The organism is Bacteroides sp. 3_1_13 (genome assembly GCF_001185845.1).
GTDB classification, from domain to species: domain Bacteria; phylum Bacteroidota; class Bacteroidia; order Bacteroidales; family Bacteroidaceae; genus Bacteroides; species Bacteroides xylanisolvens.
Genome location: NZ_KQ236956.1, coordinates 1,168,493 through 1,226,163 on the forward strand (window position 1 = coordinate 1,168,493; position 57,671 = coordinate 1,226,163).

Annotated in this window: 39 protein-coding genes (2 of these 39 running past the window's edge); 14 read left to right on the forward strand and 25 right to left on the reverse strand. The window is 40.4% G+C overall.

Annotated elements, in window-relative coordinates; translation table 11 throughout:
- The 7 genes from HMPREF9009_RS17420 to HMPREF9009_RS17450 all read right to left on the reverse strand — a co-directional run.
- Window positions 1–305, reverse strand: the 5' portion of a protein-coding gene (locus tag HMPREF9009_RS17420) for an MBL fold metallo-hydrolase (RefSeq protein ID WP_004314337.1). Its footprint begins 166 nt before the window's first position; 305 of the gene's 471 nt are visible here — the first part of the coding sequence; it begins with the start codon at window positions 303–305; its stop codon lies beyond the left edge, outside the window.
- Between the two features lie 156 nt (window positions 306–461).
- On the reverse strand, window positions 462–3,086 hold the full coding sequence (locus HMPREF9009_RS17425) for a carboxypeptidase regulatory-like domain-containing protein (protein ID WP_049702843.1): 2,625 nt from the start codon (window positions 3,084–3,086) through the stop codon (window positions 462–464).
- A 125-nt stretch (window positions 3,087–3,211) separates the two neighbouring features.
- Window positions 3,212–4,186 (reverse strand): FecR family protein, encoded by a 975-nt coding sequence (locus tag HMPREF9009_RS17430; protein ID WP_049702844.1) that lies wholly within the window; start codon window positions 4,184–4,186, stop codon window positions 3,212–3,214.
- Window positions 4,187–4,284: 98 nt separating this feature from the next.
- Complete coding sequence (locus HMPREF9009_RS17435; RefSeq protein ID WP_008647509.1) at window positions 4,285–4,836, reverse strand: RNA polymerase sigma-70 factor; 552 nt, start codon at window positions 4,834–4,836, stop codon at window positions 4,285–4,287.
- A 100-nt stretch (window positions 4,837–4,936) separates the two neighbouring features.
- Entirely contained in the window at window positions 4,937–5,182 is a 246-nt protein-coding gene (locus HMPREF9009_RS17440; protein ID WP_015531097.1) for a DUF3098 domain-containing protein, read from the reverse strand.
- Window positions 5,183–5,193: 11 nt separating this feature from the next.
- Window positions 5,194–8,328 (reverse strand): glycosyltransferase family 117 protein, encoded by a 3,135-nt coding sequence (locus HMPREF9009_RS17445; protein ID WP_049702845.1) that lies wholly within the window; start codon window positions 8,326–8,328, stop codon window positions 5,194–5,196.
- A gap of 879 nt (window positions 8,329–9,207) precedes the next feature.
- On the reverse strand, window positions 9,208–10,311 hold the full coding sequence (locus HMPREF9009_RS17450; RefSeq protein WP_049702846.1) for a tetratricopeptide repeat protein: 1,104 nt from the start codon (window positions 10,309–10,311) through the stop codon (window positions 9,208–9,210).
- A 254-nt stretch (window positions 10,312–10,565) separates the two neighbouring features.
- On the opposite strand from HMPREF9009_RS17450, the gene HMPREF9009_RS17455 reads away from it, so the two are divergent.
- Together HMPREF9009_RS17455 and HMPREF9009_RS17460 are read left to right on the forward strand one after the other, a co-directional pair.
- A complete protein-coding gene (locus tag HMPREF9009_RS17455; protein WP_015531094.1) occupies window positions 10,566–11,186 on the forward strand; it encodes an HAD family hydrolase in 621 nt (206 codons plus the stop codon).
- A gap of 37 nt (window positions 11,187–11,223) precedes the next feature.
- Window positions 11,224–12,033 carry a 3-ketodihydrosphingosine reductase gene (locus tag HMPREF9009_RS17460; RefSeq protein ID WP_049702847.1) on the forward strand — a complete coding sequence of 270 codons (810 nt, stop codon included), beginning with the start codon at window positions 11,224–11,226 and terminating at the stop codon, window positions 12,031–12,033.
- Between the two features lie 150 nt (window positions 12,034–12,183).
- On the opposite strand, the gene HMPREF9009_RS17465 is transcribed toward HMPREF9009_RS17460, so the two are convergent.
- Genes HMPREF9009_RS17465 through HMPREF9009_RS17475 form a run of 3 tightly spaced genes read right to left on the reverse strand, consistent with a single transcriptional unit; the run spans window position 12,184 to window position 14,178 of the window.
- Window positions 12,184–12,912, reverse strand: a complete 729-nt coding sequence (locus tag HMPREF9009_RS17465; protein WP_049702848.1) for a DUF6064 family protein — start codon at window positions 12,910–12,912, stop codon at window positions 12,184–12,186.
- 11 nt (window positions 12,913–12,923) lie between these two features.
- A complete protein-coding gene (locus HMPREF9009_RS17470) occupies window positions 12,924–13,409 on the reverse strand; it encodes a threonine/serine exporter family protein (RefSeq protein WP_004318282.1) in 486 nt (161 codons plus the stop codon).
- 1 nt (window position 13,410) lies between these two features.
- Complete coding sequence (locus HMPREF9009_RS17475) at window positions 13,411–14,178, reverse strand: threonine/serine exporter family protein (RefSeq protein ID WP_008775697.1); 768 nt, start codon at window positions 14,176–14,178, stop codon at window positions 13,411–13,413.
- A 77-nt stretch (window positions 14,179–14,255) separates the two neighbouring features.
- On the opposite strand from HMPREF9009_RS17475, the gene HMPREF9009_RS17480 reads away from it, so the two are divergent.
- Window positions 14,256–15,509: an MFS transporter gene (locus HMPREF9009_RS17480; RefSeq protein ID WP_049702849.1), complete on the forward strand. Its 1,254-nt coding sequence runs from the start codon at window positions 14,256–14,258 to the stop codon at window positions 15,507–15,509.
- 118 nt (window positions 15,510–15,627) lie between these two features.
- Here HMPREF9009_RS17480 and HMPREF9009_RS17485 read toward each other — a convergent pair whose 3' ends face one another.
- The 9 genes from HMPREF9009_RS17485 to HMPREF9009_RS17525 all read right to left on the reverse strand — a co-directional run bounded on the left by HMPREF9009_RS17485 (window position 15,628) and on the right by HMPREF9009_RS17525 (window position 36,353).
- Window positions 15,628–15,879: a hypothetical protein gene (locus HMPREF9009_RS17485; protein WP_004309749.1), complete on the reverse strand. Its 252-nt coding sequence runs from the start codon at window positions 15,877–15,879 to the stop codon at window positions 15,628–15,630.
- Window positions 15,880–15,961: 82 nt separating this feature from the next.
- Entirely contained in the window at window positions 15,962–16,513 is a 552-nt protein-coding gene (locus HMPREF9009_RS17490) for an RNA polymerase sigma factor (protein WP_004296026.1), read from the reverse strand.
- Window positions 16,514–16,689: 176 nt separating this feature from the next.
- Window positions 16,690–19,815, reverse strand: coding sequence for a DUF6298 domain-containing protein (locus HMPREF9009_RS17495; RefSeq protein WP_049702850.1), 3,126 nt, complete (start codon window positions 19,813–19,815; stop codon window positions 16,690–16,692).
- Between the two features lie 30 nt (window positions 19,816–19,845).
- Window positions 19,846–21,528, reverse strand: a complete 1,683-nt coding sequence (locus tag HMPREF9009_RS17500) for a polysaccharide lyase (RefSeq protein ID WP_049702851.1) — start codon at window positions 21,526–21,528, stop codon at window positions 19,846–19,848.
- A 58-nt stretch (window positions 21,529–21,586) separates the two neighbouring features.
- Window positions 21,587–26,020: a hybrid sensor histidine kinase/response regulator transcription factor gene (locus HMPREF9009_RS17505; protein ID WP_080598056.1), complete on the reverse strand. Its 4,434-nt coding sequence runs from the start codon at window positions 26,018–26,020 to the stop codon at window positions 21,587–21,589.
- Between the two features lie 129 nt (window positions 26,021–26,149).
- A complete protein-coding gene (locus HMPREF9009_RS17510) occupies window positions 26,150–28,804 on the reverse strand; it encodes a glycoside hydrolase family 2 protein (protein WP_049702852.1) in 2,655 nt (884 codons plus the stop codon).
- A 314-nt stretch (window positions 28,805–29,118) separates the two neighbouring features.
- Window positions 29,119–31,470 (reverse strand): DUF5703 domain-containing protein, encoded by a 2,352-nt coding sequence (locus HMPREF9009_RS17515; RefSeq protein ID WP_049702853.1) that lies wholly within the window; start codon window positions 31,468–31,470, stop codon window positions 29,119–29,121.
- Between the two features lie 33 nt (window positions 31,471–31,503).
- Entirely contained in the window at window positions 31,504–32,937 is a 1,434-nt protein-coding gene (locus HMPREF9009_RS17520) for a sialate O-acetylesterase (RefSeq protein WP_049702854.1), read from the reverse strand.
- 116 nt (window positions 32,938–33,053) lie between these two features.
- Window positions 33,054–36,353, reverse strand: coding sequence for a glycosyl hydrolase (locus tag HMPREF9009_RS17525; protein WP_049702855.1), 3,300 nt, complete (start codon window positions 36,351–36,353; stop codon window positions 33,054–33,056).
- 463 nt (window positions 36,354–36,816) lie between these two features.
- On the opposite strand from HMPREF9009_RS17525, the gene HMPREF9009_RS17530 reads away from it, so the two are divergent.
- A complete protein-coding gene (locus HMPREF9009_RS17530; protein ID WP_049702856.1) occupies window positions 36,817–37,287 on the forward strand; it encodes an HU family DNA-binding protein in 471 nt (156 codons plus the stop codon).
- 661 nt (window positions 37,288–37,948) lie between these two features.
- Here the strand turns inward: HMPREF9009_RS17530 and HMPREF9009_RS17535 are convergent.
- A complete protein-coding gene (locus HMPREF9009_RS17535) occupies window positions 37,949–39,022 on the reverse strand; it encodes an IS110 family RNA-guided transposase (protein WP_008645115.1) in 1,074 nt (357 codons plus the stop codon).
- Window positions 39,023–39,405: 383 nt separating this feature from the next.
- Between HMPREF9009_RS17535 and HMPREF9009_RS17540 the strand changes: the two genes are divergently transcribed.
- From HMPREF9009_RS17540 to HMPREF9009_RS17575, 9 genes are all read left to right on the forward strand, one after another.
- On the forward strand, window positions 39,406–40,680 hold the full coding sequence (locus HMPREF9009_RS17540) for a hypothetical protein (protein WP_198154757.1): 1,275 nt from the start codon (window positions 39,406–39,408) through the stop codon (window positions 40,678–40,680).
- 100 nt (window positions 40,681–40,780) lie between these two features.
- Complete coding sequence (locus HMPREF9009_RS25840) at window positions 40,781–40,975, forward strand: hypothetical protein (protein WP_157446486.1); 195 nt, start codon at window positions 40,781–40,783, stop codon at window positions 40,973–40,975.
- Window positions 40,965–41,312 carry a hypothetical protein gene (locus tag HMPREF9009_RS17545; RefSeq protein ID WP_157446487.1) on the forward strand — a complete coding sequence of 116 codons (348 nt, stop codon included), beginning with the start codon at window positions 40,965–40,967 and terminating at the stop codon, window positions 41,310–41,312. Before HMPREF9009_RS25840 ends, HMPREF9009_RS17545 begins: the two co-directional genes overlap by 11 nt.
- 194 nt (window positions 41,313–41,506) lie before the next feature.
- Window positions 41,507–42,727 carry an AAA family ATPase gene (locus HMPREF9009_RS17550; protein WP_049702859.1) on the forward strand — a complete coding sequence of 407 codons (1,221 nt, stop codon included), beginning with the start codon at window positions 41,507–41,509 and terminating at the stop codon, window positions 42,725–42,727.
- A gap of 3 nt (window positions 42,728–42,730) precedes the next feature.
- A complete protein-coding gene (locus HMPREF9009_RS17555) occupies window positions 42,731–43,366 on the forward strand; it encodes an RloB family protein (RefSeq protein ID WP_049702860.1) in 636 nt (211 codons plus the stop codon).
- 230 nt (window positions 43,367–43,596) lie between these two features.
- Window positions 43,597–43,878: a DUF3791 domain-containing protein gene (locus tag HMPREF9009_RS17560; protein WP_049702861.1), complete on the forward strand. Its 282-nt coding sequence runs from the start codon at window positions 43,597–43,599 to the stop codon at window positions 43,876–43,878.
- Window positions 43,872–44,600: a DUF3990 domain-containing protein gene (locus HMPREF9009_RS17565; protein ID WP_049702862.1), complete on the forward strand. Its 729-nt coding sequence runs from the start codon at window positions 43,872–43,874 to the stop codon at window positions 44,598–44,600. Before HMPREF9009_RS17560 ends, HMPREF9009_RS17565 begins: the two co-directional genes overlap by 7 nt.
- A 285-nt stretch (window positions 44,601–44,885) precedes the next feature.
- Entirely contained in the window at window positions 44,886–46,097 is a 1,212-nt protein-coding gene (locus tag HMPREF9009_RS17570) for an AAA family ATPase (protein ID WP_004325967.1), read from the forward strand.
- Window positions 46,087–46,605 carry a hypothetical protein gene (locus HMPREF9009_RS17575; RefSeq protein WP_049702863.1) on the forward strand — a complete coding sequence of 173 codons (519 nt, stop codon included), beginning with the start codon at window positions 46,087–46,089 and terminating at the stop codon, window positions 46,603–46,605. Before HMPREF9009_RS17570 ends, HMPREF9009_RS17575 begins: the two co-directional genes overlap by 11 nt.
- Here HMPREF9009_RS17575 and HMPREF9009_RS17580 read toward each other — a convergent pair.
- The 4 genes from HMPREF9009_RS17580 to HMPREF9009_RS17595 all read right to left on the reverse strand — a co-directional run bounded on the left by HMPREF9009_RS17580 (window position 46,598) and on the right by HMPREF9009_RS17595 (window position 55,511).
- Window positions 46,598–48,112 (reverse strand): TlpA family protein disulfide reductase, encoded by a 1,515-nt coding sequence (locus HMPREF9009_RS17580; RefSeq protein WP_049702864.1) that lies wholly within the window; start codon window positions 48,110–48,112, stop codon window positions 46,598–46,600. The two genes, HMPREF9009_RS17575 and HMPREF9009_RS17580, sit on opposite strands and share 8 nt — an antisense overlap.
- 74 nt (window positions 48,113–48,186) lie before the next feature.
- Window positions 48,187–49,053 (reverse strand): transposase, encoded by an 867-nt coding sequence (locus tag HMPREF9009_RS17585; RefSeq protein WP_049703369.1) that lies wholly within the window; start codon window positions 49,051–49,053, stop codon window positions 48,187–48,189.
- Window positions 49,054–49,370: 317 nt separating this feature from the next.
- Window positions 49,371–52,220, reverse strand: a complete 2,850-nt coding sequence (locus HMPREF9009_RS17590) for a glycoside hydrolase family 2 TIM barrel-domain containing protein (protein ID WP_049702865.1) — start codon at window positions 52,218–52,220, stop codon at window positions 49,371–49,373.
- A 36-nt stretch (window positions 52,221–52,256) separates the two neighbouring features.
- Window positions 52,257–55,511 (reverse strand): glycoside hydrolase family 2 TIM barrel-domain containing protein, encoded by a 3,255-nt coding sequence (locus HMPREF9009_RS17595; RefSeq protein WP_049702866.1) that lies wholly within the window; start codon window positions 55,509–55,511, stop codon window positions 52,257–52,259.
- Window positions 55,512–55,767: 256 nt separating this feature from the next.
- On the opposite strand from HMPREF9009_RS17595, the gene HMPREF9009_RS17600 reads away from it, so the two are divergent.
- Window positions 55,768–57,267 (forward strand): sensor histidine kinase, encoded by a 1,500-nt coding sequence (locus tag HMPREF9009_RS17600; protein ID WP_004314671.1) that lies wholly within the window; start codon window positions 55,768–55,770, stop codon window positions 57,265–57,267.
- On the opposite strand, the gene HMPREF9009_RS17605 is transcribed toward HMPREF9009_RS17600, so the two are convergent.
- Window positions 57,264–57,671, reverse strand: partial view of an AraC family transcriptional regulator gene (locus HMPREF9009_RS17605; protein WP_004314666.1) — the final stretch only. 438 nt of this gene lie beyond the right edge of the window; 408 of the gene's 846 nt are visible here — the last part of the coding sequence; the start codon falls outside the window, past its right edge — the gene reads right to left on this strand; its stop codon occupies window positions 57,264–57,266. The two genes, HMPREF9009_RS17600 and HMPREF9009_RS17605, sit on opposite strands and share 4 nt — an antisense overlap.

A 57,671-nucleotide genomic window follows, 5' to 3' on the forward strand; every position in this document is an offset into this window, starting at 1 on the left:
GCTGTCTGCGCCATATATTGGGGCATGAGGTGAATTAAGCTCCACTCTTTGTCGTATTGCCCGTTTTCGAGGATTGCAAGGTCGATATTGGGGAAGCGGTTGCCTATTTCCGCATAATGCGTATCATACCCTCCGTTTCTATAATTAGGAGATTTCATGACTCTCTCCAGCCGTTCCCCGCGAGGAGTTCTGCCGAAGCTGGGTTGATTGATAAAAACAACGACTGACACAGCCAGCAACGCTATTACAGCTAATATACATCCTACAATCATACGTGTTCTGAATTTCTTGAATATGATACGCATATAATTAATGACTAAATTATTTCACGCAGCAAATATACAGGTATTCAGAGAGCCCGTTAGTATATAGATTACAGATTGTTATACCATAATTACTGAAAGCAATTGTCTGTTGGGTGTCAGTCTATTGTGTGAACAAACCTTTTCTTATTCAGTGCTTTAGAAATAAATTTTGTAGCTGATGTTCGGAATCAATCCCGATCCGTCTTTTTCTTCTACTACGCTTGTTCTTTCATTGTATTCATAGAAATGCATTCCGGTGCGCATACCTACATTTAGTATCTTTAGAGAGAACTCGTGAGACACTCTTTTCTTATTGATCCGGAAGCTGATAGAAACATCGCCGTTGATGGAAGGATTGAAACGTTTGGTATATGCCTTGCTTTCGTCAAAAACGATGTCGCGTTCTTCTTGGCTTTTTTCTTCATCCACAGGAGTGTAGCGTCCCCCTCCCTGAAAAAACAGGCGTCCGTTTATACTTAATACATTTTGTTTGAGTCTGCCGACCATCCATTCTTTTCCGGCGAGCAAGTTCACTAAATAACTTTTGTCCAGTCTTGTATTTCGCCAGATACGGTCTCCTCCCCTATACTTCGACTTAAATAATGAACCTGTAATCATATAGTAGAAGCCATTTTTCATATACTGCTCCAATGTTATATCTATTCCATAGTTTTTCGCTGTTCCGGTGCTTGTCAGTATCCGGTCTAAATAGAATTCTTCGTAATTAATAATCGAAAAGGAAGAATTCTGTTCCACCGGTATGTGGAACAGGTATTGATAATAGGGTTCTATTTTCAGATGCAGGTTTTGATTAATATTCCAGTCATAAGTAAATCCGAAATGATGTGCCTTAGAAAAATCCAGGTATCGGTTTGATTCCTTTTTACCATTGATTACCTGTTCGACAAAATAATAATCGAGCCTTTCCCTATGGCTGTGCAAACCGTAAGCTACCGCTAAAGAATGTGCAGGATTTATTTCCCATTTGAGTGCGACTCTCGGTTCTATCGACCAGTTCTTGTTTAAAGTAAAGTATTGTCCGGTAACTCCCAAACTGGTTGTCAGGTTATTGCTCAAGTTGATTACGGAACTGCTATACGCCGAAAGAACTGTACTTTCTCCACTACCTTTCGAAAGCTGCTCCATGGGTTGGTTTAATCCAAAATAAGGACTGACCTTATAATCAAGATCATATTTAAGTTCCGTAATGGTAATCCCCGTTCTATTGGTGTGCCTCGAACTGAATTTCTTGTTCAGATAAGAATTGAACACAAAATTCCATCTGCTGTTTTGAATATCTCCCACTTGGACAATGGTTCCATCGTCAGTCTGTAAATTGACTAGTGAATGATCTTTCGAATAGGTTGCAGATAGAGACGAACGGATATAGGCATTTTCATTAATTACATATTTATGAGTTAACCCGCCTGCCAGTTTATCCAGTTTGTTAGATCCCGACGACCGGTCTCCCATCGTTTCCCATTCGGAACGATCCAAAACCTCTGCCTTGTTTCTGTCGAGCAATCCTAATCCCCAGATCGAAAAGGTTCCGGCTTTACGTGTGGGGAAATTCAGTTTAAAAGCTAAATCCTGATATTTCAGGTTGATGTCATTGCCCGACGCCAGCGAGGTAGTGGAAAAACGGTAATTAATCAGGTAGGAACTTCCCCGCTTTTTATTGATAGGACCTTCCGAAGCCAAATCTATCCCCATGAGTCCGACCTGAAAAGCGTGTTCGTATTTCTGATTATTGCCATTTCGCAGATGCATATCGAAAACTCCTGATAGGGCATTGCTGTATTCCGCAGGGAAAGCTCCGTTGTAGAAGTCGGAGTTGCCGATGACTTGCGTACTTAAGCCAGACAGGAATCCTCCGCCCAAACCTGATAAATCGGCAAAATGGGTAGGATTAGGTATTTCAATTCCCTCCAGTCTCCATTGGGTAAATTGTGGAGCGTTTCCCCGGATGGCAACCGCATTGGTACCGACATCTCCCGCTACTCCTGCAAATGCAGAACTCAACCGTGCAGGATCGTCAAAGCCATTGGCAAATCGTGACGCTTCTTCGATACTAATCATACGTCCTCCTGTGATGGCCATCGGGTTGACAGTCCGGTCTTTTTTTATTTCCGGTTTGACAAGCACTTCGGCCAAATCCTGTACATTTTCATCCATTGGAATCTCTACAAATACTTCTTTGGAAGAAGTGACAGATACTTCGGTGATGATACTTGAGCGATACCCCATAAAAGTTGCCTGAATATTATAACGCCCTACCGGGACATTATTAATCCGGAAATTTCCCCGTTCGTCAGTCGAACCTCCCCGAGAGGGATCTTCTGTTATACAGACGGAGGCATATTCTATCGGCGTATTGGTTTTGGAATCAACAACAATTCCTCTTATGGTTTGAGTTAGTTTTTGTGTATCATTGTTGGCGGGCTTTTGCTTGTTATCCTGCAAAGAGATAATAATATGATATCCTTTTATCTTATATGCATATCCCGTTCCTTTCAATAGTTGGGTCATGGCTTTGTCGACAGTTGCATTTTTGAGAGATAAAGAGTGCTTCTTTTCGATATCCAGCTTCGATTGTTCATAAGCGATGCTATATCCGGTTTGTGTCTCTATTTGTGCAAAAGCCTCTTTTAATGAGATCTTTTTATTTTGTATGGTAATCTTTTTTTCTTTATTCTGTGCAACAGTTGTGAGAGAGAGAAAAGTAAAAAATAAAAAAATGGCGAGCTTACCTGCTCTTTTCTTCGTATTTATTCGATTCATTATTCTATATTTGTATGTTGATACTTCATTTTACGTCACTTGTTGAATGAGGGTAGACATTTCAGAACTGGGAAGAGGGTCTCAAGCTACTTCCCGGTTCTTTTTATTCATAGGCTGTTTCTTTTTTATGGTTGGGTTACTACTATTTTTTTTTCATACTGCTGATAATCAAAGCCGATTATATCTTTCAATATATTCAGTATTTCATCCAGGCTTTCATCTTTTAGAAACTTGACTGTATATCGTTTCGATGTGGGGATAGTTGCTGTATTATCAATCGTGGTGTTGTAGTGCCTTTCCAAGGTTCGGAATATTTCTCCGGCACTGGCATTGGTAAAGACTAGTTTTCCCACTATCCAGCAGTTGGTATCATTGGTATCTATCATTGATATATGGATGTCTGATGATTTTTTGTCGTATGTAAGCTGCTCATTGGGCTTTAGTATATGGGGAGGTTGGGACTGAACGCTCACTTCCACCTTACCGCTAGTCAATGTAGTAGTTATTTTCTCATCATTAGGATAGGCTTTCACGTTGAATCTGGTTCCGAGCACTTTCACCGAAAGTTGGGATGCTTCTACAATAAAAGGACTTGCGGTATCTTTTTTGACAGAGAAATAAGCTTCGCCGTCAAGCATGACCAAGCGTTTATCTTTGGCAAAAGTTTCCGGATATAAAATGGTACTTCCCGCGTTCAACCATACTTCCGAACTGTCTGGTAAGATCAGGTGTTTCTGTTCTCCGTAGGCAACGGATACTTCTATCATTTCGTTGTGGGGAGAAAGATAGTAGAATATTCCTCCTGCAAATAAAAACAAAGGAATAATAACGGCGGCAATACGGGCAAATTTCTGATAAGAAACTATGTTGGTCAGATGTTCCTTATTATATCCTGTTCTTAAATTTACCCGTTCCAATGAAGCATAAGTATTTGAATCGGCTTCTACGTCCAATTCATTCCAAAAATCCAGTGAAGCTTTAGCTTTCGCCTGCTGATTTTTATCTTTGATGATCCACTTCTGCACTTTTTCTTCCGTTTCGGATGGAAAACGGGCGGAGAGGAACATTTTGATGATTTTACTGATATTACTTTTCTTCATTTTTGCTGCACTTTACTATATATACAGTTTGGTGGCAAAAAGCTCAATAAGAAAATGAATATTTTTTTGAAAAAAGCAGGATGAAGACGAAAATGATCCTATAACAATGATACCAAAAAACATGAAATAACCTTCCGTATTTCTTTCAAAGCAAGGCTTAACTGGCTTTCAACATTTCTTTTGGTAGTATTCAGGCGTTCGGCAATTTCGGCATTGGATAATCCTTCGTTACGGCTCAATGTATAAATCATTCTCCGTTGTTCGGGCATTCCTCCGACAAGTTTGTCAATCAGCATTTCCAGTTCCTTGGCAATAAGGTCTTCTTCGGAAGTAGAGCTATATTCTGTATCTTGGTTGTTGTTCAGATAGGCATCGCACACATATTTATGTTTCAGGAAGTTGATGGCTGCATTTCTGGCAATGGTGTGCAAATAAGAATTGAATGATTTGGATGTATCAATGGAATGACGATTGATCCAAAGATTGACAAATAAATCCTCTGTCAGCTCTTCTGCATCGGGCTCCGATTTTATATATCCGTCAATGAATGTTTTGGTTTTGTTGTAGTATGCTATAAAAATAGTCTCAAAGGCCTTGTGATTCCCATCCTGAAAGGCCTCCAGCGTTTTTATATCAATGTTATTACTCATACTATTTCCCAACTTTCATTTCATTAGGACAAAAGAAACAATAATTTATCTTATATGAATGCTCTTTTTTGAAATATTAATGATATTAGGAGGATTTATTTTATTTTAATGGTCGGTAAAGAATACCAAATACATTCAGCAGATAGCCTAACAAACAGACTAAAGGGGCAATACGTATGCGTGTTTCGCTAAATATATCGGGATGATAGGCGGCAAGGGTACTCCCCTCGCCGCTCATCAATATATATCCTGCGATAATCAATATCGAACCGATTATTAAAATGATGTAATTCTTTTTGCTTAATACAGTTTCCTGTTCTTTCTCTTTTACTATTTTCGTTTTCATCTTTCTTGAGTTTAGTTTTGATAATTCATTAGTTGAGCGAGTCGCATGTATTTCTCTTCAAACTGCTGATTACTCTGTTTATACCTCTCTTTATCCATATCTTTCAGTAATTCATTGCACTGATTCCACTGCCAGAACTTATACAGGCAATCCCGTTGAACCATTTCTATCCGGCTATCTCCCAGCGAGAAAGCCCAGTCGATATAATCTCTCGATTCTGATATCAGATCATTCAATAAAGTGATCGCTTTCCCGGTTTCTCCTATGGAGGCATAAGCTGTGGCTATATCATACGAACCACTCTCGTATACTTGAGGTACATTATACGCCGGAATAGCTTGTTCGGCATACGCTAATACTTTTTGGGCACGGGCATTGTCTCCTTGTTTCACCAGTTCTTTAGCCAGTTGGGCAAAGAGTCTTCGGTGGGAGTAGCAGATGCGCATAGTCGTTTCGTCCAGATAAAGTCCGGGAGTATCTAATCCTCCATATTTATATCTGTTCATCACATTCTCGTAGAATTTCTCCGTATCTATTGCATATCCATTGTCCCTTTCCGCGTCTCCCCATTTTTTATAATTAAACGGGGTAAACCGGAATGCCAATCCTTCCTGGACAAAGTAATCATCAAACTTCAATTGAGTGGCATTTCCCACCGAGATAGCCATGTATAACGGACGTTCCCAGTTGCAGTTAGCCAATATTTCGAGTATGAGCAAATCTACTTTAGTCAGCAGACGTATATCTTTCAGAGAAATAGATAGTTTATCCGGCATCGCATTTTTCAATTCTTCTCCTTTTAAATGACGAATGGCTTTAGGTAGCATCATTCCCGAACGAAGCACTGCATCCTTATCGATATGAATGTTTATTGTATCGGTAGGTATCACATGAAACTCCTGCTTCTCTGCAAATACCCAATGTTTCAAGATATTCTTTATCTCATACGGATCATCTCCAAAACTGTCACGGGCTTCTTCGGGATGCTTTTGATACAATTCTTCTATTTGTTTTTTCAACTCCGGACGAACGGCTACATATTCGTTCTTTCCCTCTTGATATTGATTTTGTTCCCAGCTGATCGGTAGTCCGGGAGCATTGTATAGAGGACATTGTTGCTGATAAATATACCAGTCGGTTTGCGCATAACTTAAGTTGCAGATGCGTGCATCTCTGCGTACCTCTTCCGTGTCCTGATTATACCATAAAGGGAACGTATCATTGTCTCCGTTACAGAATATAATCGGATTTCCTGTATCGGGAAGCGTCATTAGATAATTAGCCCCAAAGTCACGGCAAGTATACCGGTTGCTCCGGTCGTGATCGTCCCAAGTCTGGCTTGCCATTTGTACGGGGATGAGTAGGCAAAGCAGCATGAGTAAGCTGACCGGGAGAACTTTAAAGTGCTTCCGACGAAGCATATCACAGCATCCGGCAGCTCCCATCCCGATCCAGATAGCGAAGGCATAGAACGAACCTGCATACGCATAATCCCGTTCGCGAGGTTGTCCGGGAGTCTGATTCAGATAGAGCACAATCGCCAATCCGGTCATAAAGAAAAGGAAAAACAAGACACTGAACTGTTGCTTGCCTTTCTTTCCACGTGCCCATTGCCAATAGATACCAAGTAGTCCTAATAATAACGGCAAACCATAGAAAACATTGTGCCCTTTATTCTGACGCAAAGATTCCGGTAAAAGCTTCTGATCCCCCAAGCGCAGGTTGTCAAGCCAGGAAATTCCTGTAATCCAGTTGCCGTGTTCCGGTTCACCGCTTCCTTGAATATCATTCTGCCGTCCGACAAAATTCCATAGGAAATAACGTACATACATGTAGTTGAGTTGGTATGTAATGAAATAAGTCAGGTTCTCTTTTTGTGTGGGTACATCATTCGTGCTTCCCGACCATCCTTTATAAGAAGCAGCCAAACGATCATTCCACATTCGCGGAAACAACATATTTTGAGTGTAGCACACATTTTCTTTATAGCCGATGATTTTATACTTGCCTTCTTTTCTATCCGGCCGATATATGGCACTGCCTTTTTCTGTTTTCACTTTGTAATAGTCTCCTTCGGGCACATACTCCGGTTCGGAAGCGTAGGTTCTTCCATAAAGTAAAGGGGCACTTTCATACTGTTCGCGATTCAGGTAGCTTTTGAGCGTGAAAATATTATCCGGTGCATTTTCATTAAGCGGTGTATTGGCATTGGCACGAATCAATATGACCGCATAAGTGGTATATCCTATGGTGAGCATGAGCAGGCACCATAAACCGGTATGTACTATGCGTTTTCTGAATCGGTAGATGGTTCCTATCAACAAAGACAGGACTAAAGTCAGAAAAATGATTAATCCTGTTTGGAAAGGAAATCCCAATACATTGACGAAGAATAGCTCGAACCATCCTCCCATATCAGCCATTCCGGGTATATAAACAAAGAGAATCAATACAATAAGAAGACCGGACAGCGCAATCGTTCCGATCACTCCCTTGAGTGATACAGCTTGGTATTTCCGGTAATAGAACACCAATACAATAGCAGGAATACAAAGCAGATTGAGCAGGTGTACTCCGATGGAAAGTCCTATAATATAGGCTATCAGGATAATCCAGCGGTCGCCGGATATTGAATCTGCTTCGTCCTGCCAGCGAAGAATCATCCAAAAAACCAAAGCTGTGAGGAAGGAAGAGAAGGCATATACTTCACCCTCTACTGCACTGAACCAGAATGTATCACTGAAGGTGTAAGCCAAAGCTCCTACAAATCCTGCTCCTAAAATGATAATTACGTCGGTTGTTGATAGCTTCCGTGCATCATCCGTAAGTATGCTTCGCACCAATCGAGTAATACTCCAAAAAAGAAACAAGATGCACCCTGCACTTAACAGTGCATTTAAAAAGTTGACCATGCGCGATACCTGCGAAGCATCGGACGCAAACTGGGTGAATAGATTCCCGACAAGCATATAGAAAGGTGCTCCCGGTGGATGACCAACTTGTAGCTTTTCGGCACATGAAATAAATTCGGGACAATCCCAAAAACTTGCGGTAGGTTCAATAGTCATTCCATACACAAAAGCTGCTATCAGAAAGACAATCCAACCTCCTAAATCGTTTCCTCTTTTAAATAATAAGTAACTCATTGTTCTGTCATTTTTTTGTTTGCAAAGTTACAGAACATGCATATATGATAAGTGTTTTTAGTCGGACAGATACGGACAGGATGATTTTGTAATTTATTGATATTCAGACTTAATAGGAGTCTAAATACAGACAAAAGCAGACAGCATATATATAGGGGAAAATTATTTATTCTGTAATTTCATTGTTTCTTCAATTTTAGCTTATTTCTGCACGGGTTTTCACCACAGAGGACACAGAGGGTACAGAGGTGAATTTTATTCATGACTTACGGTTTTGAGCATAATTGTGATGCGTAATCCTCTACTATAAAGTTGAAAAACGTAAAAACATCTGCCACCTGCAACGAAAAGCGTGTAATGTGCTAGTTGATAAATAGTTGGAACGTTGCAGATACCTGCGGCAGATAGGTTGCAGATACTTTATCTGCAACACAGTATAAACTTTACATAAGCTAATTCTCTAGGAGCGCAAAAGTTTATTTGAATACATAACTTCCTGTTTCCAGGCGGGGAATTGTCGTTTCCTGCATTAGAAACTACAGTTTCCACGGTAGGAAACGAGAGTTTCCAAGGCAGGAAACGACAGTTTCTACGTAAGGATACTGTCGTTTCTCCGTAGAGACACTACAAATTATCCATAGAGCCATCCCAATTATCCCATAGCTTTGCATAAAGGAATCAAGGCTTTTTCTTTGATTATATAACGTGTTGCAGATAAAGTATCTGCAACCTATCTGCCGCAGGTATCTGCAACGCTCCAACTATTTGTCAACTAGTATATTACACGCTTTTCGTTGCAGGTGGCAGATGTTTTATGTTTTTTCAACTTTATAGTAGACAAAACTTTCATTCATTTCTGCACTGAAATAAATTTCTCCGTTAAAGTGGTGAAGCCCCCAATGACTTAACAATATCTTCCAATGATTCTTTCGAGTTTACCAGCATCAGTTTCTCCGTTTTTATTCTGGAAATTCTTCGTGTCAGCGTTTCGGTAGTAAGTTTCATTAAATCAGCAAAATAAGCCGGTTGAACTCCTTCCCGTAGAAAAGCACATACCCTTAAATCTTCTTCTGTGAGTTTTGGACTTATCTCTTTCAATTTAGAGACAAGTCCATAGACATTCTCTTGAAGTCGCAGCAACTCTGTCCAGTCTTTCTCGGAGAAAGAAGGGATTTTAGAAGACAAAACATTCCGTTCCTTAAACTGCCGTACTTTTGAGACAACCGGAGAACTTTCATAGATATGTAACTGAAGAGACTGATACTTCTCTTCGAGATGATTACATTGCAACATCAGCTTATCCGACTCGACATCTTTCTTCAGTATTTCTTCTTTGAAAAGATCCAGTTGGGAAAGTGCGTGCCGGTTTTTCTGCCAGAGTAGTCCAAGCAACAAAGACATCACACCAAACATACCTAAAGCAGAAGACAGAATGACCGAAGAATCACTTTTGTTATCGTTTAACATCAACTGACTGGCGTATGCCTTTCTTTCCATTTCCAGTGCTTCATCAAAGTTACCGTATTTCTGATAATAAAGACTACATCGTTTGCATATTTTTGCCAGATGATCGTATTCCTCTGTTTCTTTGGCAAGTTTGATTGCCTCCTTAAAGTGGATTTCTGCATCCTCTTTCTGTTCCAAATCACTTTCTACACAGGCAAGATAATAATATACTTTAGATTTTTGATATTCATCACCGTGTTTCTCATAATAAGATGCCGCCTGCCTAATCTGCTTATCAGAGGAATGAGGAATGTTTTTATCCTCGTTGAGCTGGGTACACAATAAATTATACTCTGCCAGTTGAGCCTCATTCATTTGGCTTGACTGAATAGTCTCAAGAATAATGGATGCTGTATCAGGGTCCTGCTCCATCAGTTGCGCAGCCTTGTCCAGCCCTTGCTTCACGCTCGTCCCTTCCGGATGACAGGCAGCCAGTGAAAGGAGCATCATATACAATAAAATTCGAAGATTATTCATAACTCTATTTTTGTCTTTGCAAAGGATTGATTGGATTTGCAAATATAAAAAATAATCGGCATTTATGCTTCTATAAGTTACACAAAATATAGTGACGCTATCCTGTTCTTATAGTGACACTATCCTTGCTAAATGGCGTCACTATCCTGACAGGATAGCGTCACTATGTTTTTTTTGACAAATATCAAGCCGTTGCGGGCTATTAATTAAGAAGATAAGCCGTATCTTTGTAGCAAACAAGAAAATTATATATCATGATTAAAAACATTGTATTTGATTTTGGAGGAGTGATTGTAGATATTGATCGTGACAAAGCGGTTCAGGCATTTATCAAACTGGGACTGGCAGATGCTGATACCCGGCTGGATAAATATCACCAGACCGGCATCTTTCAAGAACTGGAAGAAGGAAAGCTAAGTGCGGATGAGTTTCGGAAACAACTGGGGGATTTATGTGGCCGTCCATTGACGATGGAGGAAACCAAACAGGCATGGCTGGGCTTTTTCAATGAAGTGAATCTAAATAAACTCGATTATATATTGGAATTGAGAAAGTCCTATCATGTGTATATTTTAAGTAATACCAATCCTTTTGTTATGTCGTGGGCATGCAGCCCCGATTTCTCATCGAAGAAAAAGCCGTTGAATGATTATTGTGACAAACTATATTTGTCTTATCAGGTCGGTCACACGAAACCTGCACCCGAAATTTTCGAATTTATGGTGAATGATTGTAATATCATTCCTTCCGAAACTTTATTTGTTGATGACGGCGCCTCTAATATCCAAATCGGCAAAGAACTGGGATTTGAAACGTTCCAGCCGAAGAATGGTGAAGATTGGCGGGAAGAAATGACTGCTATCTTGGAGAAATGATAATTGAGCAGTTAGTACCATACCGCAAATAAGAAATATGCAACCACAAGTCATACTTATCACCGGAGCATCTTCCGGATTCGGCAAGATTACCGCTCAAATGTTATCGGAACGAGGGCACATCGTTTATGGAACAAGCCGGAAACCTTCCGAAGACATGAATCAAGTAAAGATGCTTGTTGTCGATGTTACCAATTTCCTTTCCGTTTGTCAGGCCGTAGAGCGGATTCTATCGGAGCAGGGACGGATTGACGTATTGATTAATAATGCCGGAATAGGTATCGGCGGCGCATTGGAACTTGCCACTGAAGAAGAAGTGAATATACAAATGAATACAAACTTCTTCGGTGTAGTGAATATGTGTAAAGCAGTTTTGCCATCTATGAGAAAGGCGCGAAAGGGCAAGATTATCAATATCAGCTCTATCGGTGGTGTAATGGGAATCCCCTATCAGGGATTTTATTCTGCTTCGAAATTTGCAGTGGAGGGATATAGCGAAGCATTGGCTTTAGAGGTTCATCCGTTCCATATAAAGGTTTGTGTAGTAGAACCGGGAGATTTCAACACCGGATTTACTGATAACCGGAATATCTCCGAACAGACAAGACTGGATGCTGATTACGGAGAAAGTTTTCTGAAATCATTGGAGATTATAGAAAAAGAGGAACGTAATGGATGCCATCCGCAGAAGTTGGGTGCTGCCATCTGTAAGATAGTGGAACGTACCAATCCTCCTTTTCGGACGAAAGTAGGTCCATGGATACAGGTGTTGTTTGCGAAGAGCAAAAAATGGTTGCCTGATGCAGTGATGCAGTGTGCCTTACGGATATTCTACGCAATTAAGTAAACGATACGATATATAAAAGAAACTGTTCCCAAAGTTTCTAAAAGAAAAATCGTCCTTACTACAACCTATCGTAGTAAGGACGATTTTGTAAAATCAAGGCTTTTTTGAACGGCCTCTTTTTTTGATTTGAATATCTTCTATGTTTCCGAATTAACCTTTCGGAACCAATTCCAAAAACATGGTAGTAGTCAGCAACACGGCCAGTCCGACGCAAACGCTTATCAACAGCCAATTGATATATTTTGCTTTCGGCTTGGTGTCGGCATGTAGATTGTTCAGGAAATATTCCCTGAAGAAAAGATACAGGCCGGGGATCGTGGCACTTGCCAACAAGAAATCTTCCGGAATCTGAAAGAAATAAGTTTTGGATAATCCGATCAGCGACCAGTGGCAAAGGAACAATACCAAAAACATATTGACCTTTTGCGCAAACAGCAATAACAATCCGATGGTAAACACCACTACCGAACAAGGCATGACCGGAGAAGTCATTTCTGGGAATGAGAGACCGCGTGCCAATGAAACCAAAGGGTATATAAAAGGCATTGCCAACAGGACATAAGACAGCAAATCATATTTGTGGGTACGTTCGAAGGTAGTATATCCCGTAATCGCATCCCATATCCAAATGATAGCCATCACACCCCAAAACATAGCCATCACCCCATTATAGCTACGCTCTTCACAGTAGATATAATAGTAGACCACCGAAATCCACGTATACAGACCTATCATATAGAACTTCATCGCCATTTTCACCCACGGACGTGGTCGGCCGATAAGCAATCCGGTCAATGCAATACCAATCAGAATGATAACTATCTGTAACAGCCAGGTAGCTGAATTATAATATGCAATTGTTCTCCAAAAAATCTCCATAAAAGTTCGTTTTAGTGTCTTGTTAATGAAAAGGCTCTATGTGGGAACAGGAACATCGGGAACGTAGCTCCTACCGCCAACATGAAAATCACTGTGCTTGCTATCAGAGTATTAGAGAAGAACATCGACATAAACTTGTCCAGCTTATCCGGATCATTCACATTTTGCAGACACATGATAAGTGAAAATACCATGTTGTATGCAAACTTACCTGGAATCATGGGAAGTAATGCCGGAATGTAAAGTACCGTCATCGGGCAATATACCTTTTTCCCTAACCACAAACTACCGAAGCCGATGACTAATCCGGCAAACAACGAACCTGTGGCAATATCCACGCCTAAATAGGTCATCAAACAAAAACGACAGGCGTGTCCCAATGCTGCCAGTATGGCAATCATCTTGAATGCACGCAAAGGAGGATCGGAAATTGCACCAAATCCTATACCTGCTACTGCTGCAAAAAATCCATCCGTAAGAATGTCAAGTGCTATCATATCAAATTAAACTGTTTTTTACCATTAATAATGTGAAGGAAAGTCCGATAGCGATGCTGACAATCAACAAAGAAGCCTCTGTCAGACGGGCAAATCCTGTTAATACATATCCCTCCACTATATCAATCACGCCATTAATCAAGGGAACCCCAGGCACAAGATAAAGCACGCTGGTTGCCATGGCAATCTCCGAAGTTGTATCGAAAATCAGTGCGGTAGAAGCACACAGGGAAGCAACAAAAGCCGAAACAATAAATACAACATAATGATTGATCTTTTTCGCCTGCATTTGTTGTTTCAGGTAGAATCCTGTAATGGTAGCCGAGAACACGATTCCCATCGAAATTAAATCACCGCCGAATAATTTACAGAAAGAGGCATTGGCAAATCCTACTAATAATAATACGAAAAGAGAGTGTATCCGCGGAGCAGAAATAATCTTCTTGTATTTGTCTTTCAATTCTTCCAATGACAAATGATTGTCTACTGCTTCCCAGCTTAATGCGCTTAACTCTGAATTATGTTCAAAACTAATCGGGTGTGCAGGAATGTCTATAACCTCGTTACAAGCCTCGTTTGTTTCTTTGTCTATAATAGTCAGAATGATGTTTCTATGAAATACGCTTAATTTGACATCTAGTCCGAAAGCCTCTCCAATACGCTTTGTGTTGCGTACCACCCGCGAGGTGTGTACTCCGGCCCCCATTAAATGGGCTGAATATTCTGCAATAAATTTACCTATGGATAATAAAGATTCGCCTGTCTTCATGAATATGATATTTTTAAATCGGGCGCAAAAGTACAAAAAAAATAGATACCTTTGCCGCGATTAAAAATAAAAAATGCATGAATAACCAATTTACGCATCCTAAAGAGAGAATACGTTTTGCCATATTGACTTTTTTCTTTGCCCAAGGACTTTGTATGGCAAGTTGGGCCAGCCGAATCCCTGATTTCAAAGACGTTTTTGCCGCAAATTATGCTTTCTACTGGGGACTGATTTTATTTATGATTCCTGTCGGAAAGTTTGTCGCGATCCCCTTGGCTGGCTATCTTGTTTCGAAGTTAGGAAGTCGGAGCATGGTACAGGTCAGTATCCTGGGATACGCTTCATCCCTGCTTTGCATCGGGCTGGCTCATGAGGTCTATCTTTTAGGCTTTCTGCTCTTCTGCTTCGGGGTGTGCTGGAATTTGTGTGATATATCATTCAATACACAAGGCATTGAGGTGGAACGTATCTATGGTAAAACCATTATGGCCACTTTTCATGGAGGATGGAGTCTGGGGGCATGTGCAGGAGCACTTATCGGCTTCGTGATGATTTTGGCCGGAGTCTCCCCTATCTGGCATTATACACTGATATTTATAATCATCCTTATAATTGCACTTTCCGGACGGAAATATTTGCAGGAAAGCGCACCGCAGGAAGCGGAAGTTTCTGATACAAAGATGAAGAAAAGAAATACAGCCAAAGCTCCCAATGGCTTTCGCCTGTTATTTCAAAAACCGGAAATGTTGCTTTTGCAGTTAGGACTTGTCGGACTGTTCGCGCTGATTGTAGAAAGCGCAATGTTCGACTGGAGTGCCGTTTATTTCGAATCAGTGGTTCACGTACCTAAGTCATTGCAAATCGGTTTTCTTGTATTTATGATTATGATGGCAACGGGCCGTTTCCTGACTAACTATGCTTATCAGCTTTGGGGAAAGAAGAAAGTCCTGCAACTGGCGGGCAGCTTTATCTGTATCGGCTTTTTTGTTTCTGCCCTGTTAGGAGGAGTTTTCGAATCTATGGCCATGAAAGTAATCATCAATTCTTTAGGTTTCATGCTGGTCGGCTTGGGAATATCCTGCATTGTGCCTACTTTGTACAGCTTCGTGGGAGCCAAATCAAAAACACCGGTCAGTATTGCACTTACCATTCTGTCAAGCATCAGTTTTATAGGCTCGCTGATTGCTCCCCTGCTTATCGGTGCCATCTCGCAGGCGTTCGATATCCGTATCGCTTATATGATTATCGGCATATTGGGTGGATGTATCGTATTAATAGTCAGTTTCAGTAGTGCTTTCAATATTCAGGAATCCGGCGATAAACCTGAATAGAACAAATAAAAAACGCAGCCTTTCACAGTGTTTAAAATTAAACCTCCTGTGAAAGGCCGCGTCAATCTTTTAATGCCTTAACTAACCTAACTACTTTATCTTAACTATACTAACCTATCTACAAAATACCCGAAAAATCTTTTATACTACTAATAATCCTATCTTTCAATTCGTTGTTTTCAACTATTGAGAAGCCACAGTCTACATTTGCCGGAGCCAATAATACAGCTTTAGCTTCTTCTGCATCTGCCATCTCTTCCGGGTGCTCTCTGAAATAAGTTTCCCATTGGGAAGCTGATTGCGGAGTTACACCCAGCACATAGTTGATAAAATCATCATCCGTCAAAAAATCCATTACCTTTGAGCACATATCGCATCCTTTTTAAGCGTTTACATAAGTAGGACGGCGTTATCCTGTCTATGTACTCAACCCATTTACCTTTTTACTAAAATTAACTTGCCAGACTACGCAACTTTGTCAATCCGCGATGCATCAAGTTGCGTACAGACTGATAATTCATATTCATAATCTCGCAAATATCCTCGTATTTCTTTTCTTCTATATAATATAATGTAAGCGCTTCGCGTTGGCGGGGAGATAATTGGTCGAGCAGACGTCTAACCAATGAAAATTCATTCTTGCGTTGCTCTTCTTCCATATAATCATCTTCTACATCTGTAGGAGTGGATATGCTAACTTCTTCTACTGCCGTATCAGACATATACATACGTCTGCGAAGTTCATCACACAACTTATTCTTCAAGGAGATGAATAAATAAGATCTCAAATTATCGATTGTTCCTAATTCATCTTTCTTTGTATAGAGTTTCACGAAGATGTCATGAATACAATCTTTCAGTAACTCTTTATCAATGGTCAACTTCAATCCGTAATTAAAAAGGACGTTGATGTGCAAGTTATACAGCTGTGAAAAAGCTGCCATGTTTCCCGCTTGAAAAGAAGCGAGCAAAGTGTCGGTTGAATGATTAGTCTGTTCCATCATAGCATTAATTCGATTGATTTGATGTTGCAAAGCTAAGCAGTATCGACCGCAACCTTGGGTAAAATCTGGTTTGTGGATTGAAAAAACAAGTATCATGTTTTATAACACTCTTTTACTAGAAATTACCAATAAAAAGCAAAAATCCCGCTGAATGGTCTTCAACGGGATTCTCTGCTTTATAACTTATGGAACCAATAAATACCTTCTTTCTTATCTGGCACCTTTAGTTTGTATAAACCATTTATTTTCAGCGATTTATTTATCGTTTCAATCTTTCCGGAAGCAGGATGAATGTACTTTAATACATATTTTCCGGACGATAATTGAACAGGAATTTCTGTTCCGAACTTGGAATAAATGATACTTCCAATATCAGATTTTACCATTTTCTTGTACTCATCCGTATTTGTTTCTTCCACTTCCATTGCTGCTGCATCCTTCAGGAACGCTTTATCTGTGCACGGAATTACAGGACATGAACCTCCTGCCATAAATACAGCCCATCCCATAGCCGGATAATTCTGTGCGTAGAATGTCACTGCCTTTTGAGGAAATTTCTGACGATACTCATTGACAGCTTTATATGCTTCTGTGAAAGTCACCTTTCCTACTTTCATCTTACGCATGTGCTGACGTGGCGCCATATTCTTTCCACCTTCCGGCGCAAAGATTCCATCCGTCTTATAATGCCAGTATCGAATATCAATAATATCTACTACGGCAGCGCGTTTGGAATCTGCAAGGATTGCATCCTGTACGTCTTTCGTTGTACTCAATGCCACTTTCGCTTTCTTTCCGTTTTCAGTTTCCCATTCGGCTATCACGTCCAACCAAAATTGTACGAAATGCAACGGACCTGTAAATTCGGCACTTGTCAACTGAATAACATTCGAATTGTCTGCGAAGTTATTCAGGCATTGACGGATATATTGTCTGTGCAGTTCACGACGGACAGGATGAGTAATGTCATAGAACATATCCGCTACAAAGATTCGTTTGTCTCCGGCAAATGGGGCAGGTTCAGGAAATCCGGTCTGATTGATGTTATTGCTGCTTCTCCATGGAGAATCTACCCAATGCGCACCGGCTTCCAAAATATTATGCTGGAAATAGTTTTCATGGAATAAAAGTAATCCATCTTTATTTCCTTTTTCCGCAAATTCTTTTAAGCGGCTCCAGTACCATGCATTAGGGCGTTTCAAATCATATTTGCTCAATCCTTCCCATGCTGTTCCCTGACCGCTACGACCGAATGGCTGTTCATAGAAAGGTCCCCATACATCACCATCCCGACGGCGAACCCGTTCGTGGTCATCCCGGCGACGGTCATACCAAAGACCGTAATTCTGATCGAAAACAAGAATGTTTTTCTGTTTCATAAAGTCGACTACAGAATCAATGCGGTCGGTTAATCCCAATCCCTCGCGTCCCGGCACAAAGCGGGTGATGGCCGGACTTGCCTTTTTCAGATAATTGGTTTTGAGCTTTCCGTTCCACCAAGGGGTGGTATGACTACCTCCAACCAATAGAGCTCCGTCCATCTGAATACGTCCATTGGTTACAGTTACTTCCGGTTGGGTTAATAATTTAGCTGCAGCAGAAAAAGAAGAAGAATTTGCAAGTGCAGCGCTCTTTTTCTCTTTAATATCATCAATTGATTTTACTCCGGTTGATGCCACCGAAGGAGCAAACTTATTATCACCTATCCAATGTTCCAACGTCAACCGTGGATTATATGCTTCTTTAGCGAGTTCCATAGCTACTTCCACTGTAGGACTACTGGTTGCACTTGTATTTCTGGGCAGAATACGTGCACGTTCTGCACATTCTTTGTTTAACCGTTCTTCCAATTGAGCATAAAAAATACTGCGAGGTTGTACATGATTGTTGGATTGTGCCCATTCACCGTCACCGGAGAATTGTGCCCAACAACCGTATGCACGGTTCATCGCATCTTTTGCCGGGGCATAACATTCGATTTCCGCTGCCGTACATTGCCAAAACAAGCTGTTTGCCGTATTCCAACCGGCTCCGTTTTTATCTTGTCCCAAATTCTTGAAAGTCAGGTTATGACCGTCGATATTTACTATGTCAAACAGCAGTCCGCACGCCCAGGCATCAATAGAACCACTGAATCCCAAAGATTCATACGAATCACATTGTACGAAAGCATTGGGACCGGCTGCACAATATCCGGCAGCAAAGTCATGAATACCCTGTTCCGAATAGCAGCGTTGAAATAAAGTTTGTTGTCCCAGCGTATGGAAAGTGCAACGACGCATCCCTCCGATTTCTGAAACGGGTTCTTTCGAGATACAGTCTTCAACGGTAATTTTGGAACCTGTACGCTGAACAATTACAGCACTTCCTGCAAAATGCTTGAAATTAACCAGTCTCACCCAACAGTTTTCCGCATCCTCAATGGAAATACCTGTCCAGCAATGATCCTCGTCTTTAGGATAACGCTTGTCGTAATCAGAAATCAGTGTCATATTTTCTACGCCACAATCATGAATACGTCCGTTCCATTGATAAGTCAACAGGGAAGAAGTTCCATAGTTGGCATCCAAAGCTACGGTCAGCGGAGCATCCAGTGTTACCTGGTTGCCGTTTACTTCGCAGACTGTTCTGTCCCAAGTCAGATCCATGTCACCTTCTTTCCATCCCAAAGCACTGATACCTCCTCCAAAAATATCACAACCCAAAGAGGCAATCCATTCTTTGCCGGAAGGACGGGTAACCATGACACGATCTCCTTTTTTCAGAGAAACACCCGAAGCGACTTCCAATGTTCTCGCGTTTACCGGAACATAGTGGGAAAGCACCTTCAATGTGTCTTGCACATTCAGGTCGTCCATTCCTTCCATGTAGATAAGCGCACCTCTGTCTACGCCCTTTTTCAGCAGTATTGTTTTTTCTTTATCCGTACCCCGCAATACAATTCCGGATGCGGAGATACGAATACTGCCGGACAGGGAAAACTCTCCCTGATCGAGTAATACGGCTCCCCGAAAACCGGAAGCGTCAGGGGCCAGCGAAGCTACATAATCAATGGCACGTTGAATACGCGCAGTATTATCTCCGGCTTTCCAGGGTACAAACACCACATTGCGGACAGAAGGAATATCCTGTTCGGAGGATTTATATCCGCATGTAGAGAAATCGAGAATCCGGTTTCCCCGATCATCATTCAGGTAAGTGATCTGGTCATTCTTAACCTGTAAAGCAAAGGTTTGCGCATAACTTTGCACAAACCCAATGCTCAATAATCCTAAAAGGATCGTTCTTACTTGTATATTCATTACAATAAACTTTAATCTCTTTTCATCCGGTTACAACAGACTTTTCCGTTTAGACAATGTATCGTAATTGTTCTTCAAGTCTGTCCAATCCACTTTCTTTCTGGTGTCTATACCATTGATGTATTTTTCAATATTGGTATATCCGTCACCGTTGCAGTCCATGTTGGCGTCGGTCGGGTCATTCGGATTCAATCCGTTGGCAATTTCCCAAATATCCGGCATACCGTCGCCGTCCGAGTCTACTACCGCTTCACCTTTATATTCGGGCAGTCCGCCTACCTGACGAATATCTGTGATGATACCTTGCTTGTAAGAATCAGCCGGTAACCGTCTCTTCACGTAAGGAGAGACAAACTCCGGTGCATCTTTCGCATAAATGGCCTTTCCTGTTTGTACGGTCTTAATGACACGTGCATCTACTGCGTCGCGTTTCGGAAAATTAGCTCCTACATTATCTAATACAAAGGTATAAGCTTTTTTGGTATCCATTACAGTTACCGGTGGCATTTTGAAAGCCTCGTCCGATTTAATTAGCGGCAAAAACTTTGCGGCGTCCACCTCTTCTTTAAGTTGTACGCCTCCATCCCAGTTATTTTTTGTAACTTTGGCATTGCCATGGATAATATTTCCGTTTACGTATGCTTTTCCGAATGAAAGCGGTCTGTTTTTGTCACGTCCTGCTTCCGGTTTGAGAATACGATAAGAAATCGGTTTACCTATCGGAGTGATCGGACCGGGTTTGAAATAGTTGTTTATCATATTGTAGAAACTGTTGTGATCGCCTCCGTCTACGGAACGGTTCCACCAGTTGAAAACAACATTATTGACGAAGTTAAAGTCGCCGTCCATACCTACCGAACTGTTCCGGCTGATGTTGGAAGCAAAGAGATTACGGCAGAACATACTGTTATGCCCACCGATGGTTGCACCGAAAGCATGGTTGTAGGTATCCAATGCTTCAGAGAAAATAGAATTCTGGATGGTAATGTTTACCGTCGGAAGTTTCAGCCCGTGTCCGTCTGCCCCTCTGTTGTATACATGACGGTAGATAGACATATTTTCATCCAATCCCCAACTGGCGGAGCAATGGTCAATCATGATATTTCCAACCGCATTCCCTCCTACTGCATCATCACGGAAAGCTACGTCCTGCGCACCGCGGCGGAAGCGCATGTGGCGAATCACGACATCGTGTGTATCGATCAGGAAAGATTGTCCGGTGACGCAGATACCATCTCCGGGAGCTGTTTGTCCGGCAATCGTTACATAAGGGGCACGTACGCTAATCGGGCTTTTCAAACGAATCACTCCCGCTACATTGAATACAATAATACGTGCACCTCCCGTTTCGCAGGCTTCGCGTAATGTTCCGGGGCCGGAATCTTCCAGCGAAGTGACCACGATCACTTTACCTCCACGACCACCTGGAGTATACATGCCTCCGCCTTCCGCGCCGGGGAAAGCCGGGATATTACTTTTTATCAAATCTTCGGGTTTGGAGGCCCAAGGCTTATAGGGACGACCTTTCTTTGCTTCTTCTAACACTGTCGGCAAAGCTTTTTCCCATGCCGCATCCGATTTCCGTTCAAACTCCGCTTCTTGTTTTGCTCCTCTTGCTTTTACCGAGTCCGGAATTACAGGATACTGGGCTGCCACAGGTAGTACACAGGCAACCAGCATCCACGCTGATAATACTTTCTTAATGTTGTTCATTCTTTCGAATCTTAATTAGGTTTCTAAAAGGACGATTAAGAAAGCATTTTGTAATCGGTTATCTCTCTCCTTTCCGCCATTCATTCATATATTCGCGAGGGGACTGATTATATTTTTTCCGGAAACACTTACTATAATATCCCGAATCCTTGAATCCGACAGCAAAAGCAATTTCGGAAACACTTAAATCCGTATTTTTAATCAGCTCGATAGATTTATTCAAACGAATCTCTTTTACCAGATCGACGGGCGCCAGGCCGGTAAGACTCTTCAGTTTCTTGAAGAATGCCGAACGGCTCAATCCGATACCGGATGCTATGGTGTCAATGTTAAAGTCACTGTCGTCCATATTTTCTTCAATGACCTGATGTATCTTTTCGAGGAACTGTACGTCTTTCTTTACCAAAAATTGTTCGTAGCTGTCTTCTTCGGTCGTCGTCTGGTTTTCCATTTGCTGACGGATTCGTTCACGGAACAGTTTCCGTTCGGCAAGCAACTGGTCGATACGTGCCAACAGATATTCCTTACTGAAAGGTTTGGTGATGTAGGCGTTCGCCCCTAAAGTGATCGCTTTGGTCTTGGCGCCTTCATCATTCTTCGCAGTCAGGATAATGACAGGGATATGGCTGATTTGGAAATCTTTGCGGATGGATTGCAACATTTCAAGCCCATCCATTTCGGGCATCATCTGATCGGTCACCACAATATCCGGATGATACAGATGTACTTTCTTCAAACCTTCCACTCCGTTATTAGCAATATGGATATTAAACTTGTCTTCCAACTGAAGCTTTATCAACTGGCAAAGGTCTTTGTTATCTTCCACCAACAGAAGGGTCGGTAATGAAGCGTCGATTTCCGGTTCTTCTTCCTCCGTACCGTCTTCGGATATGGCATTTGCAACAGGATCTTGTTCTACCGCAATAGGGGCTGTCTCCGTATCTCCCACATAGAAATCTACTTCCGACGGGCGGTAATGCTCCTTATCCATCAGGAGTTCCACAATAAACACCGCTCCTTGTCCTTCGGGACTTTCGGCACGAATCTGTCCGTGATGCAGATTGACGATCTCTTTTGAAAGTGCCAATCCGATACCCGTGCCCTGATAATAGGAGTTTTTCGCGTTCTCTCCTTGCGAGAAGCGTTCGAAAATCTCGGTCAGTTTATTTTGTGGAATACCTACTCCGTTATCTTCCACCCGTACGTAACAACGTTTACCGTCGTCTGTCAATCCGGTAGTTATATAAATACTTCCTCCGGAATGAGTGAATTTGAATGCGTTGGATATGATGTTGCGGATAACAATGCTCATTTTTTCCTTGTCCGCCCATACCATAATCGGTTCATCCGGCAACTGGAAAGTAAAACTGATCTCGTTTTCCTCGGAAAGTACCCGGAATTCTTTCTGGAAAGAAGCTATCATCTCATTAAAATCAATTAATGACACATGCAAACGCATCTTGCCGTTCTGAATCTTCCGGAAATCAAGGATCTGATTCACTAATTGCAGCATTTGATTGGTGTTCTTCTCCATCAGATCCACATATTGCAATCCTTTCGGAGAGAGCTTTTCGCGTTCTCTTAGTTCCTGTATCGGACCTTTTATCAATGTCAAAGGAGTGCGCAATTCATGGGAGATATTGGTAAAGAACTTGATTTTCATCTCCGATACCTTCTGCTCGATATAAATATCATTCTTCATTTTGAGCATGAAGAAAGCCAGGCGCAGGCTGAAATAGAGAGCTGCCAAACCTAGAATTACATATATAAGGGTTGCCCACCAGCTCAACCACCACGGTGGAAGGATAGTGATGGCCAGTGTACAGTTGGAAACCAGCTCCGGATTGGCTTCATCTACGGTTTCTACACGGAATGTATAGTCTCCGGGAGGTACGTTGGTATAAGAAGCGATACGGTTCTTTCCGTTATAATGCCATTCTTTTTCATATCCTTCGAGTATATATCGGTAAGATACCCGGTTCTGATTATAGAAATTCAATGCGGCAAATTCAATCGTGAACATGGATTGATTGTAGTTCAGTTCGATTGCTTTGGCGTATGTGATGGATTCTTTCAGGATCGGACATTCGCGGAAACTACGCAGATCGCGGTTGGAAACTTTAAAGTCAACAATACGTGTATCGTAGTTCGTATGCAATGTTTCCAGTTTGTCGGGAGAGAATGTCAGGATTCCCTGTCGGGTACCAATCCACAAATCTCCATTCAAGGTACGGAGGGCACTACCCTCTTCCAGTTCTACGTTCAGGAAACCGTCGTATTTGTCGTAGTTACGAAACTGTTCGGTAGCCTTATTGAAGCAGGACAAGCCAATTTCCGTTGTAAACCACAAGTTGCCGTTTTTATCTTCTACGATGGATTTGACTACATCGTTATTCATTCCTTCGCGTATGCCGTATGATTTGAAGATCGGTTCACGCTTTTCTTTATCATAGCGGACTAATTTATTCAAACCGCCTCCGAATACACTTACCCAGATTTGCGAATCAGTATCTTTGTAGAGTACATAAATATCATTATCCGCTACGTTTGAATTTTCGCTGACCTGGCGGTACGTTTCAAACTGGATCTGTTCGGGGGTAGTGAAATGTCCGTCGAAAGACATCAGGCCATCCATTGTTCCTACCCAAATACGTCCGTCTTCATCTTCCGTCATGGTACGCACCTCCATATAAAGACCGTATGCAGGATATTGTTTCAAGCCATTGTATTTATGGATAAAGGTAATTGCTCCGTTCTCTTCGGAAATTAGATTCAGACCTCCTCCCAGTAATCCTACCCAAATGCGTCCCTGACTGTCCTGATAAGTAAAGTACACATCGTTGTTACTGATAGAATTCGGATTCTTGGGGTCATTGATATAACGGGTAAAACGCAACCCGTGCGGTGAATTCATGTCCGGTTCGGCTTTAACAAGCCCGTTTCCCTTGGTGGAAAACCAAAGATTACCGTCTTTGTCTTCCATAATATGATATACGGCTCCTAACAGATAGTTCTTATCCGAGAAGATTTGTTTCACTTGTCCGTTACGATCCAGGCGATACAGAGCTTGCCAGCGGGTTCCTACCCAAATATCCCCATTTTGCGCCTGGAAGAGAGCACGTATTCCCTGGTTCCAGGAAGTCGATCTTTCGGGCACTACCGGAGATGGAGAAACTTCTGTCAGCAGTTGGAATTGCTTCTTGGGGAAATTAAGCCGGTATACTCCGCTGCTTGTAGATGCCAGCCAAAGGATGCCATCTTTATCCAGCAGAAGATGGAAGAAAAGCTGATTGGGAAGATCGTCGGAGAAAGGCTTCAATTGGTTGATACGGGTCATTTCCAGTTTCTCCCTGTCGAATAGAAGAATTTCTCCTCCCGGAGTCATAAAGAACATGCCCTGTTCGCCGGCATCCTGCATTTCAAAATTGCCGATTGCGTTCTGATTGGGGAATGTAAAGCGGTGATGGCTCCTGTTCAGGGGATCATAATAGGTCAATGCCTGGTTACCCTCCTGAAACCATACCTTATCATATTTATCATAGAATATAATTCCATTGTCCTTTTCGGGGATGGTAAAGGGGAGCTTGGTCAACTGCTTGTAGCCGATATTATACTCGTATGCTCCTTCGTTAGTGGTAATGTACATCAGACCGGATTCCGTTACCAGCAAATTAGAAACCGGCTGTTTAATTTCCGGTATCTCGTAACGGTTGACAACTCCGTTTTGCGGATCAATGCTATAAATATGCCCTTTCTTGTCTCCCAACCATAAGAATTTAGAATTATAGGAGGCACAAGTAAACTGATCCGGGTTAGCAGATACCTTTTTCTGTATAAAGTCGGCAGGTTTGTCTTTAAGCGCTTCCCCTTTCCGTAGGGACAGAATCTGATAATCCATACCGATCCAATTGATAAATTCGGCTGTTTCGCAGAATATGTTGTGTTTCAGACGCATGTCGTACACGTTCACGTTAGGACGCGAATCATGCAATTGTTTCATCGTTATTTTACCTTCCTTGTCGGTGTACGCACGCAAAAGGCTTTTATCTTTTGTCAGCAACAATACGTCGCCGTCTTCGGTCGTCTGAATCTTGATAATCTGAATGTTTTCGGAATATTCTTTCACATCGTCGTAGACGGCATGAAAGCTCTCATGCCGTTTATCGAACAGATAGAGTTTACGGTCGATAGTTTTAATCCACAGAAAACCATTCTTATCTTCTACGATACGCTGAATTTTACGCGGCGGAATATCTGTGGAATAAAAGCCGTCATGATTATCGTAGGAACGGAATTTACTTCCGTCAAAGCTGCATAGTCCATACCAGGTACCGAACCAGATAAATCCGTCTTGTCCTTTTAATGTACAGTTTACGATATTATTAGGCAAACCACGTTCAGCCGTGTAGTGTTCTACAATCATATTTGGATAGGCAAAAGCATACATGCCTATCATGGATAGTAATAGTATTAGAATATTCCGTTTTCTCATTGATGGCTATAATTGGAATTAAACGTACTCAAAGATAGTCTTTTTTTTTGAATAGTGCTTTAGTAACATATAAAAAACAAGTTGGCAGGTCACCCCGCTAATCACTAACCTGCTAATCACTTTATCGTACTATTTTTCAGTTCCAAATTCAGTCTGTTGACGTTCTACTTCATCCAACACCCGTTGGCGTTCTTCTTCTGTCAGTTGCACTTTTCCTTCAGATGATTCTTTGCCCGGGTTTGCATTGAGAGTGGACGGTGTTGTCCTTTGTATTTCATAAGTCTGTTCCTCATAGCAGAAAGGAAGTTCTGCAGGAACGCTTTCCAGTTCAATTTCAGTAGCTGTCGGAGCTTGAGTGCCCTCAAACTGTACGCGGGCTTTCACCTTTATTTTTCCGGCTTTCCGGGTAGAACGAATCAACACCGGAGCGGAGCCGAACTCCACCGTACGGGGATTAGCGCCAATAGTAGCATCTCCGATGATTTCTCCTTCACCTTCTACCGTGAAAACGATATTCTCTTTCGCCAGACGGCGCACATTTCCACTATCATCGGTTACTTCAGCAACTACGACGATAAAGTCGGAGCCATCAGCTATCAGGTTCACTTTTTGAGTATCTATATAAAGACGTAGTTTGGTGGAACGTCGGGAAGGCATTTTCTTTTGAGTGCATACCACTTTTCCGCCGATGATTCCTTCGGCAACCATGTTCACTTTTTGCCAGTTCTTTTGAGTATAGCTATATCCGCGTGCTTCCCAAAAGTCCCAGACATTCTCGAATATAACGGGAGCATTCGGCATGTGCCCTTTGGCATGAACCACCGGTTTCGTCCAGGTTTTCGTTCCATCATAAATAGAAAGGCGGACTGAATCACAGTTTGTGAATACAACTACGTCCTTATCGGAGAACTGTGACATTTCATGAGCAATGAATATCATCGGGCCACATTCTGCCAATGGGTGTTGGAGACTGGCCGGCGACTGGCTGCGAAATACTTCATACGCATATTTTTTCTGACGGAAAGCATCATAAATACCGCCCCAATAAGGGTCCGGATGGTAGCCACGCTGATGGTCGAACGGATGCCATTGGGCACCACCGATAAACAAACCGGTTGTGCGGTACATCTCGTCATAGCTCTTTGCCAAGGACATAGCCTGTACCAGTAACGGGCGTTCTCCCCAACTGCGGCTGGCACGGTTATTATTGTTGTGAGCATACCAGTCGTCTACATTCTCCCCGAATTCACGGGTAAAGATACATTGCTCCGGCTTGTCTTCCTTTTCATCATCACCCGGCCAGCCATAAACAACGTCATAATGCTCTTTCACTCCGGCAGAATGGACATCGGCAGCAGCTACCGGACGTCCCGGATAGGGATATTCTTCTTTGGTAATCTCAAGAGCCTTCAAGGCAAAATCGAGCGGATAGCGGGTTTCATTCAAGATGGGTTCCCACATCAGTACGGAAGGGTGATTACGGTCACGACGAATCATTTCGCGGGTATTCTGATGAACCAACTCCCCGAATTTCGGATCTTTGTTCCAGTACTGCCATCCCGGAGTAGCGACAATCACGAACAGGCCGAGCTCGTCACAGGCATCCATAAAGGCAGGATCTTGCGGATAATGGGCTACCCTAATAATGGTACATCCGGCATCACGCAGACGTTTGGCGTCACGCCATTGCTGTGAGTTCGGCAAAGCATTGCCTACGTATGCAAAATCCTGATGGCGATTGGCTCCTACCAGTTGTCCGAAAGGTTTGCCATTCAGCCAGAATCCGTCTTTACCACGGAATTCTGCCAGACGAATACCGACACGGGTAATGCCTCCGTCAATGGATTTATTTCCTTTTTTAATACGTGATTGTACCCTATATAAATAAGGTGTGTCCGGTGACCAAAGAGTAGGATTCTTTACTTCCATCTGTTGACGGATGGATTTTTTCTCTCCCGGCTTTAAAGAAAGTTTTCCTGAACTGCGTTTGATTACTTTTCCATCCGCATCTGTCAAAGTCGTTTCTACAGTGACTGACTCGGAACGGGCGTCGTCATTCTGAACTTCGGTGTTTACATATACCTGCGCACTCTTTTCACTGATCTTATCAAAATGAACGAAGACACCTCCACCGCCAACGATTTGTGAATCAATAGCGTCAGTAATAGCTACCGGAGATTTGGCAATCATCCATACATCACGGTAAATGCCACCATGATAAGCAAAGTCTAATGTATATTGACGTTTTCCGGGAGGATAGGATTTGTCATCACTGTTGTCCGTGAAAACAGCGAGCAGACAGGAGTCTCCGGCTTGTACGCCATTGGCGGTCAAGTCTAAAGTAAAAGGCAGATAACCTCCCAGATGTTCCTGGATGCGTTTACCATTCAGATAAAGAATCTGTTTGCCCATAGCTGCTTCAAAATGAAGCACTACCCGTTTCCCTTTTGTTTCGGCGGGGAGGACAAAGTGCTTACGGTACCAAGCCGGTCCTTGATAATTGCGGCATCCACTTCCTTCGGCCGGCATCAACTCTACGGTATGAGGGGTGGAAACGACATTCCAGGAACGGTCATCGAAGTTTACCGCTTCTGCTCCCCGGACATCGCCTCTGAAAAAGCGCCATCCCGGATTGAAATTATAGACTTGTCGCCCGCTACCGGGAAGCTGGATGAATCCGGCAACCGATGTCTCGGGACGGTAAGTTTCTGTAGCCTGCCCTTTTTCTATCAAGGAAAATAGCAACAGAAAAGCTGATAAGATGATAAATGGTCTTTTATTCATAATTCTTTATTTATATATTTCATTCGTTAAATGGGAATTTATCGGTTAAAATGGGAATTTTGCAGTTAAATGAGAATTTATCGGTTAGGCTGAAAGCCTTACAATTATATATTTATTGGGATGCCCTGAAAGGGTTTAATTATATAGCGTAGGGCAACGCCCTACGAAAAAGACACACCAGCCACAAGCCCTGAAAGGGCGGAACCGTATACAAAATTATGCCCTTTCAGGGCGCAAATTCAGATTGTCGTTTTTACGTAGGGCGTTGCCCTACGCTATATAATTAAGCCCTTTCAGGGCACTCCGCAAAATTATCATTTTTCCTTTTCAATCATTATAACAATATCCTTTTTTCTACTTTCCGGTAAAACTTTCAAGTCCGTCACTTTTCCGTTTTTGAGAGTGGCTTCTACTGTTGTTTCGCCCGGAGCATGAAGTTTGAAATGTACGTTCCATTCTTTCGGCCATGCCGGGAAAAGGAGTATTTGTTCTCCATTGGTTTGCAATAGCATTTCCTGAAGTCCTATCATGCCGCTACCTCCCCAGTTGTGATCGGGTGTCCAATCATATCCCGGTCCCCAAAATGCGGGGAAACGATGCGGTCCATTCGATAATTTGGCTAAAGATAGTTTCTTTGCTTCTTCGGTCAGGCCTAAACAGGCAGCCCATATATTATCTTGTTTCCATCCGGTATGCGAACGGAACTTGATGGCATCCGGGTCATAAAAGTAGGTATTACGGGCTATATCCAGATCCTCCTTTCCTACTCCATAAATACGCCATGGAAACACTGGATAAAGTTGTGGCGTTTCAACATTATTAATTCGTTCCCAACTTACGGCGGGCGAAATTGTTTGCTTCAAGACCGGAGCAATAGTCGGATTCAACGTATCTTTTATTTCTATGTATCGCAATGGAATCGGAGGTATTGCTTTTAGCATCTCCTCTTTCTCTCCGTATGTTTCTAATACCACTTTCAGGGCGGCGATGGTGCTGCTTGCGTTATTGGTCATCTTATATGTCTCACAAGCAGAACCCGGGAAAAGAATCAGATGTCCGTTGCCATCCAACGCTTTCCGTCCCCGGCGGGAAGCTAGTTGCCGATAATGTTCGTCGAAGAATGTCAGCGAACTCTCGATCAGAGGTAAATAAGGAGTAATATCGGCATTTGCATAGTTCTTTGTTTCCAATATCATTTGGCAGAATTCAAGAACCGTATCCCATTCATATTCCAGCCAGGCATTATATTCCAATCCTTTGTCAAACCAGTCCGGTCGTTTGAAACCATATTCTGCGGGGTTCGGCAAACCGAAATTTTCGATCTGCTCGCTAAAGCAGGCTCCATCATGTTGCCAATATATACGGCTTCGCAGTTCTGCATTTTTCAACATGCGGTTATAGAAATCAAACTGGGAAGGCATCATATCAAAGTCTCCGCTTTTCAGCATCGGCCAGTATACTAAACGTTGATTCTGTGCAGTCATCGTACCACCTCCCCATTTCCGGTAGTCGGGAGTGAAGGATTGTTTTTCATCAACATGGCAAGGATCAAAGGTGAAGAGTCCGCCATTGAATTTAGTCGGTACGCTGCCGTATGCATTACATCCCAACATATAACGGAAAAGGGTGTAGTTTCTGGTTATTTCTTTTGCTTCACCATCTGCTTCGATAAAACTGCGTTGCCAAAAGGAATTCCACCACGAACGTGTCTGTTTTTTATCCTGTATGATAGTCTTCGATGAAACTTTACCTTTGGGGGCTATTCTATGCAAAGCTGTTTGTATTCCCTGCTCCCACTCTTCTATTGTTTCTGTCTGGTCTGTATGTAACACAATGCAGAAATGTTCTTTCCGGGCTGCTTTGGAAGAACGAAATTTCCAGGCACGGTAGTCTGTTCCGGCATATACATCATCTGTGGTACCGACAAATTCTAAGTTATCACCGAAAAGAGTTCCTCCGAAAGTTAAGTTTTTCAAAGGATTCATCATTTGAGATTTTACTTCGTTCATCCCTTGTTGAGCCACAACTACATCAAAAACGGTCTGTTCGGGATTGCGATGATAAAACAGAAGTTGGTTCCTCTTTATTGAAGTCCTATTTGTTTCAGCCTTTCCTGTTGAATCAGTAATTTTGTCTAAAGAAATAAAGTCGGCCTCCGTCATAGAGCCTTTCGGGGGAGCCCATTTGTAGGAACACTGTTGCCCCTCTCCTTTTCTGACAGGTCGTTCCTGATAGCGCCAATTTTCATAAAAGACTTCAGTCTGCAACGGTTGTGCATTTGTTACCTCTACATGTATAATCGGATGAAAAACATCTACCCAAAATTGTATCTGCGTGTTTCCTGCCGCGATTTCTACATATCCGTCTTTTAACTTCAACTCCTGACGAAAATCTTTAGCGTCTTTGAAAGGATTGGGCGACAGGCGGAGACGTACACGCCCTTGTTTTAACTGGCAGTTGTTTTCGTCGAATGTGCCGCTACGGCTCACATAGAACATAACATCACCGTCTTCTACCCATATATTCATCCCGATATCTCCACCGCCACAGGGCATAGATTCAGAAGAATTACGACTTGGAGTATTCCAAATGACATTGGCATGCTGACTCCAAAGAGCCGACACGCCAACAAACAGTATGGTTATAATCAGATAAAATCTCTTCATATATTTTTCATATTTTACCTTGTCTATTTACGATTACCAATCATCCGAACGAAAAGATCCTAAAGGTAATCCGTCGCAATATACATCTCCTTCCACATAGTTTTCAAAACAATATCGAACAGCTACCGGGTGCGGCACTTTATCGCTTTTCACCAGCATCTTACTACGTTCTATCCATGCTTTGGCCGGATAAAAAACTTTATCTTCGCCGGCTACCTGAAAGTTTTTCGATTCGAAACAGTTTTTGCCACTAATCCACATATTGGCACGTTCGAAGCTAACAACTACGGTGTCGTTCTTTATTTCAATGCTTTTATAATAAGGACTTTCGCCATTCACACCTTCCACTCCATACGTTTTAGTTAAAGCCAGAAGAGCCAGGCGTTCGCCTGCAACCTGTTTCTTTGCGGGATGAATACCTTTTTCCATTCCTGCATCCAGTAATACAGCCATACCGCTGTTAGCTACACGATGTTCTACTTTTGCCTGTGCCTCCCGGAGATATGCCGAATTTATCACTTCCTTTCCTTTTTCGGTAATAATCCCGTAATCATACGGAGCTATCTGGCAATAATAGAAAGGAAAATCTCCCTGTTTCCATTCGGCACGCCAACCGTTAATCAATCGGGTAAACATATCAGCATACGTATGGGCACGATTCCAGTTATCTTCACCCTGATACCAAATCACTCCTTTCATGGTCATACCGATTAACGGATGCAACATACCGTTATAAAGCACGGTCGGAGTACGGTTTTTGGATTTTATGTCGGCTTCCGTTTGAGGAATCTTCGCTTCCGGAAAGGCTTTCAGCCAGTCTGCCGTCATCCATGCTTCACAGGCGGAACCACCCCAGGCTGCTACAACTAATCCGACCGGAACATCTAATATTTCATTTACCAGTCTCCCGAAATAATAGGCTGTTGCACTGAAATCACGGACACTAACCGGATTGGCTTCTTTCCAGGAACCGATAACGTCATTCTGCGGAGTGAATGTAGAAGTACGTTTCACCGTAAACAGACGGATTTGTGGATTCTTGCTGTGAAGAATGTCCATATTGGCATTTTCTACCGGTTGGTTTTTGAATCCTTTCATCGGCATTTCCATATTACTTTGTCCGGAACAAAGCCAAAGTTCGCCTATCAGAATATTATTCAGTGTCTTTTTGGTTCCATCATCAAAGGTCACAGTATAAGGACCTCCCGCTTCGGGAGTAGCTACTGTCAGTTTCCATGCCCCATTTTTATCTGCTGTTGCTGCATATTGTTTTCCATTCCAACTAGTGGTCACTGTTACTTTTTTATAAGGAGTCGCCGTCCCCCAAAGGTTTGCATTGGTCTGTTGCTGCATCACCATGCCATCAGAAAAAATAGCCGGTAGCTTTACTTCTGCGTGTGTTGACAGGCAGGCAGCAAGCAGAAAACCTGCCAACATTGTACCTGTTTTAATAATTGAACTTTTCATACTTTAGCTATATTATAATGAATTGGGCACGGATTACATGGATTGCGCTGTTACTTTATGTAATACGATTCTCATAAACCGTGTAATCCGCGTAATCCGTGCCTTAAAAATCTATTTTATTCTGTGGTAGAAAAACTCAAAGGTCCGAGTAATCCTGCCGGAAGCAGCGTTTTCTCTGCCCTGCGATATTTTGCATTAGTCCAAATGCCATCAAACGGCGCTTTTCCTTCATCAGCTCCTGCCAGTGCATTCGCCCATGTATTTGTAACCTCTATTTCAAGCTCATTAATTCCTTTTTTCAAGGCACCTGTAATATCTGCACGATAAGGAGCTGTCCAGATTGTGCCACAATCTATACCATTCACACGAACAGTTGCCAAATTATAAACTGTTCCCAGATTCAGATAAATCTGTTGGTCTTTATTCGGCTTATTTTTCCAGCGAAAAGTGGTTTTATAGGTCGCTGTCCCCGAATAATAACGTATCTGTTCGTCCGATTCTTGGCTCCAGTCGAAAAGTTCTTTTCGTGTGAGCGTTTTTTTGTTAGCTGCAAAAGTTATAGTATATTCCTTTGCCTCCAAAGCTATGTTTAAAGGGGCTTTGGCGGTGTCTTTTTTCTCCTTTTGCAGTTGGAGAGAGGATTCTCCATAGCCTTCATCTACTCCCTCCGCAGGATATACGATGAATACGGACTCATTAGGAGCCAATGTGAGAGTAACTTCCGTCCGGTTTCCATTGATACGATAGGAAGGATGAACATTCATTTCACCCGTCACCGGATTCCAACATTCCGGTTTCTTACCGTTGATACGCATACTTGCAGTAAACATGCGTGTTTCGTCCTTTTGGTTGGCGACGAAATAGAGCTCACCAAGTTCGCCACGACGATGCGTCCAGGCAATATCTTCCGGCACGATCATGTCACGTTCCAAGCCATACACGGAAAAATCTTCTTCTGTATAAGGTAAAGAAGGTACCAAAATGCCAGCTTCTTTTAATTCATTGATTTTCTTCTGCACTTCCGATGACAATACTGGTTCGGGATTCATAGGACGCGAAAGAGGTAGTACCAACACTTTATAACTTGCTCCACCCGGCAACGTTATTCGTCCGTTTTCTGCTTTCGCCAAACGAAGGATTGCATCTTTATTAAAACTATCGTATGCATATCCACGAAGCGGATTCACCCATTTCTCCGGATCAGCCATGTTAGCTGAATGGGTAACACCTACCGGACGTACACGTAAAGGCTGTCCCTCATTGGCCAGACGGATGCGTTCACTTTCCACTCGTTCTGCACCGAAGATTCCTGGCAGAGAGGGAACCAATCGTTCCGGTAATATCGAACGCCTCGGCACTTCTTCACCTGTAAAGACTGCGATGTCTGTTACCGGATGCCCATATTGCAACAACGACTGGCAACGGGTAGCATATTCGGAAAAGGCTTTTGCGCCTTTATCCCACCAGGTCTGATCCCGTTGGAAGAAAAGTCCGATGCCATCCAATGTCATGCCGGGCTTGCGGTCCAACCAGGGATTATGTACATATACATGGTAGAAAAGGCGGTTGATTCCTAATGCGTAATTACGATCCAACAAGGCTTTCAACATTCCGGGGTATTCATCCCACGTGCCACGCACTTCGGTGAATCCTTCAGCCTGAATTATATTCTTTCCGTAGATATGTGCTCCGCTAATAGCGTCGAGCATATCATTCGGTTTGTCATGTGTGGGACTGTTCAACCAAAATTCACCCATCGGAAGATCTACTTTTTGATAATGTAGTAGACCATCGCTTACCATCGTCGGAGCCACACATTCTGCCGAGAATTGGCAATCATATTCTTTCGCACAGTCCGCCAATACCTGATAGAACACATCTACGACGAGTTCTGATATGGTAGTACGTACGTCTCGCAGAATCTTTTCACTTTGTTCGACACTTTCCATCGGAATACCTGCCAATAGAGGTAGATAAGGCATCAAATCGTAGCCACGACGTTTCTGAAATTCAATAGCGAAACGCTTATTCCAGTTTTGGCTGCCACATTCCCAGCTATCGACATGCATATATTTCAGTACACGACGAGCTATTTCGGGATTAGTCTTTGTAAATGCCTGTGCATACCAGTTATCGAATTGCTTCCGTACCGTTTTCGGGTTAAACTTATCACATTCCAATCCTTTTCCACCTCCCGCTGTCGCATTGGTATGCCCGGTAGCCGTATGTCCCATACGAAGTAATTTCCATTTTCCTTTGGGGAGAGTGGCGGTCAATGTTTTTCCATTCGCATGACCGGTATATTGCTCTGTCAGATTGATGACTTGTGAAAGTGAATAGCATTCTTGTTTCCCAACTTCCTCTTCTTTAGTCGCTTGAGCAACACGCCACACCAGTCCGGTTTTTCCTTCCCACTGGTTCAGACGGGCTTCCCGGTGCAGGCGTAATTTTTTTATTTTCAGATTGGGCTTCCATTTGGCAGCATCCATATCTTCACTTCCCGGTTCGCTCCCTTCAGGAGTCCAGTAGAAACGGAAGAAACGGGCAGTAGTCGGAGGAATACTATGAGTTGAGTTCTTATCCGTATTCTGCCATCCCTGACGGGCAGGTACCAACTGTTTGACAAAACGATAATTCACTCCGTCGTCACTAGCCATTACTTTCAAGCGGTGTGCCTGATAATTATTACCATTTAAAACGATTTCGATGTTCCGGCAAGTGAAAGGTTGTCCGTATTCATACTGGATATAGCAGGGATATGAAGAACGGATCACTCCTGCCGCATCGATGTTCACTGTTTGAGCTGCTTTTACATTTCCTGTCGTAGCTAGGTTGACACAGGTAATTTTAGCCTGCATCTCGTCTGCTGCGTCTTCTACCGGCAAAGCGAATAATGCAATATCTTCATAATAATTGTCATAGGCTTCCGGTTGTGGCAAGCGAATAGCCATCAGCTTTCCTCCGTTTACAATCGTATCGCTCCAAACCACTTTCTGCATAGATTCTTCAGGAGTAATCCAGGGGCCTCCCGCCAATGCGAAACCATCACAGATGTGCATTCCCAATTTTAGCCCCAAACGATCTGCTTCTTCCATGCTGAAACGCACCATCTCCCACCATTCGGGAGTTAGCTGCTGCGCTTTGCCATCGTATTGGGCGCCTTCGTGGATACCTTTAATCGGCATCAGATAAGTACCTCCCAATCCGGCATGTTTCATTGCCTCCAAGTCGGCTGTAATCCCTTCTTTGGACACGGCGCCATACATCCAATACCAAAACGTCCAGGGTTTTGCTTCATCGGAAGGGTTTAAGAATTGATCGCGAAGTGAGCGTGTTTGTTGTGCATCGGCAGGACATACGGCTGTCCATGCTAATAGAGAAAGTGCAAATATCTGTTGTTTCAGTCTATTTTTCATTCCAATCTATATTTTTACAAAAAAGAAGACGAGAAAAGGTCTATTTTGTACTCGCTATTAATATAATTTTGTGACTCATTGAAATAGTCCATACACTTCCCTATTGCACACCAAATATTTGAAGAAGATGCAATATGGAAAGAATCAGTGCATTGATAGGCAGTTATTGAACCACCCTAAACGAATTCAACATAGCAGCGTCTTTTAATATATAATATTTTTATTATTATATTTAAAGTATAAAATATCGTACATGCACTTCATTAGAAAATTTTATATATAATGATATAATAATTTATTTATTACTAATTATTGATATTTATATATATAATTAACTGAAATACAGATTTTTGAAACGATAACACTATTTCTGTTTTTAAATCAAATATAAGACATTATCTTTGCGCCGGAGTCAGATGTGTGGCTTCTTTTCAAGTACTAATATGTAATATTTATTTTTAAAATGAGTCTTAGGTATAAGAAGAAAAAAATTGTATTGTGTTTCGACAAAGAGAACAAAGTCGAAAAGTATGTAGCCGCTAATGTACTTGCGGGAAGTCTTAATTATAAGAAGTTGTGTGATGAAGTCAATCAGCGAACCGGTATTCATCGTTCTATGGTAGATGTGGTGCTAAAAGGACTGCAAGACACTATGGTCTCTTTTTTAGAAGAGGGCTTTTCGGTTAAACTGGATGAATTTGGTTCATTTCGTCCAGCAATCAATGCAGAGAGTCAGGATAAGGAGGATGATGTGAATGTACATACCATCATTCGTAGAAAAATCGTATTTACTCCGGGAAGTAAGTTTAAGGCAATGCTTGGTGGAGCAAGTGTTGAATTGTTTGGAGATGGAACTACAATTACCGAAAGTGGCGATAATGGTGGCCCATCGGGAGGAAATTCAGGAGGGGAAGCTCCAGATCCTGCTGCTTAATTTTTTATTTTAGTTCTTTTGAATAAGGAAAGCTCATCAAGCTTTCCTTATTTTTTGACATTCCAGACAATAAAGGACAAAACTGCCGTTGCCTGATGGCAAATTCACCATTGGGCAATGACGGATTCATGGTTGCCCAACGGTGAATTCAACATCTATATTGATGATTAGGTCATATTTTCCGACAAAACTAATCGGAGATATGCTTTACATTCCCTTTTACTGTTCCCCTACCTTTTTCTACTGTTTTTCTTGGAAAAAGAAAAAATATAGTTTAGAAATAATTCTAATTACATTTTTTTGCATATATTTGTTGCGTTTCTCACGCCGATACCTCAATTCGTGAGGTTAAGGGTGGTGTGGGAAATGGATTATATTAAAGAAAGACGTTTACTTGACGTTTTGTCTTTGGCTTATCAAAACTTCGAACACTTTGAGCAGCAGTCAAAACAAAGCAACAGTAGATGTCTACGGGATATGTTTATATATATTTAGTGTGTCTTTTTATCAAAAAGGCATATTGGATTTATACATATCGGCGTGGGCTTCTGCGTTGCTCGTTCAGACTACTGCGGGCAGTTCGAAGGCCTTGATAAGCGGGACGAGTAACAAGTACAGATTCCCGCGTATTCTATGCTAATATCCTAATCTCTTATTCCGTTTAACAATAAATTAACTTCTCGTTCTTTTTCCTTTCTATAACTTCTCGTTCTTCATAATATTTGTATGTATTTTGATCATATGGTACTTTCTTCCTGACTAATGCCACTATGATTCTTATGAGTTTGTTCTTGACATTATTTAAAGCCACTTGAGGCTTCTTTCCCTTACTAATCAGTCTTTGATAGTAATCTCTAATTTCGGGATTATATATTTTGGCTATATGAGCTGCTTGTCCTAATAATGATTTAATAAGTTTATTGGCGAAATGGCTTGTATGAGCAGGTGTATTTACACTCGTTCCGGATTGTTTACCAAAGGGGGCAACTCCATAATAGCATGCAATCTTTCTTGGGTCATATCCGAATTTTTTGAAGTTGTTTGTGTAGACCAACATACAGGTTGCGTTTTGCCTGGCTACGCCTTTTATTGAGGTTATAATAGCATAATTTTCTTTCAGTTCCTCATCCGCCTCTATTATGCTATCAATGGCCTTATCGCATTCGGCAATTGTTTTGTTTATCTCCGCAATAAGGTGTTTGCTCTTGCGGTTGATGAAGGATATTGCTTTTGACTTGTTTGATTGTGATTTGTCCTCTTTTCGTAATTCCATTGCCACTCTTTGCCCAACTAGCTTATGCCTATAGAGGAAAATCTCCCTTAGTTGCGCAAGGGATTCATTCAATGGTTCAAAGGGTACAACCTTGTCCTGTTGCCTCCATGCGTATTCAGCAATGATTGCTGAGTCCGCCTTATCGTTTTTCACACGCTGGATACCACTGCTATGTTTTATGGCGTAAGCGTTCTCAATCCATATGTCATAGCCTTTTCCGTAAAGCCATTTGCTCAGTCCTATACTACATGAACCTGTGTCTTCTCCACAGAATAGCCATTCCTCAGCAATTGTATTCCAAGCGTTTGTTTTAACCCAATTACATAACTTGCGGTAGCCCGTAGTGTTATTTGGGAAACACCCATACTCACGGGAGCCTATTTCGTTCATTCCACATGCGAGAATTATCGTCGCGTCAAGTTTCTCCTTTGAAAAATCAATTCCAATAAATAATTTTTTCATATTTTTGCTGTACTTTTCTAAGACTGGTAAAAGCTGTTTGAACTCTAAACTCTAAATAGGCTCGCAACCTTGATATTCTATCGGAGCTTTGCAGCTTGGCGGAGAGAGGCCGTTACGTGGGCTAGCCTCAAGTGCTTTCTCTTTTATGGTGTCCTCTTCCCGCCTATCAGTCTTTATCTTAATACAACAAAGATAATAAGACTGATATTTTCCTGATAAGATGCGGAGGTAATTATTCGTCTCGCTTGACTTTTTTAAAATAAATTTCCGACCTCTTATCTATTAACTGCAAACTTAGAGCTTTTTTTATTATAGTCTATTATCTTTTTTATTATTGAACCGTCCGGTTCGGGATCTGCGGGCATATATCAGACAATACTATTATGAGAAAAATGTTTTTAGCATTTTTTACTTTATTCATGGCTATAGCCTTGAATAGTATTAATGCGCAGGAAAAAGAAGATAGTTATACTTATGAAAAATATGGTGTTATCAACCAATATACCAATAATATGGTTTTAGAAGTTAATAATATTCTAAGGATTGCCAAACATGAACATAAAGATTATTTTTTTATAGGTATCAATGATTTATCTCCTTTCAGTGAAGATCCTGCTGGATTTAGTTTATTTATATCTTTAAAAGGTTATGATGAATATAATGAACAGTATGTTTATATTGGTGATGCTATTGAAGTTGTAAGCAAGAAAGAAAGCTTGATCTATAAAGGAAAATGCTTAGTTAAATCTAAGAATAAGTTGGATATATACCTTAATAATCAAGGTTATAATTATGAAGAAACTTATAATAATGATTTATCTTTTAGTGTGGCTTTTAATAATATGAGAACAGACAAAGAGGGATATATATCACAAATACCAAATAAATTTATAAGAATATTTCCTATAAGGAATAAAACCGAACAAGAAAAAAGAGAACAAGCTGAAATTAGAGATCAAAAAATAAAAGAACAATTAAAAATAGAAGAACAAAGAAAGCAAGCTGAAAATAAACGAAAAGAAGAAGTCGAAAAGATATTGCTGACAGTGAATGAAAAAAAGATAGATGAGTACGTTCGTGAATATTTTGAGAATAAACTTATAAAAGAATCAGAATATTGGGATATATTGAAAGGACCACAAAGGAAAAATATTAAGACGATTGCAAACGTAAAGATTTACGTAGATTCACTAAATACAAATGTCGTTAGTATAGGCGATGATATTATTAATGAAAGATTAAATACTCTTTATTGGAATTCCTCTCAAACTCATTATTGCACAATAAATGGCACTGATTATAGTAAATGCCAAAATTCTGTGTTTTATAATAAAAAAATGGATATTGAAACTAAAACATTAGAAAAAGGTATATATGGAGTAGAAAAAAGGAAAGGAAAATTTAAGTATTATGAAGCCGTTCCTAATGAAATACAGGAGTGGTGCAAAAGTAATATTACCCAAAACGGTTTCCACTCTATTCAATACATTAATTATAATGGGAAATATACTATCAAACTTATTAATGTGACCAAAGATATAAAAAAGGTGCTTCAAGGAAAGGATCCTCAAAAAGCTAAAAAAGTATGGAGAACTACAGGTAGCATTGGTGGTAGTATTCTTTTACTAGAAGGATTAATAGCTTTAAAAGCGATATAAGTCAAGTCTAAACTCTAATAAAAATAGCACTATGTATGATACTGGATTTCTTATGTTATTGTTTGTGCCTTATCTTCTATTGTGTATGATACCTTCTTACATGGCAGAAAAAAGAGGTAGAAGCGGAATTGGCTGGTTCTTTTTATCAATTTTTGTAACTCCATTTTGGACTGCTCCAATCATTCTTTGTCTTGGGGAAACTGATGAAAAACGTAAAGAAAGAATTTTTCAAGAAGAAGAATGGAGAATTCTCTGTCGGAAATTATACTCAAATAAAAACAATCATGAAAACTAAATCTTTATTATTAATTTTATTGGTAGGGTTTGTGTCGTGCAAAGATTTTAAACCTTCTAAAGAAAACACTATTTTGATAGAACCAAAAGAACATGTTCTTGAAGGAACTTATGTTTCTAATGACGGACTTTATAAGTCTTTTACCTTCAAAGGAAGTTCGACGGTTGTAATCAAAGATAATATCTTTGGATTTGACTTTGCTTCAAGTTATGAAAGAGATGGAAATCTGATTCGTGTCAGAACAGATCAATCTGATTTATTGTTAGAAATAGTCACACCTGATTCTTTAGTCGGTGAAGGATTTGCAAAAGGTAGTTTCAAGAAAGTCTATAATTAGAAAAAGAAGAGACTTTTCTACTTCATAGGAATTGTACTTCCTACTGTCGCGGTGATTGGATGGCATATTTTTAAAGATAAAAGCGGGAATGTATGTTATTAGACATAAAATAATATAATTCGCCTAATGCATATCCTTATATCATAAAATAAATAGTATATTTGTGATAAAATCTCGAATAAAACAATTAAAATATGATTATTCAATTTACAATAGGAAATTTTCTATCTTTCAAAGAACAATCTACATTGTCATTAGTAGCATCAGCTTTGAAAGAAATACAGGTTCCGGCCGAAGATATAATCTTTAATGTAGGGACTGCCGGATTATCATTAATGAAGAGCGCGGTAGTCTATGGTGCTAATGCATCAGGCAAATCCAATTTTATAAAAGCATTGGAATTTTTTAAGTGGTATGTGATAAATTCATCAAAGGATATTCAAGCAGGCGAACGTGTTAATATAGAAAGTTTCCGATTAAACTCACTTACTGCGAACGAACCAAGTTATTTTGAAGCAATATTCTGTGATGAAGATAACCAATATCGTTATGGATTTGAAGCTGATAATTCATTGGTACATTCGGAATGGCTTTATCAAAAAGCCAATAAAAAGAGAGCTAAGGAAATTGAATTATTCTATCGGGAAAAAGATAATTTTGATATTCATACTAAGTTTGTCGTTGGTAAAGAACTTGCAGGTAAACGAATGGTAAGGGCAAATGCATTATTGCTTTCTGTTGCGGCACAATTCAATGATCCGACAGCAGTAGAGATAATGAAATGGTTGAATGATACCACTATTATTTCAGGTTCTAACGATGAAAAAATATGGAATACAGCAACTATCCAACTGGATGATATCAAAATGAAACAGAGAATTGTAGAGTTTTCCCGTTATGCTGATTTAGGTATTGAAAATATTGAAAAAGTTGATAATGCTATTGTGAGTACACATACGCAATATGACGAGGAAGGTCATGAAGTCAAAACTATTACTTTCCCATTCAGGAAAAATGAATCGGAAGGTACAATAAAGTATTTTTCTCTGGCATACCCTATCATTGATGCTTTGGATAATGGAAAGCGTCTTATAATAGATGAATTTGACTCTAAAATGCATCCTCTTCTTACATGTAGAATTATTGCCTTGTTTAATTCAAAAGAAACAAATCCCCAAAATGCTCAATTAATTTTCACTACTCACGATACAAATTTGTTGAGTGCTAATATATTCCGGCGGGATCAGGTTTGGTTTACACAAAAAGACCGCTATGGTGCAACCGAACTTTATTCATTGGCAGAGTATAAAGTACGTAATGATGCTTCGTTTGAAAAAGATTATTTATCAGGAAAGTATGGAGCAATTCCAATTGTTGGAGATTTAACCCGCTTGTTTAATACCCAAGAAAATTAAACCATGACGGCTACAAAAAGGAAAAATATAAATCCGCGTATCGAAAGAAAGATAACCCGTATCAGTAGTGTACGTGAGGTGAAACAAACATTTCTGATTATTTGCGAAGGAGTTAATACCGAACCTGATTATTTCAACGCTTTTCGTTTGACTTCTGCCAATGTGAAGGCACTTGGTCAAGGTATGGGAACATTGGCATTAGTACACAAGGCTATCCATATAAAAGAGCAGGAAAAGCTAAAGGGACGAACATATAATCAGAATTGGGTGGTCTTTGATAAAGATGATTTTCCTGAAAATGATTTTAACTCTGCAATCCTATTGGCGCAACAAAATGGTTTTGAAGTGGCTTATAGTAACCAAGCTTTTGAATTTTGGTTTTTACTGCATTTTAATCTATACCAAGGGGCGTTGCATCGTTCCAGATATGAAAAAATGTTGGGCGCTTTGCTCGGATTTGCTTATACAAAGAAATCGGGTGTAAGTTCTAAAATGTTTAATACTTTGTTTTCTAAACAAGAACAAGCCATTAATCACGCTAAAACTATCATGAGACAATTTAATGGGAATAATCCGGCACAACAAGAATCTTCTACTACTGTTCATTTGTTGGTAAAAGAGTTGAATAAGTTCCTATAATATAAAACTTTTCATTGTTATCGAATTAAAATCAGTATTTTACATATAAACCTTTGTGGCTCTATAAAATCTGTTAGACAGAAAAATAAAAATGTGGAATGCGACTTTAATATTCCATAAGGAAACGTGATATACTATACCAATTAATTGGAAGAAAGAAGGAACTTTTCTATCTTTGCTAATATTAATCTTTTTCGCTAATGGATTAAGATAAGAAAGGAGAAAATAATATGACCCTTAAAGAAAAACAATTAGAGTTTATTATCTATTGTATAGAGAATACAGCCGAACGGTTAGGACGTTATAGTGCGGATGTATATAATAAACTAAAAGAATTAGGTGCTATAGACGGCTATATAAATACTTTTTATGATACTTTGCATACCCAAGGCAAAGCCTACATAGTAGATTCTTTATTAGAATATATCTATCATCGTGATCCACAATGGTTACCGAAAGATTATCGTCCTTTTCAAGTTTCGACACAGCAAAAAGGAGATAAGTCATGTTAACTGTTTATCATGGTTCTACTTACCGTGTAGAACAACCATTAGCTGGAGTATGCCGACCAAATCTTGATTTCGGAGTGGGCTTTTATCTTACTGATTTAAAGGATCAGGCTATTCGTTGGGCTCTTCGCACAGCTGATATTCGCCATGAAAATAGTGTATGGCTCAATATTTATTCATTGGATATAGATGCCTGCCGTAACTCTTCTTTTCATTATTTGCACTTTACCACTTACGATGCACATTGGCTGGATTTTGTTGTAGCATGTCGACAAGGGAATGTTATATGGCAGGATTATGACATAATAGAAGGCGGTATAGCAGATGACCGTGTGATACGTACTATTGACCTTTATATGCGTGGTGATTACACTCGTGAAGAAGCATTGTCACGTTTGATTCATCAAGAGCCTAATAATCAAATTTGTATTACGAACCAAAAAGTAGTTGACGAACACTTACATTTTGTGGATGCTATACTTTTACCTATCCCATCTCTCTCAAAAGAAATCCCCAATGCAGATATTGTAATGCAAGGCAAATATTACAGCATTGTAGAACTTCTTGCTACCCGTCTGCATATTTCCAGTCTACAGGCACTTGATATATTTTATAATAGCGAAAGCTACCAGCGCATTGTCCACCGACTTGGAGATCTATATCTCATGAGCGATGCATATATTGTAGATGAATTGATGAGGGAGCTACAAAAAAGACAAGGTTGATATTAGCCTTGTCTTTTATCCCTATTACTAAGCTGTTCGAGAAGTCTTCTTCCGATGAAGTAGTCAGGCCATCCATCCGGATCGGTGACAGTACTCATATTGTGAATGGCAAAGAAGACATTAAGAAGTTAGCGAAAATTTATAATATGAGTGAACATCTACTAACTTTTTCTTGTTTTTTTCTATAAAAAAGAACTACTTTAGGTATTATACCAGTATTAATGACTACATTTGCCAATAGTTATTCTTTTATATGAGGGATATAACTTTAATTTTTTAATGAGCATGGCACATTTAATTGTAACAGATTTTGGGGCTATAAAATCCGCAAATATAGAAATAAAGAAATATAATTTCTTTATTGGACATACTTCTAGTGGAAAAAGTACTATTGCAAAACTTCTTGCAATATTTAACAATTCGATTTTTTGGACTATTAAAGAAGGAGATTTCAATAGTTTCTTAAGGTTATTGGATAAATATAATATTAATTTTGAATTTACGTCTACAACCATTATTCGTTATAGCAATGAAAAATACTATTGGGAAATAGGCTTAAATAAATTTCACAGTAACTACGAGGATGCTGATTTGATGGAAATGGCTAATACTTCAAAGTCATATGATTTTATTTTAAAATTTATAGAACGAAAAGAAAATAACTTTGCATACAAAGAATTTATCAAAAGTCTTAAAAACCTCTTAGATTTAAAAGACAGCGCAATGGTAGAGTTAATAAAACCTGCCTTAGTTGGACTCCTTTATGAAGAATGTATACCAGTATATATTCCAGCTGAAAGATTGTTGATTTCAACATTTTCTAATAGCATATTTTCTTTACTTCAAGCAGGAGCTAGTATTCCCGATTGCATAAAGGATTTTGGTAGCTTATACGAAAAAGCAAGAATTCAGTATAAAAATATTGATATAAACATTCTTGACATTAAAGTGTCATTCAATAACAATGGTGACACAGTATATCTAATGAATGAAAACAAAGAAGTAAAACTATCTCAAACTTCTAGTGGAATTCAATCAATTATTCCGTTGTGGATTGTATTTAACCAATATGTTGAAAGCAAGAAAAAACAGATATTAGTAATAGAAGAACCTGAATTAAATTTATTTCCTTCTACTCAACACTTCCTTATTGATTGGATCATGAGAAAGATGAGAAAATCAAATGGAAGTATTGTAATTACGACACATAGTCCATATGTGTTATCAGTAGTAGATAATTTAATTTTAGCACAAGAAATATTAAAGAAAAGCAATAAAAAGAAGTTGGTGCTATCTAAAATTAAAGAACTCATTCCATCAATGGCGCTAATTGATTTTGATGATGTATCATCCTACTTTTTTCATTCAGATGGAACTGTTAAAGATATAAGAGATACTGACATAAAATCTTTGGGAGCTGAATACATAGATACGGCTTCTGACAAATTAGGATATATTTTTGACGAACTATGCAATATTGAAAGAAATGAGTTGTAAATGTTTTAATAGAAGATTCGTATTCAAGAATACAGATTCTTTTGATCATAAATATGTTAATTCAAAGTGTAAATGCACTTCTCGTTTTACGATTTGTGAAAATAAAAGTAAGTTCACTATTGCATCTAAAGATATTTCCGAAGTTGATAAAATAAAAATTGATGGTTATTTTGATAGTTCATCAGAGCATAGAAAGTGTGATTACTTATTTGTATACACATCACCCCTTAATTGTGTTTATATTTTTGTAGAACTAAAAGGAACGGATATTGCACACGCTATAACACAAATCGGCAATACAGTGAACTTATTCTACAATCAAGGATATCTAAAAGATAAAAAAGTTATAGGAGCTATTGTTAGTTCACGACATCCATCCAATGACGGTACGTATCGTAAAGCAAAACAAACCCTAGAAAAATCACTTTCATCAAAAATAAAAAGCTTTCGTATAGAAAAGAAGAATAAAGAAATGACATACGATCCTATTAATGATAAAGTTATTTAAGGGCATCTTCAATTCGAGATACTAATTGCGGATTGCTGGGACGTGCCGTAGTTCCGAAATCTACAATTTGCCCTTTTCTATTAATCAACAGATAATAGGGCATTCTATCTATTTTCCATTGTTTGCGAATTTTCTGTAAGTTATCTTTTCCAAAAGAATCAGATGCATAAATACATTCAATTCCCCGGTTTTTCAATGAATACTCATTCAGACATTCTTCCCATTCTTCCTTGGGTTCACTTACACATATGGAATATATGACCAGGTCTTTGGTGGAATACTTACTCCGCAATTGTTTCAAAGGTTCCATTTCTGCCAGGCATGGTGGACACCACCTAGCCCAAAAATCGAAATAGATCACTTTTCCGTGATACTTCTCAAGTATATTATAGATGGGTTCCATGTAAGGCATAGATGTTTTTAGCTTTGAGTTTTCGTGAAACTCACCATATAATAAATTGTTGGAAACTGGTTGCGGATTTTCCAGGTAAGATTTAGTCTGATTATATATCTGCATCACTTGTGCACGCAAATGTGGCATTTTTACGATTGAATCAAACTGTGTATGCCTCGTTGTTAAAGCAAGTGTATCATTTGTATTCAAAGAGCCAACTGCCATTTTGGTATATATATACTGGTTCAGTTCATTCTCTCCTACTGCCGACATAATCTCTTCTACAGATGGATTTTTCCTATCTTTGTAAGTTATTCCATAAGCTATATAGCGCTCTACCTCATCGGCAATATCATATAAACGTGCCGAAAGAATCCCTTTATTATAAAGTTTATTGATTGCAGGCAGAAGTTTATGATACCGATCCATTTCTTTTCTTGTTTTAAACTGGCATTGGTTACCATAGGATAACAAAGCGTAATAATAGTCCTGTTTCAGTAACTCTTCAGTAAATAACGTAACATCTTCCATTGGTTTATACTTCGTCAGATACTCGTTTCTCCGCTCCAAACGAAAGTCATATTCCTTCTTTAATTCAGCCTCAAAATCCTTAATATTCAAATTCGGGTTTATACTATAATTCTGTATGTAATAGTAGGCGCTTTCTGTGAATGCAAGTATTTCTTGATTCAGTTTTTCTGCATCACCTGTTACTTTGGGATGAAAAAGATCTTTGAAGTCTATTTCCACATGTATGCTATCTCCCGGGTGGATATACAAATGTTCTGCATAATTGCGAATGGAAACTTCTCTTAATTTTGCATAAACCGGAAAGCGGAATGAAAATGAGCCATCTTCTTGTATGGGGGTACGATATTGATTTTCCATTTTCCAAAAAAATGGAATAATGAGAGTTAATTCCTTTTCTTGAGGATAAAAGTCCCGGTTCAACACTTTTCCTGTGATAACAGCTTCTTTAATATATTCTTTTGCTAACGGATAACTTTCTTCTGTCTGTACAGATGATTCGAATTGAGATTTTGCCCGGTCTTTTTGCCCGCATCCGGCTAATAACAAAGAGGTTATTATCAGAAAGGAATAATAGTGTTTCATCGTGCCTGAATATTAGAAAGTTCGCAAATCTAAATAAATAATGCGAATCAGTAGTTGAACTCTGATTCCTTGTTTTAGAAAATTAGATAAATGAATGCGATGGCAATTTTGCCCATCGTATGTACTAAAAGTCCAGATGTAGATCTGACTTTCATCGCTCTTTGAATATTTGTTTTTTCATTCAGCCAGTTGAAAAAAGATTCTATCGGTTGTCTGACCTTTGATAATGCAGTTGAAAACAGGTCTCTGCCCGCTTTCTCTCTTTGAGTAATAATAGGCTCCTCTCCCTTTATTGCTTTAACGGGAGTCATCATGGTTACCCCTTGTTCCTGCTGTTTGTTTCCCCAGAACGAGAAGTCTGAGTATATCTTATCCGCAAATATATATCTGTTTATAAGACTATCAGCGGCTTCTCTTTTAAGAACAGTCAGATCATTCTCCTCTGCCGATGATAAGATGATCATTTCGGGGAATGGAATGGTTCCTTCCCTGCGGAAAGCTAAGGTGTGAAGTTTGAGCCCGAAATAATACATGTTCTTTGTAGAGCAGTATCCTTTAGTGGCAATTTCAGTAGCCACTTTTCCGGTTTTGTTCTTTCCTGCACAAGTAATGATGGGCATGGAGTCAATAAGTGATATCATAGAATCGCAATCTGTTGGTTTAAAGAAAGTAATGAGATGCTTCACCAGTTCATTAATCGCCTCACTCATCAGGTTCAGCCGATAGTTGAATGTTTGATAAGAGGGAAGGTTAGGGAACCAGGAAAGCAAATATTCTTTGGTGAATGTATGTATCTCTTTGATGCTAAAATAGCGCTGATACGCTCCGCAGAACAGATATACGGTAAGCAGCTCCTGATCAGTGAAGATCGGTGTAGCGTTATTACTGAACCTCTGACAGTAGAACTTCAGTGAAGACTGATAAACATCGCAGATATACATATATATTTTTATAAGTTTTAGCTCTTTCTCCTTGGGAATCATAATTAGAATAATGAGTGGTTTTATTCTTCTAATATACTGATTTTCAAGGAGATTAAGAAATAAATAAATGAGATAATTAATTGAATAATAACAATTTAACTAACTGAATCAGCTAGTGATTTCAACTACTGATTCGCATAAATAAGAGTTCTTGCCTCCAAATATAGAAAATTTATTTTACGGAAAAAAATTTGTAGCCATTTTCATTCTCAAACTTCAGAAGATTAAATAAAAAAAGGTACCCAACGCAATGTGGATACCTTTATATGATTCATTTACATAAACCGGAAAATGACTCGTCCGGTTTGTGGACCATTTACCCATTTCGGTTGTGAAGAGGGACCACACAAATCGGTGGAGTTTACTTTATTACGTACCGGAGGAATCACGTTCAGGACAGAGATTCCGCTTTCGGGAAGAGTATAAAGCAAACGGTCGCGGCCATCACGAGGCTGATATACTCCGATATATGCGTCGGGAGTTTCGTTTGTCAGGCTGATAGTGCCTTCTTTCGTTTGGATATTCATCCAGGAAACATCACCAAAGTATCCTTTGAATTCGGGATATGTGAAAGTCTCACCCGGAATAGGATCGTTATAGTCGTTTTCCCAAACATCGTATTGTGTTCCGTGAATACGGTTTTGCCATACACGGTAAGGTCCGGCACCCAGCCAGCGTTTGCTGATTACCTGATCTTCAGGATAGTCGAAACGAATACCCATCAAGTCTACGACACCGGAGAAATTATAGGTGTAATCCAAAGCCAGTTCCCCACTCGGGTTAATTGTCCATTGGGTCTTATCCAGGTTGCCCAGTTTATAATTGGCGGTAACAACCAGATTACCTCCGTCTTCTTTCACATCCAGTTTCGTAAATACGGCAGCATCGGGGAATTCGCTGTATGTGCGGTCTTTTTCTTTTGCTTTCTCATCATCATGGTTATAGAACTGATCCAATGAGCGGTCTGCACGACGGGCTCCGATGAAACGGGGGCCATTGGCGAAACTAATCTTACGGTTATCTACAGATACTCCTTTTAGTTGTCCGTCTTTCTTTGAGAAGATAAACGTACGCTTATTCGCTTTCACAGTAAGCTCATTTTCTGTCTCTGTATAAGCAGGACGACTGGACAAGGGAGAAAGCTGTTCTGTCTGCTGATTCAGTTGGTTGACCGGGAAAGTCCAGCGCCAAAGTTCATGGCCGTATGGATCGATTGCTGTCAGGAAGAGGGCGTCTGCATTGGGGAGGATATTTGTTTTTATATCCAAAATGCCTGCCGAATGAGCAACCACGTCACTGCCTTGCACTTCACCCTCTTTCAACACTTGAATAGCAGCATTGGAAGCATCTGTTGCCAGCGGGAATTTTACTTGCTTCCAAAGGAAACGGCAAGTATTCAGATTCAGATAATCGTAACGGTTTTCTACGGAGAATTTGCCATCAAATTGCTTGTTGATAGAAGTATTCATGATTTGCACCGGACTCCATAACTGCTTGATAGTGTAGTAGCTACCTTCCTTTTCGTGATGTGGTCCTACAATACCGTCTGCTCCAAAGTTTCCTTGGTTATCGATGAATCCATCCATATCCACACGCTTCACACCTTCGTCTGCCAATACCCAAAGGAAGCCACCGATACAACGGGGATGCTTGCGCATCATTTCCCAATAATCGTATAATCCGGCACCATGGCCGCCATCGTATAAACCATGCAAGAATTCCGTAGGCATAAAGATTTCCGGTAAGCGCATGTAGTTCTGGCTTTCTCCGTAAGAGCGGTAATGCATGGTTTCAAAACCGGAGAAATTACCTTGCGGGTGAATAACCGGACGTTTCTGCGGATCGTATTTATGAAACTCTCCATCCAGTTCGGTATTCCATCCTTTTTCATTACCATTACTCCACCAAATAATAGACGGATGATTCACGTCACGTTCTATCATGCCTTCAATCAGACGTACTCCGGTGGGGGTATCATACTTGCCATGCCAGCCTCCCAATTCATCCATCACATAAAGTCCGAGAGAATCACAGGCTTCCAAAAATTCCGGGTCAGCCGGATAGTGGCTCAAACGGACAGAATTCATATTCATGCCTTTCATCAAAAGAACATCTTCGATATTCTTCTCTTTACTCAACGTACGGCCACTTTCAGGACGGAAACTATGGCGATTGACACCACGTACATTGATACGTACTCCGTTTATATAAAGTCCGTCGCTTTCGCGTACTTCAATTGTGCGGAAACCAAAATTTTCTGTTTCACTATGCAAAACCTTACCGGTCTTATCCAATAGAGAGAATTGCGCTTTATAAAGATTCGGAGTTTCCGCTGTCCATAATGCGGGGTTAGATACATTCAGTTGCAGGGAAGTCCAGTCGCCTCCTGTTTTTACGGGTACGGTGGTTTCCGTTATCTTTTTCCCTTTTTTATCTAAAATCTGTGTACGGATGCTCATTCCGTCATTAGAGATATTTGTGTAACAGTTGGCTCGGAAAGTTCCATCCATCTTTGCGTCAATGGCAATGTGCCGCAGGTTTACGGCTGGTTTCACCTCCAGGAACACCGGACGGAAGATACCGCCGAAATTCCAATAATCAGCACGACGTTCGGCAAGGTTCACACTAGCATTTTCACTCTCTTTGGCAACAGTGACTTCCAGTAAATTCTTTTTGCCATATTTCAGGAAATCCGTGACGTTGTATGAAAAACGATAGAAGGCTCCCTGATGTTTGGAACCCACTTTGCGTCCGTTCACTTTTACTTCCGTGTCTGTCATTGAAGCTTCGAATACAAGATTGACCTGTTTGCCGCGAAACTTTTCCGGAACTTCAAATTCGTACTTATACATCCCTTTTTCATCGGCAACGCCTTCAGGAAATGGCTTTCCATAGAAAGTGATTCCATACTGATAAGTGCCGAAGCCTTGCAATTCCCAACAGGAAGGTACGCCGATTTTCGTCCATTTGCCGGAATTGCGTCCGTCGGTACAAAAGAAGTCCCATTCAACCATATCGTCGCATCCGTGACCGGAGAGATATTGCCTTTCCGTTTGTGGAAGGTTTTGAGCAGCTAGGGTAGTTGCCAACGCCAAGGTTGATAATAAAGTGGTTACTTTTTTCATTGTTACTTTTATTATTGTGTTAGTTATTTATTGCTATTATTGTTTACTACTGATACGGAGATGCAACGTATGTTCTTTTTTCTCTATGGCATATTTCTTCAATACACCCGGTCCGCAACTACTGTTTCCTAATCCAAGTACGGCAGCATCCATACTAAGAATAACTTCTGCACGTGGTTTTAAATCGCAATCGTGAGTTTCTTCATAGATGTCTTGTACGGTGTAATGCAGGGCAGATGCAGAAAATGCGTTTTCTACCGCGTCAACACGAATGCCTTTATTCTGTTTGTCGGTCAAGGTAAGATAATGCACTTCCTCTTTGTTTCCACTGTCCTGCGGACGTGGATAATGTACGTATTGGTCTGCAACGCTTCCTTTCCAAAGCCCTATCATAGCAGATGTTTTGCGGTCAGGATAGTTATCCTGTGGTCCTCTGCCATACCAGGTAAATGTATCATAAGCAGGCGCCAGACAGAATGCGATTCCTAAACGGGGAATTTCAGGAAGAACTCCTTGTGGCAAGAAAGTTGTTTTCAGATCAATCGTTCCATCTGAAAAGACCGTATAGACAGAAGTCGTCACCACTTTTCCTTCTTTATATAAATTACTTGTTTGAATCCGGACAATGACCGCCCCGTCTGCACGTTTTTCATGGTGGAAAGATTCCAGATTTATCTGCGGATGATCCATTCCATGCAATTTCCAGTCTTTAGCCAACCAGTTTCCGAAGCTCTTGTCATTATCTGTCGGAGCACGGAAAACTTGAGTGACAGGCTGAACCGGAAAATCATCGGAGTGAGCCAGCATTTCTTTGCCCTTATATATAAGGGAAGTCATACTTCCGTTCACTTTCTTTTCCCACTGAACAGAAAAACTGCGCCCGCTAATCAATAAAGAATTATCGTCCTCTTTCACCTGAAGCGCTCCTTTATTAATCAGATCGGCAGAAGCTAAATCTCCTTTCTGTAAGCAGAATTGTTCCCAGGCCACTTCATGTCCTGCCTTTGCCCAAAGAGCATCCGATTTCAAAACAATGCTTACTTTCAGTTGGCAATCGGAAAGAGTTTTCAATGATCGGAAAGCCGGCAAACCGATTGTGCTACTTTCCCCTGGAGCTATTTCCGGCAATGTTATTTCTCCCCGTTCTTTCTCCTTACCATCCACTGATAATGTCCATAGACAACGATAAAGTGATAAATCAATATGATGATTCCGGTTGGTTACTCTCAACTCTCCATTCTCAACTTTCAACTCAACTGGTGCATATACCTTTTTTACCTCCCAATATTTAGGCGTAGTTTCACGGTCGCTCATCAGCAATCCATTAAAGCAGAAAGCTTTTAAATTCGGCTTATCGCCAAAGTCACCGCCGTAAGCCACCATGGTACGGCCATCGGGTAATGTCTTGTAGATTCCCTGATCTACCCAATCCCATATAAAACCACCTAGCATACGGGGATTGCTATATATCTCATCCCAATATTCCTTGAAATTTCCTAATGCATTCCCCATGGAATGTGCATATTCACTCGTCATCACCGGACGGTCGTCATTGGTACGTTCCGCAATTTCCAGCAACCGTTCCCAACGTGCATTTTCAGCGCGTTCCTTGTCTTCTCCCTCTGCAATGCCGGGATTTAAGTATTCCTGTTTCACCCGGGTATAAAAGCGGCTGATAACATCGACCGTCTTCGGGTCAGGATTTCCGTCCACTCCCTGCGCCCCCTCATAGTGTACAGGACGAGTGGGATCGAAATCATGCAGCCATGCCGAAATAGCAGCGAAGTTCGGTCCGTAACCGCTTTCGTTTCCCATGCTCCACATTACAATACATGGATAATTCTTATCACGTTCCGCCATACGGACCGCACGGTCCATAAATGCTGCATGCCAGTCGGGGGTACTTGCGAGTGTTCCACGCAATCCGTGTTCTTCTATATCCGCTTCGTCCATCACGTACAATCCCAAGCTGTCGCATAGCTCGTACCAACGGCTTACATTCGGGTAATGACTGGTGCGCACAGCATTTATATTTGCCTGCTTCATTAAAAGAATATCCTGAAGCATTCGTTCTTCGCTCATGACACGTGCCGTCCGTGGATCATGTTCGTGGCGGTTCACTCCACGAAAACGAACCGGATTACCGTTCACTAACAGTTGTCCTTTTTTGATTTCTACAGAGCGGAAACCTACGGCCTGTTCTATCTGTTCTACGACTTTTCCTTCTCCATTTTGGAGAGTTAAGTGTAATTTATAAAGATAGGGTGTTTCTGCCGTCCATCTTTCCGGCGATTTTATAATGGCTGACAAACGTCCCATCTTACGCGGGCCACGCTGCGGATACCATTCATTCATCCGGCTTGCTTTATGCTCCAAATCAAGCATATCTTCCACATCACCTTTCAATGTGGCAACTTCTTTGCCTGAAGCATCCTTTAATACTCCCTGTAAGACATACCCTTTTCCGGTCATCCCTCGATATACACTGAATTGCGGATCAATCTGCAAAATAAAGTCTTCATAATCACCAGCAGACGCAGGAAGAGTGCGTACCGCATAATCACGGACATGAATATCCGGCGTATGTATCAGATGAATACTACGATGAATACCACCAAAACGCCAGAAATCCTGATCTTCCAGATAAGAACCGTCACTATATCGGTAGACTTCCAGTGAAATTTGATTTTCTCCGGATTTCAGATACTTCGTGACATTAAATTCACTCGGTTCCATACTGCCTTGGCTATACCCTACCCGTTTGCCATTGATCCAAACATAAAAGGCGCTCATTACGCCCTCAAACCGTAGAAAAGTCTGTCCATTCGCTTCCCATCCGGCCGGCAAGACAAAGGTACGACGATATTGCCCTACCGGGTTTCGTTCTTTATACGTGGTATAGTCAGTTTTCGGTTCTCCCATCACCCGTGGAGGATCTATTTTAAACGGATAGCCTGCTGAAACATAGATAGGCGTGCCATATCCGTTCACTTCCCAATTGGCGGGAACAGGAAAATCCGTCCAATCTTTATCATTAAAATTTGTCTGATAGAAATTCATGACTCTTTCATTGGGAACGGGAGTCCAACGGAATTTCCAGGTTCCGTCTAAAGAGATTGAGCCGTCTCCTTTCTGTACAGAGAAAGGAGTAAAAGCGGCTCTTGCCGGTTCACGATTGATCTGAAGAACATGATGATTCTCCCAATCATGCATTGTTTGTGCCTGTATCGGGCTTACAAACAATACACCCAATAGTAAAGTATATATTTTCATTCGTTCTTTTTTCTTCATATCAAGTAGACGGACGAAAGGGCATTTTGTACCCCTTTCTTTTATTGGAAAAGATGAAAGTTTCATTCTATTAATATTTGAATATCGAATATTAAAATAAGAATATTGTATTAACATTAAATATCTTGCAATTTAAAATAACCGTATAAGTCGCTCAAAAAGAGCTGTAAATATGTTATAATCTTCACAGAAATGGTTTTCTTTGTTATAAGATATGTCTCATATATCTTATATTCAGTATAAAACAATAAAAGAAATGGAAGATTACAAACAGACACTCTATAACGATGAATTATTAAACATTTTACCCGACGGAGTGATTATATTTGATACAAATGGAGAAGTTATACAACTCAATCAGCAGGCTTTTGCAGAACTGCATGTTCATCCGTCGGTCAATGATATGCTTCCCTTTCCTACCAATCGTTTATTTAAACTGCTAAATAAAAAGGAAGATATACTTTCGACTATTCTGGAAAAGATTCGTCAGGGAGAAAATACGTATTCATTACCTGAACATACCTTCATGCAAGAACAGGTTGATTACACACAATTTCCCATAAGAGGAGAATTTGCAACGATCAGGGATAGAACTAATTTAAACAAGATCTTATTCTTTTTCCGCAATATTACAGTAGAGCTTACACAGGAATATATTCTGAATACTGCTTTGCAAAGAACCAGAATCTATCCATGGTATTATGATATAAGTCGGAGTGAATTTACTCTTGACGATCGTTATTTTGAACATTTAGGTATTCCGGCAGGAGAAAATAATACTTTGACAATGGAGGAGTATGTGAATATGATTCATCCGGACGATCGGCAACCTATGGCTGATGCCTTTGTTGTACAACTTAGTGGTAATACAACTTTTGACAAAACAGTTCCATTCCGTCTGCGCCGGGGGGATGGTACTTGGGAATGGTTTGAAGGGCAGTCAACTTATATTGCAAACATATCCGGCCATCCCTATCGGTTAGTGGGAATCTGCTTGAGTATTCAGGAATATAAAGACATAGAAAACACCTTAATCGAGGCACGTAAAAAAGCAGAAGAAAGCGATCGTCTTAAAATGGCGTTTCTGGCTAATATGAGTCATGAAATCCGTACGCCGCTGAATGCAATAGTCGGCTTTTCTGATGTTATAGGTTCCACTTATGATGAGTTAAGTGAAGAGGAACGTGCCGATTTCGTGCGACTAATCAGCATCAATAGCGAACATTTAGTACGATTGATTGACGACATACTTGATTTGTCCAAGATTGAATCAAATACGATTAAATTTACTTTCTCCAACTGTTCCCTTAACTCTTTAATGATGGACATAGAGAAAGAACAGGCAATGAAACCTATTTCCGAAATTGAAATAAAGTCATTATTACCGGATGAAGATGTTTATATCAACACAGATATTACACGCCTGAAACAAGTAATATGCAATTTCATTAATAATGCCCGGAAATTCACCCAAAAAGGATATATTCATTTTGGGTATACGCTTGATAACAGAAATGCGGATTCAGTACAAATATTTGTAGAAGATACCGGTTCGGGAATTCCGCAAGAATGTTTGAATGAAATCTTTGATCGTTTCTACAAAGTAGATACTTTTAAACAGGGAACCGGTTTAGGACTTTCTATCTGTAAAACGATTGTAGAACATCTGCAAGGAGATATCTCCGTTAAATCAGAGATTGGGAAAGGTAGTTGTTTTACCGTTACATTACCATTTGATAGAAAAACAGAAGATTAGCGTCCTCTATATTCTTGAGGGGTAATACCAGTATGCTGCTTAAAAAACTTATTAAAGAAGGAGATATTATTAAACCCTAAAGATAGAGCTATATTTTTTACAGGTTCATCGGTCGACTTTAAGCGGGATTTAGCTTCCATCAAAATGACAGAAGCAATCACCTCTAATGGAGTATTTCCTGCCGCCTTTTTAATTGTAGAACAGAAATGGGGCAGGCTAAGTCCTAACTCATCAGCATAGAAAGATGTTCCGTGATGGATTGTATAATGTTTCATGACTAATTTTAAAAACTCCTGATAAATCTCATACTTTCTTGATTGAGAAGACAGATACCAATTATTCTGTAACTTATATATTTCTGTAGCCCCTTGGATAAACATGGTAAGAACAGCTTTTACTATCTC

What these genes read in the sequence shown, in the direction of transcription:
- HMPREF9009_RS17555 (WP_049702860.1), top strand. Translation starts at nt 42,731, where the DNA reads ATGACGGCTACAAAAAGGAAAAATATAAATCCGCGTATCGAAAGAAAG.
- HMPREF9009_RS17580 (WP_049702864.1), bottom strand. Translation starts at nt 48,112, where the DNA reads ATGAAACACTATTATTCCTTTCTGATAATAACCTCTTTGTTATTAGCC.
- HMPREF9009_RS17510 (WP_049702852.1), bottom strand. Translation starts at nt 28,804, where the DNA reads ATGAATAAAAGACCATTTATCATCTTATCAGCTTTTCTGTTGCTATTT.
- HMPREF9009_RS17430 (WP_049702844.1), bottom strand. Translation starts at nt 4,186, where the DNA reads ATGAAGAAAAGTAATATCAGTAAAATCATCAAAATGTTCCTCTCCGCC.
- HMPREF9009_RS17590 (WP_049702865.1), bottom strand. Translation starts at nt 52,220, where the DNA reads ATGAAAAAAGTAACCACTTTATTATCAACCTTGGCGTTGGCAACTACC.
- HMPREF9009_RS17520 (WP_049702854.1), bottom strand. Translation starts at nt 32,937, where the DNA reads ATGAAAAGTTCAATTATTAAAACAGGTACAATGTTGGCAGGTTTTCTG.
- HMPREF9009_RS17455 (WP_015531094.1), top strand. Translation starts at nt 10,566, where the DNA reads ATGATTAAAAACATTGTATTTGATTTTGGAGGAGTGATTGTAGATATT.
- HMPREF9009_RS17530 (WP_049702856.1), top strand. Translation starts at nt 36,817, where the DNA reads ATGAGTCTTAGGTATAAGAAGAAAAAAATTGTATTGTGTTTCGACAAA.
- HMPREF9009_RS17565 (WP_049702862.1), top strand. Translation starts at nt 43,872, where the DNA reads ATGTTAACTGTTTATCATGGTTCTACTTACCGTGTAGAACAACCATTA.
- HMPREF9009_RS17475 (WP_008775697.1), bottom strand. Translation starts at nt 14,178, where the DNA reads ATGAAGACAGGCGAATCTTTATTATCCATAGGTAAATTTATTGCAGAA.
- HMPREF9009_RS17535 (WP_008645115.1), bottom strand. Translation starts at nt 39,022, where the DNA reads ATGAAAAAATTATTTATTGGAATTGATTTTTCAAAGGAGAAACTTGAC.
- HMPREF9009_RS17600 (WP_004314671.1), top strand. Translation starts at nt 55,768, where the DNA reads ATGGAAGATTACAAACAGACACTCTATAACGATGAATTATTAAACATT.
- HMPREF9009_RS17515 (WP_049702853.1), bottom strand. Translation starts at nt 31,470, where the DNA reads ATGAAGAGATTTTATCTGATTATAACCATACTGTTTGTTGGCGTGTCG.
- HMPREF9009_RS17585 (WP_049703369.1), bottom strand. Translation starts at nt 49,053, where the DNA reads ATGTATATCTGCGATGTTTATCAGTCTTCACTGAAGTTCTACTGTCAG.
- HMPREF9009_RS17570 (WP_004325967.1), top strand. Translation starts at nt 44,886, where the DNA reads ATGGCACATTTAATTGTAACAGATTTTGGGGCTATAAAATCCGCAAAT.
- HMPREF9009_RS17550 (WP_049702859.1), top strand. Translation starts at nt 41,507, where the DNA reads ATGATTATTCAATTTACAATAGGAAATTTTCTATCTTTCAAAGAACAA.
- HMPREF9009_RS17465 (WP_049702848.1), bottom strand. Translation starts at nt 12,912, where the DNA reads ATGGAGATTTTTTGGAGAACAATTGCATATTATAATTCAGCTACCTGG.
- HMPREF9009_RS17490 (WP_004296026.1), bottom strand. Translation starts at nt 16,513, where the DNA reads ATGATGGAACAGACTAATCATTCAACCGACACTTTGCTCGCTTCTTTT.
- HMPREF9009_RS17560 (WP_049702861.1), top strand. Translation starts at nt 43,597, where the DNA reads ATGACCCTTAAAGAAAAACAATTAGAGTTTATTATCTATTGTATAGAG.
- HMPREF9009_RS17435 (WP_008647509.1), bottom strand. Translation starts at nt 4,836, where the DNA reads ATGAGTAATAACATTGATATAAAAACGCTGGAGGCCTTTCAGGATGGG.
- HMPREF9009_RS17440 (WP_015531097.1), bottom strand. Translation starts at nt 5,182, where the DNA reads ATGAAAACGAAAATAGTAAAAGAGAAAGAACAGGAAACTGTATTAAGC.
- HMPREF9009_RS17470 (WP_004318282.1), bottom strand. Translation starts at nt 13,409, where the DNA reads ATGATAGCACTTGACATTCTTACGGATGGATTTTTTGCAGCAGTAGCA.
- HMPREF9009_RS17425 (WP_049702843.1), bottom strand. Translation starts at nt 3,086, where the DNA reads ATGAATCGAATAAATACGAAGAAAAGAGCAGGTAAGCTCGCCATTTTT.
- HMPREF9009_RS17525 (WP_049702855.1), bottom strand. Translation starts at nt 36,353, where the DNA reads ATGAAAAATAGACTGAAACAACAGATATTTGCACTTTCTCTATTAGCA.
- HMPREF9009_RS25840 (WP_157446486.1), top strand. Translation starts at nt 40,781, where the DNA reads ATGGCAGAAAAAAGAGGTAGAAGCGGAATTGGCTGGTTCTTTTTATCA.
- HMPREF9009_RS17545 (WP_157446487.1), top strand. Translation starts at nt 40,965, where the DNA reads ATGAAAACTAAATCTTTATTATTAATTTTATTGGTAGGGTTTGTGTCG.
- HMPREF9009_RS17595 (WP_049702866.1), bottom strand. Translation starts at nt 55,511, where the DNA reads ATGAAGAAAAAAGAACGAATGAAAATATATACTTTACTATTGGGTGTA.
- HMPREF9009_RS17505 (WP_080598056.1), bottom strand. Translation starts at nt 26,020, where the DNA reads ATGAGAAAACGGAATATTCTAATACTATTACTATCCATGATAGGCATG.
- HMPREF9009_RS17480 (WP_049702849.1), top strand. Translation starts at nt 14,256, where the DNA reads ATGAATAACCAATTTACGCATCCTAAAGAGAGAATACGTTTTGCCATA.
- HMPREF9009_RS17495 (WP_049702850.1), bottom strand. Translation starts at nt 19,815, where the DNA reads ATGAATATACAAGTAAGAACGATCCTTTTAGGATTATTGAGCATTGGG.
- HMPREF9009_RS17460 (WP_049702847.1), top strand. Translation starts at nt 11,224, where the DNA reads ATGCAACCACAAGTCATACTTATCACCGGAGCATCTTCCGGATTCGGC.
- HMPREF9009_RS17540 (WP_198154757.1), top strand. Translation starts at nt 39,406, where the DNA reads ATGAGAAAAATGTTTTTAGCATTTTTTACTTTATTCATGGCTATAGCC.
- HMPREF9009_RS17445 (WP_049702845.1), bottom strand. Translation starts at nt 8,328, where the DNA reads ATGAGTTACTTATTATTTAAAAGAGGAAACGATTTAGGAGGTTGGATT.
- HMPREF9009_RS17450 (WP_049702846.1), bottom strand. Translation starts at nt 10,311, where the DNA reads ATGAATAATCTTCGAATTTTATTGTATATGATGCTCCTTTCACTGGCT.
- HMPREF9009_RS17500 (WP_049702851.1), bottom strand. Translation starts at nt 21,528, where the DNA reads ATGAACAACATTAAGAAAGTATTATCAGCGTGGATGCTGGTTGCCTGT.
- HMPREF9009_RS17575 (WP_049702863.1), top strand. Translation starts at nt 46,087, where the DNA reads ATGAGTTGTAAATGTTTTAATAGAAGATTCGTATTCAAGAATACAGAT.
- HMPREF9009_RS17485 (WP_004309749.1), bottom strand. Translation starts at nt 15,879, where the DNA reads ATGTGCTCAAAGGTAATGGATTTTTTGACGGATGATGATTTTATCAAC.